Annotated in this window: 62 protein-coding genes, 1 other RNA gene, 3 pseudogenes and 1 riboswitch (2 of these 67 only partly in view); of the genes and pseudogenes, 15 read left to right on the top strand and 51 right to left on the bottom strand. The window is 45.6% G+C overall.

Annotated features, from left to right (window positions below):
- From OVA33_RS14205 to OVA33_RS14170, 8 genes are all read right to left on the bottom strand, one after another.
- A protein-coding gene (locus tag OVA33_RS14205; protein WP_003153622.1) for a thymidylate synthase crosses the window boundary here: on the bottom strand, positions 1-476 show its 5' portion. Its footprint begins 319 nt before the window's first position; the window shows 476 of its 795 coding nt (coding positions 1-476); it begins with the start codon at positions 474-476; its stop codon lies off the left edge, out of view.
- Between the two features lie 99 nt (positions 477-575).
- Entirely contained in the window at positions 576-1,184 is a 609-nt protein-coding gene (locus tag OVA33_RS14200; RefSeq protein WP_007409526.1) for a YpjP family protein, read from the bottom strand.
- Positions 1,185-1,446: 262 nt separating this feature from the next.
- A complete protein-coding gene (locus OVA33_RS14195; RefSeq protein ID WP_025649780.1) occupies positions 1,447-2,217 on the bottom strand; it encodes a class I SAM-dependent methyltransferase in 771 nt (256 codons plus the stop codon).
- A gap of 39 nt (positions 2,218-2,256) precedes the next feature.
- Entirely contained in the window at positions 2,257-2,691 is a 435-nt protein-coding gene (locus tag OVA33_RS14190; protein WP_003153619.1) for a BrxA/BrxB family bacilliredoxin, read from the bottom strand.
- 81 nt (positions 2,692-2,772) lie between these two features.
- Positions 2,773-4,449 (bottom strand): dihydroxy-acid dehydratase, encoded by a 1,677-nt coding sequence (gene ilvD, locus OVA33_RS14185; protein WP_007409524.1) that lies wholly within the window; start codon positions 4,447-4,449, stop codon positions 2,773-2,775.
- A 252-nt stretch (positions 4,450-4,701) separates the two neighbouring features.
- Positions 4,702-5,835, bottom strand: coding sequence for a conserved virulence factor C family protein (locus OVA33_RS14180; protein ID WP_032873313.1), 1,134 nt, complete (start codon positions 5,833-5,835; stop codon positions 4,702-4,704).
- 68 nt (positions 5,836-5,903) lie between these two features.
- Positions 5,904-6,512 (bottom strand): HD domain-containing protein, encoded by a 609-nt coding sequence (locus OVA33_RS14175; RefSeq protein ID WP_014418162.1) that lies wholly within the window; start codon positions 6,510-6,512, stop codon positions 5,904-5,906.
- Between the two features lie 11 nt (positions 6,513-6,523).
- Positions 6,524-7,006 carry a glutathione peroxidase gene (locus OVA33_RS14170; protein ID WP_014418163.1) on the bottom strand — a complete coding sequence of 161 codons (483 nt, stop codon included), beginning with the start codon at positions 7,004-7,006 and terminating at the stop codon, positions 6,524-6,526.
- A 283-nt stretch (positions 7,007-7,289) separates the two neighbouring features.
- Here OVA33_RS14170 and metA point away from each other — a divergent pair, with 283 nt between their 5' ends.
- The 4 genes and pseudogenes from metA (at position 7,290) to cspD (ending at position 9,984) form a co-directional block, all read left to right on the top strand.
- Entirely contained in the window at positions 7,290-8,195 is a 906-nt protein-coding gene (gene metA, locus OVA33_RS14165) for a homoserine O-acetyltransferase MetA (protein ID WP_003153608.1), read from the top strand.
- 224 nt (positions 8,196-8,419) lie between these two features.
- Positions 8,420-9,562, top strand: coding sequence for a diglucosyl diacylglycerol synthase (locus OVA33_RS14160; protein ID WP_007409520.1), 1,143 nt, complete (start codon positions 8,420-8,422; stop codon positions 9,560-9,562).
- 94 nt (positions 9,563-9,656) lie between these two features.
- Positions 9,657-9,768 (top strand): annotated as a pseudogene (locus OVA33_RS14155) (hypothetical protein); the annotation flags it as partial.
- Positions 9,769-9,783: 15 nt separating this feature from the next.
- Positions 9,784-9,984, top strand: a complete 201-nt coding sequence (cspD, locus tag OVA33_RS14150; protein WP_003153604.1) for a cold-shock protein CspD — start codon at positions 9,784-9,786, stop codon at positions 9,982-9,984.
- Between the two features lie 51 nt (positions 9,985-10,035).
- On the opposite strand, the gene OVA33_RS14145 is transcribed toward cspD, so the two are convergent.
- Entirely contained in the window at positions 10,036-10,218 is a 183-nt protein-coding gene (locus OVA33_RS14145) for a hypothetical protein (RefSeq protein ID WP_012117812.1), read from the bottom strand.
- 161 nt (positions 10,219-10,379) lie between these two features.
- Between OVA33_RS14145 and OVA33_RS14140 the strand changes: the two genes are divergently transcribed.
- The gene (locus tag OVA33_RS14140; RefSeq protein ID WP_014418165.1) at positions 10,380-10,637 is read left to right on the top strand and encodes a DUF2564 family protein; all 258 of its coding nucleotides are present in this window, start codon (positions 10,380-10,382) and stop codon (positions 10,635-10,637) included.
- Between the two features lie 26 nt (positions 10,638-10,663).
- On the opposite strand, the gene OVA33_RS14135 is transcribed toward OVA33_RS14140, so the two are convergent.
- Positions 10,664-10,846, bottom strand: coding sequence for a zinc-finger domain-containing protein (locus tag OVA33_RS14135; RefSeq protein WP_003153581.1), 183 nt, complete (start codon positions 10,844-10,846; stop codon positions 10,664-10,666).
- A 2-nt stretch (positions 10,847-10,848) separates the two neighbouring features.
- Positions 10,849-11,520, bottom strand: coding sequence for a ribonuclease H family protein (locus OVA33_RS14130; RefSeq protein ID WP_014418166.1), 672 nt, complete (start codon positions 11,518-11,520; stop codon positions 10,849-10,851).
- Between the two features lie 81 nt (positions 11,521-11,601).
- On the opposite strand from OVA33_RS14130, the gene OVA33_RS14125 reads away from it, so the two are divergent.
- Genes OVA33_RS14125 through sspL form a run of 3 tightly spaced genes read left to right on the top strand, consistent with a single transcriptional unit; the run spans position 11,602 to position 12,861 of the window.
- A complete protein-coding gene (locus tag OVA33_RS14125) occupies positions 11,602-12,282 on the top strand; it encodes a queuosine precursor transporter (protein WP_012117815.1) in 681 nt (226 codons plus the stop codon).
- A 6-nt stretch (positions 12,283-12,288) separates the two neighbouring features.
- Positions 12,289-12,681, top strand: coding sequence for a reverse transcriptase-like protein (locus tag OVA33_RS14120; RefSeq protein ID WP_025649782.1), 393 nt, complete (start codon positions 12,289-12,291; stop codon positions 12,679-12,681).
- 51 nt (positions 12,682-12,732) lie between these two features.
- Positions 12,733-12,861: a small, acid-soluble spore protein L gene (sspL, locus tag OVA33_RS14115; RefSeq protein WP_003153575.1), complete on the top strand. Its 129-nt coding sequence runs from the start codon at positions 12,733-12,735 to the stop codon at positions 12,859-12,861.
- A gap of 5 nt (positions 12,862-12,866) precedes the next feature.
- Here the strand turns inward: sspL and OVA33_RS14110 are convergent, their stop codons facing one another.
- From OVA33_RS14110 to OVA33_RS14085, 6 genes and pseudogenes are all read right to left on the bottom strand, one after another.
- Positions 12,867-13,754: a 5'-3' exonuclease gene (locus OVA33_RS14110; RefSeq protein WP_025649783.1), complete on the bottom strand. Its 888-nt coding sequence runs from the start codon at positions 13,752-13,754 to the stop codon at positions 12,867-12,869.
- A 93-nt stretch (positions 13,755-13,847) separates the two neighbouring features.
- Positions 13,848-13,991: a hypothetical protein gene (locus tag OVA33_RS14105; RefSeq protein ID WP_003153570.1), complete on the bottom strand. Its 144-nt coding sequence runs from the start codon at positions 13,989-13,991 to the stop codon at positions 13,848-13,850.
- Positions 13,992-14,067: 76 nt separating this feature from the next.
- Positions 14,068-14,325, bottom strand: coding sequence for a YpbS family protein (locus OVA33_RS14100; RefSeq protein WP_015240067.1), 258 nt, complete (start codon positions 14,323-14,325; stop codon positions 14,068-14,070).
- Between the two features lie 68 nt (positions 14,326-14,393).
- Complete coding sequence (locus OVA33_RS14095; RefSeq protein ID WP_128974093.1) at positions 14,394-17,975, bottom strand: dynamin GTPase; 3,582 nt, start codon at positions 17,973-17,975, stop codon at positions 14,394-14,396.
- Positions 17,976-18,157: 182 nt separating this feature from the next.
- Complete coding sequence (gene fbpC, locus OVA33_RS14090) at positions 18,158-18,253, bottom strand: Fur-regulated basic protein FbpC (RefSeq protein ID WP_025284905.1); 96 nt, start codon at positions 18,251-18,253, stop codon at positions 18,158-18,160.
- Positions 18,254-18,325: 72 nt separating this feature from the next.
- Positions 18,326-18,619: pseudogene (locus OVA33_RS14085) on the bottom strand (isoprenylcysteine carboxylmethyltransferase family protein); the annotation flags it as partial.
- Positions 18,620-18,654: 35 nt separating this feature from the next.
- Here OVA33_RS14085 and OVA33_RS14080 point away from each other — a divergent pair.
- Complete coding sequence (locus OVA33_RS14080; RefSeq protein WP_017418009.1) at positions 18,655-18,918, top strand: hypothetical protein; 264 nt, start codon at positions 18,655-18,657, stop codon at positions 18,916-18,918.
- 726 nt (positions 18,919-19,644) lie between these two features.
- On the opposite strand, the gene OVA33_RS14075 is transcribed toward OVA33_RS14080, so the two are convergent.
- The 6 genes from OVA33_RS14075 to OVA33_RS14050 form a co-directional block, all read right to left on the bottom strand.
- On the bottom strand, positions 19,645-20,208 hold the full coding sequence (locus OVA33_RS14075) for a cysteine hydrolase family protein (RefSeq protein ID WP_025649785.1): 564 nt from the start codon (positions 20,206-20,208) through the stop codon (positions 19,645-19,647).
- A gap of 536 nt (positions 20,209-20,744) precedes the next feature.
- Positions 20,745-22,049, bottom strand: coding sequence for a xanthine permease PbuX (pbuX, locus tag OVA33_RS14070; protein ID WP_025649786.1), 1,305 nt, complete (start codon positions 22,047-22,049; stop codon positions 20,745-20,747).
- On the bottom strand, positions 22,046-22,630 hold the full coding sequence (gene xpt, locus OVA33_RS14065) for a xanthine phosphoribosyltransferase (RefSeq protein ID WP_003153553.1): 585 nt from the start codon (positions 22,628-22,630) through the stop codon (positions 22,046-22,048). The genes pbuX and xpt overlap by 4 nt, the downstream gene beginning before the upstream one ends.
- A 99-nt stretch (positions 22,631-22,729) precedes the next feature.
- Positions 22,730-22,829: riboswitch (purine riboswitch) on the bottom strand.
- Positions 22,830-22,962: 133 nt separating this feature from the next.
- Positions 22,963-24,465, bottom strand: a complete 1,503-nt coding sequence (locus tag OVA33_RS14060; RefSeq protein WP_017418012.1) for a carboxypeptidase M32 — start codon at positions 24,463-24,465, stop codon at positions 22,963-22,965.
- A gap of 111 nt (positions 24,466-24,576) precedes the next feature.
- Positions 24,577-26,496, bottom strand: a complete 1,920-nt coding sequence (locus OVA33_RS14055) for an ATP-dependent DNA helicase (RefSeq protein WP_017418013.1) — start codon at positions 26,494-26,496, stop codon at positions 24,577-24,579.
- Between the two features lie 103 nt (positions 26,497-26,599).
- Complete coding sequence (locus tag OVA33_RS14050; protein WP_003153550.1) at positions 26,600-26,791, bottom strand: hypothetical protein; 192 nt, start codon at positions 26,789-26,791, stop codon at positions 26,600-26,602.
- 166 nt (positions 26,792-26,957) lie between these two features.
- Between OVA33_RS14050 and OVA33_RS14045 the strand changes: the two genes are divergently transcribed.
- Positions 26,958-27,110 carry a YpzG family protein gene (locus OVA33_RS14045; protein ID WP_003153548.1) on the top strand — a complete coding sequence of 51 codons (153 nt, stop codon included), beginning with the start codon at positions 26,958-26,960 and terminating at the stop codon, positions 27,108-27,110.
- 40 nt (positions 27,111-27,150) lie between these two features.
- Here OVA33_RS14045 and OVA33_RS14040 read toward each other — a convergent pair whose 3' ends face one another.
- The 9 genes and pseudogenes from OVA33_RS14040 to OVA33_RS14000 form a co-directional block, all read right to left on the bottom strand.
- On the bottom strand, positions 27,151-28,317 hold the full coding sequence (locus OVA33_RS14040) for a THUMP domain-containing class I SAM-dependent RNA methyltransferase (protein ID WP_022553050.1): 1,167 nt from the start codon (positions 28,315-28,317) through the stop codon (positions 27,151-27,153).
- Between the two features lie 96 nt (positions 28,318-28,413).
- Positions 28,414-28,795: RNase P RNA component class B (gene rnpB / locus OVA33_RS14035), an RNA gene on the bottom strand.
- A 55-nt stretch (positions 28,796-28,850) separates the two neighbouring features.
- The gene (gpsB, locus tag OVA33_RS14030) at positions 28,851-29,150 is read right to left on the bottom strand and encodes a cell division regulator GpsB (protein WP_003153541.1); all 300 of its coding nucleotides are present in this window, start codon (positions 29,148-29,150) and stop codon (positions 28,851-28,853) included.
- A gap of 79 nt (positions 29,151-29,229) precedes the next feature.
- On the bottom strand, positions 29,230-29,778 hold the full coding sequence (locus OVA33_RS14025; RefSeq protein ID WP_007409499.1) for an SLOG family protein: 549 nt from the start codon (positions 29,776-29,778) through the stop codon (positions 29,230-29,232).
- Positions 29,779-29,866: 88 nt separating this feature from the next.
- Positions 29,867-30,103 carry a spore coat protein CotD gene (gene cotD / locus OVA33_RS14020; protein WP_003153539.1) on the bottom strand — a complete coding sequence of 79 codons (237 nt, stop codon included), beginning with the start codon at positions 30,101-30,103 and terminating at the stop codon, positions 29,867-29,869.
- 83 nt (positions 30,104-30,186) lie between these two features.
- A pseudogene (locus OVA33_RS14015) lies at positions 30,187-30,294 on the bottom strand (hypothetical protein); the annotation flags it as partial.
- 121 nt (positions 30,295-30,415) lie between these two features.
- On the bottom strand, positions 30,416-31,654 hold the full coding sequence (locus OVA33_RS14010) for a ribonuclease H-like domain-containing protein (protein WP_025649787.1): 1,239 nt from the start codon (positions 31,652-31,654) through the stop codon (positions 30,416-30,418).
- 19 nt (positions 31,655-31,673) lie between these two features.
- A complete protein-coding gene (locus tag OVA33_RS14005; protein WP_025649788.1) occupies positions 31,674-33,920 on the bottom strand; it encodes a DEAD/DEAH box helicase in 2,247 nt (748 codons plus the stop codon).
- A gap of 98 nt (positions 33,921-34,018) precedes the next feature.
- Positions 34,019-34,525, bottom strand: a complete 507-nt coding sequence (locus OVA33_RS14000) for a PTS sugar transporter subunit IIA (protein WP_012117833.1) — start codon at positions 34,523-34,525, stop codon at positions 34,019-34,021.
- 138 nt (positions 34,526-34,663) lie between these two features.
- Here OVA33_RS14000 and OVA33_RS13995 point away from each other — a divergent pair, with 138 nt between their 5' ends.
- Complete coding sequence (locus OVA33_RS13995; protein WP_017418017.1) at positions 34,664-35,077, top strand: Hsp20/alpha crystallin family protein; 414 nt, start codon at positions 34,664-34,666, stop codon at positions 35,075-35,077.
- Between the two features lie 29 nt (positions 35,078-35,106).
- Here the strand turns inward: OVA33_RS13995 and OVA33_RS13990 are convergent, their stop codons facing one another.
- On the bottom strand, positions 35,107-35,574 hold the full coding sequence (locus OVA33_RS13990; RefSeq protein ID WP_017418018.1) for a YppG family protein: 468 nt from the start codon (positions 35,572-35,574) through the stop codon (positions 35,107-35,109).
- Positions 35,575-35,760: 186 nt separating this feature from the next.
- Between OVA33_RS13990 and OVA33_RS13985 the strand changes: the two genes are divergently transcribed.
- Complete coding sequence (locus OVA33_RS13985) at positions 35,761-35,943, top strand: YppF family protein (protein ID WP_003153532.1); 183 nt, start codon at positions 35,761-35,763, stop codon at positions 35,941-35,943.
- 38 nt (positions 35,944-35,981) lie between these two features.
- On the opposite strand, the gene OVA33_RS13980 is transcribed toward OVA33_RS13985, so the two are convergent.
- Positions 35,982-36,350 (bottom strand): YppE family protein, encoded by a 369-nt coding sequence (locus tag OVA33_RS13980; protein WP_017418019.1) that lies wholly within the window; start codon positions 36,348-36,350, stop codon positions 35,982-35,984.
- Positions 36,351-36,395: 45 nt separating this feature from the next.
- Complete coding sequence (locus OVA33_RS13975; RefSeq protein ID WP_014418233.1) at positions 36,396-36,641, bottom strand: DUF5446 family protein; 246 nt, start codon at positions 36,639-36,641, stop codon at positions 36,396-36,398.
- A 205-nt stretch (positions 36,642-36,846) separates the two neighbouring features.
- Between OVA33_RS13975 and sspM the strand changes: the two genes are divergently transcribed.
- On the top strand, positions 36,847-36,951 hold the full coding sequence (gene sspM, locus OVA33_RS13970; protein ID WP_003153525.1) for an acid-soluble spore protein SspM: 105 nt from the start codon (positions 36,847-36,849) through the stop codon (positions 36,949-36,951).
- Between the two features lie 43 nt (positions 36,952-36,994).
- Here the strand turns inward: sspM and OVA33_RS13965 are convergent, their stop codons facing one another.
- A complete protein-coding gene (locus OVA33_RS13965; RefSeq protein WP_014418234.1) occupies positions 36,995-37,957 on the bottom strand; it encodes a DUF2515 domain-containing protein in 963 nt (320 codons plus the stop codon).
- A 41-nt stretch (positions 37,958-37,998) separates the two neighbouring features.
- On the opposite strand from OVA33_RS13965, the gene recU reads away from it, so the two are divergent.
- Entirely contained in the window at positions 37,999-38,607 is a 609-nt protein-coding gene (gene recU / locus OVA33_RS13960; protein ID WP_115940742.1) for a Holliday junction resolvase RecU, read from the top strand.
- Positions 38,608-38,660: 53 nt separating this feature from the next.
- A complete protein-coding gene (locus OVA33_RS13955) occupies positions 38,661-41,438 on the top strand; it encodes a PBP1A family penicillin-binding protein (RefSeq protein WP_128974094.1) in 2,778 nt (925 codons plus the stop codon).
- A 78-nt stretch (positions 41,439-41,516) separates the two neighbouring features.
- On the opposite strand, the gene OVA33_RS13950 is transcribed toward OVA33_RS13955, so the two are convergent.
- The 15 genes from OVA33_RS13950 to bshB1 all read right to left on the bottom strand — a co-directional run.
- Positions 41,517-42,008 carry a YpoC family protein gene (locus tag OVA33_RS13950; protein WP_012117839.1) on the bottom strand — a complete coding sequence of 164 codons (492 nt, stop codon included), beginning with the start codon at positions 42,006-42,008 and terminating at the stop codon, positions 41,517-41,519.
- On the bottom strand, positions 42,005-42,664 hold the full coding sequence (gene nth, locus OVA33_RS13945; RefSeq protein WP_007612187.1) for an endonuclease III: 660 nt from the start codon (positions 42,662-42,664) through the stop codon (positions 42,005-42,007). Before nth ends, OVA33_RS13950 begins: the two co-directional genes overlap by 4 nt.
- Before the next feature lie 18 nt (positions 42,665-42,682).
- On the bottom strand, positions 42,683-43,381 hold the full coding sequence (gene dnaD, locus OVA33_RS13940) for a DNA replication protein DnaD (protein ID WP_017418023.1): 699 nt from the start codon (positions 43,379-43,381) through the stop codon (positions 42,683-42,685).
- A gap of 94 nt (positions 43,382-43,475) precedes the next feature.
- Positions 43,476-44,768 carry an asparagine--tRNA ligase gene (asnS, locus tag OVA33_RS13935; protein ID WP_003153515.1) on the bottom strand — a complete coding sequence of 431 codons (1,293 nt, stop codon included), beginning with the start codon at positions 44,766-44,768 and terminating at the stop codon, positions 43,476-43,478.
- Between the two features lie 134 nt (positions 44,769-44,902).
- Positions 44,903-46,084, bottom strand: a complete 1,182-nt coding sequence (locus tag OVA33_RS13930; RefSeq protein WP_007612190.1) for a pyridoxal phosphate-dependent aminotransferase — start codon at positions 46,082-46,084, stop codon at positions 44,903-44,905.
- Between the two features lie 22 nt (positions 46,085-46,106).
- Positions 46,107-46,592 (bottom strand): cell wall elongation/penicillin-binding protein regulator TseB, encoded by a 486-nt coding sequence (gene tseB, locus OVA33_RS13925; protein ID WP_022553042.1) that lies wholly within the window; start codon positions 46,590-46,592, stop codon positions 46,107-46,109.
- A 9-nt stretch (positions 46,593-46,601) separates the two neighbouring features.
- Positions 46,602-46,772 carry a YpmA family protein gene (locus OVA33_RS13920; protein WP_003153512.1) on the bottom strand — a complete coding sequence of 57 codons (171 nt, stop codon included), beginning with the start codon at positions 46,770-46,772 and terminating at the stop codon, positions 46,602-46,604.
- A 147-nt stretch (positions 46,773-46,919) separates the two neighbouring features.
- Positions 46,920-49,706, bottom strand: a complete 2,787-nt coding sequence (gene dinG, locus OVA33_RS13915; protein WP_017418024.1) for an ATP-dependent DNA helicase DinG — start codon at positions 49,704-49,706, stop codon at positions 46,920-46,922.
- A gap of 121 nt (positions 49,707-49,827) precedes the next feature.
- Positions 49,828-50,211: an aspartate 1-decarboxylase gene (panD, locus tag OVA33_RS13910; protein WP_003153510.1), complete on the bottom strand. Its 384-nt coding sequence runs from the start codon at positions 50,209-50,211 to the stop codon at positions 49,828-49,830.
- A 1-nt stretch (position 50,212) separates the two neighbouring features.
- Positions 50,213-51,073 carry a pantoate--beta-alanine ligase gene (gene panC / locus OVA33_RS13905; protein ID WP_017418025.1) on the bottom strand — a complete coding sequence of 287 codons (861 nt, stop codon included), beginning with the start codon at positions 51,071-51,073 and terminating at the stop codon, positions 50,213-50,215.
- Between the two features lie 3 nt (positions 51,074-51,076).
- Positions 51,077-51,910, bottom strand: coding sequence for a 3-methyl-2-oxobutanoate hydroxymethyltransferase (panB, locus tag OVA33_RS13900; RefSeq protein ID WP_007409480.1), 834 nt, complete (start codon positions 51,908-51,910; stop codon positions 51,077-51,079).
- Positions 51,911-52,154: 244 nt separating this feature from the next.
- Positions 52,155-53,132, bottom strand: coding sequence for a bifunctional biotin--[acetyl-CoA-carboxylase] synthetase/biotin operon repressor (locus OVA33_RS13895; protein ID WP_017418026.1), 978 nt, complete (start codon positions 53,130-53,132; stop codon positions 52,155-52,157).
- On the bottom strand, positions 53,117-54,307 hold the full coding sequence (locus OVA33_RS13890; RefSeq protein ID WP_017418027.1) for a CCA tRNA nucleotidyltransferase: 1,191 nt from the start codon (positions 54,305-54,307) through the stop codon (positions 53,117-53,119). Before OVA33_RS13890 ends, OVA33_RS13895 begins: the two co-directional genes overlap by 16 nt.
- A gap of 4 nt (positions 54,308-54,311) precedes the next feature.
- Positions 54,312-55,445 (bottom strand): N-acetyl-alpha-D-glucosaminyl L-malate synthase BshA, encoded by a 1,134-nt coding sequence (gene bshA / locus OVA33_RS13885; protein ID WP_017418028.1) that lies wholly within the window; start codon positions 55,443-55,445, stop codon positions 54,312-54,314.
- A protein-coding gene (bshB1, locus tag OVA33_RS13880) for a bacillithiol biosynthesis deacetylase BshB1 (RefSeq protein WP_003153501.1) crosses the window boundary here: on the bottom strand, positions 55,442-56,048 show its 3' portion. Its footprint extends 107 nt past the window's final position; 607 of the gene's 714 nt are visible here — the last part of the coding sequence; its start codon lies beyond the right edge, outside the window — the gene reads right to left on this strand; its stop codon occupies positions 55,442-55,444. Before bshB1 ends, bshA begins: the two co-directional genes overlap by 4 nt.

The following is a 56,048-nucleotide window of genomic DNA, read 5'->3' as shown; positions in this document are numbered from 1 at the left end:
AGTTTTCCGTCCGCGACATAAAACTGAAACAGGCAGTGGCAAGGCGGAAGCGCCATATGATCAATTTCGCCGACATTCCAAGCGCTGACGATTAAACGTCTGGAATTCGGGTTTGTCTTGATGTCGTGAATCAGCCGGGAGATTTGATCAATGGTCTCGCCGTCCGCTCCGCGCCATGAACGCCATTGAGAGCCGTAAACCGGTCCGAGTTCTCCGTTTTCATCCGCCCATTCGTTCCAGATGCGGACTCCGTTTTCCTGAAGGTAGCGGACATTCGTATCTCCTTTTAAAAACCAAAGCAGCTCATGCGCGATGGATTTAAAATGGAGCTTTTTCGTCGTAAGCATCGGGAAACCTTCCTGAAGGTTAAACCGCATTTGGTAGCCGAACGTGCTGATCGTACCCGTTCCCGTACGGTCTCCTTTTTTTTCTCCGTTTTCTAACACATGACGGCACAAATCTTTATATTGTTTCATTTTTTTCATCCTTTTAAAGTAGTCTTTTAGTAGTGTAACACAATAAAAAATCATTTCTGCAAAATTTCTCAGAAATGATTTTTTTATTTCTTCTCGCTATTACACGCTCATCCAGTCAGGCGGCGTATTGCGGTCCCAGTAAATGCTACCGAGCTCATGATGTGATTGAAATCCGTCTTCAGCGGTATGGTAATGAAAATTAAACCAGTAGCCGTCTTGCGGAGGATGGTCCCGGCGGACGTGAAACCTTAAAAGGTCTTCACCCGTCAGCCTGTTATACACATGAAAAATTTTTTCGGTTTTTCCGGCCGACGGTTTACTGGAAATAACCACATCCTGATACGCTTCATCATCTTGAAACTTGGCTAAATGTCCTGTGATCACATCTTCGATTTTCGGCAGAATTTCACTTCTGTAATCATCTTCAATGACCGGAGAGATTTTGCTGCCGAATTTTAAAAATGATTGATTTTCAGCATCACCGAGAAGCTGCTGCTGATACGATTGAAACAGTAATTCAGGCTCCCGCCCTGCCTTCTCTTCTCCCGGCAGGGCATGTTCATCATAAAAAGCGGTGTAATCATTCTGCTCAAGACTGCTCGACTGTCCTGAAGGCTTGTCTGTCATCAAAGCAGCCGGAGGAGACACGAGACCGAACGTTACAATGGTAAACAGAACCACAAGGGTCTTTTTCATCCACAATTTCATGACAGATTGTTCCCCTCTGTTTTATTGTCCTCTTTTCCTTTATTTTAGCATAGATGAAAGCGCGGCGTCATGTCCGGCAGCGTATTATCATGCAATATGGGAAATTGGTAACTGTGACCGAGCGGATAAACCGCTTACAATAAGAAGGAGAAAAAGGAGGGGATGAGATGATTAACGCTTTATTTGCGACTGTATCACTTCTCACGCTGCTTTATTTTGTCGTTATGGAAATCACTGATTAACGAAAAAGAAGCCCATGATATCATGAGCTTACATGGATGACACCGAAGTGGAAAAGCGCCGTCTTTCTTTTCAGCACCTTGAAGCCGTATCGTTCAAACCGCGGGCTTTTCCAATGGTCTTTAAGCACTACGCATTTTTTCGCCGCCCGGACGGCTTGCGTGATGCACTCTTCGTTAAAACCCTCTTCTGCCAGCGCGCGGAGCGGTGCAATGCCGTCTGACGTTTCAACAGGTTCGTGAAACATCGGGTCAAAATAAATGACATCTACCGATGAATCAGGAAGCTCCCGCAAATAATCGGCGCAGTCGGCATGTTTGACCTGAATGCGTTTCATGGCGGTTTGGAGCTGCTCCATTCCGGTTTCCCACGTTTGAAGTCCTGTTTCAACAAGCAATGAGACAAGCTTGTTTTTCTCCAGGCCGATAACTTGTCCGCTTTTTCCGACTGCCAGGCTTGCCAAAATCGCATCAGATGCCAGGCCGAGCGTACAATCTAAAAAGGAATCCCCCTCGCGTAATCCGGCTGCTTTTAACAACGGCTCGGCTTCCCCTCTCAAAAACCGCTTTGCACGGAACATCGCTGTATTCGGGTGAAAAAAGAACTTCTTCCCTTGCTTCGTGTAAAGTTCGAACCGTTCCTTTCCGATGACTAAAAGATCACCAGCCGCTCGTTCCAGCATTTTTTCAATGGGCTGTTTATTGCGGCTGCAGTAAGTGTCACCCAGCCTGACACTGAGTGACTGCGCTGTGTGTATCGTATATTCGCTTGGTCTGTAACTCGTTGTGATCATTTTTTTCTCCAAAAAGAAAATGCCCGGAAATCGGGCATTTCAGCAGTGCGCATCGAAGGCATCCGTCAGATTTTTCATAATTTCCTCCATGTCATGCCCTTCAATTTCGTGGCGGGGAATAAAATGAACGACCTCTTTCCCTTTTAACAGCGCCATTGATGGCGATGAAGGTTCCTGCCCCGTAAAATATTCACGCATTTTTGCAGTTGCGTCTTTATCTTGACCGGCAAATACGGTAACCGTATGATCAGGCGCTTTTTCATGCTGTAAAACAGCCTGAGTCGCAGCCGGACGGGCAAGACCGGCTGCACAGCCGCACACGGAGTTGACAACGACCAATGTCGTGCCCTCTGCCTGTTCCATAAAACTTTCTACTTCTTCAGCAGTCGTTAATTCCTGAAAACCCGCACCCGTCAGCTCACGGCGCATCGGCACGACCAGCTGGCGCATATATTCTTCATAAGCCATTGACATAAAAAAGCCCCCTCTAAAATCCTTATATGAAGTCAAGGATACTATAGAGGGGGCCGGAATTCAATTGTTCAGGCCTCTGTTTTATATTTTCATGATTCCGCCTGTATTGGCGCTTGTTACGAGTTTGGAATACCGGGCCAGATATCCTGTTTTTACTTTCGGCTCGAAGCCTTTCCATTCGGCCTTGCGTTTTTCCCATTCTTCTTCAGGCACTTGTACGTCCAAAATCCGTTTTTCTATGTCAACGATGACATGGTCGCCGTTTTCTACGAATGCGAGCGGGCCGCCTTCAGCCGCTTCAGGCGATACGTGCCCGATTGAAAGGCCCCGGGACGCTCCTGAAAAACGGCCGTCTGTAATAAGCGCCACTTTCGGGCCAAGCCCCATTCCGACAATCTGAGACGTCGGAGCAAGCATCTCCGGCATGCCCGGGCCGCCCTTTGGCCCTTCATAACGGATAATGACAACATCTCCTTCTTTTACTTTGCGGTTTATAATGCCTTCAAGCGCGGCATCCTGGGAATCAAAGACGACAGCGGGACCTTCATGTCTTGTAATCCCGTCCTGTACGCCGCCTGTTTTGATAATGGCGCCGTCCGGAGCCAGATTCCCAAACAGGACGGCCAAACCGCCTTTTTCGGTAAACGGATTGTCAAGCGGATGAATCACGTCATAATCCTTTACTTCATGACCCGCAATTGTTTCTCCGAGTGTGCGGCCTGTTACAGTCAGCGCGTCAAGATGAAGCGCCCCTTCTTTTTTCGCCAATTCATTAAGGGCCGCCGAGACTCCGCCCGCTTCGTGCAGATCTTCAATGAAGACGTCCGAGGCCGGCGCCAATTTCGATAAGTGAGGCACTCGTTCAGCCACTTCGTTAATGCGTTCTAAAGAGTACTCAACCCCAGCTTCATTGGCAAGCGCAAGCGTATGAAGCACCGTGTTGGTTGAGCCGCCGAGAGCCATGTCTAACGCAAACGCGTTGTCAATCGCTTTTTCGGTGACGATATCGCGCGGCTTAATGTCTTTTTTGATGGTCTCCATCAATTGGGCCGCTGATTTTCTCACAAACTCTCTTCTCTCCGGTGAAGTTGCTAGAATTGTTCCGTTGCCCGGAAGCGCCAGACCGAGCGCTTCAGACAGACAGTTCATGGAGTTTGCCGTAAACATGCCCGAACAAGATCCGCATGTCGGGCAGCCGAACTGTTCCAGCTCCTGCAGGTCGCTTTCACCGATTTTCCCGGCTTGATATGCGCCGACGCCTTCAAATACTGAAGAAAGCGAAATTTTGCGGCCGTCGCTTGTACGGCCGGCTGCCATCGGCCCCCCGCTGACAAAAATGGTCGGAATATTAATCCGCATAGCCGCCATCAGCATTCCCGGAGTAATTTTGTCGCAGTTCGGAATGCAGACCATTCCGTCAAACCAGTGCGCCGAGACGACTGTTTCAACTGAATCGGCAATGATTTCGCGGCTCGGCAGCGAATATCTCATGCCGATATGCCCCATCGCGATTCCGTCATCTACTCCGATCGTGTTAAATTCAAAAGGCACACCGCCCGCTTCCCTGATTGCTTCTTTTACGATTTTTCCAAATTCCTGCAGGTGAACATGCCCGGGAACGATATCGATGTATGAATTACAGACCGCGATAAACGGCTTGCCGAAGTCTTCTTCTTTTACGCCGGCAGCGCGAAGAAGGCTTCGGTGCGGCGCTCTGTCAATTCCCTGTGTGATCATGTTGCTGCGTAATTCTGCCATGGTGATCCCCCTACTGTTTTTAGACTGTGCATTATTTTTAAAATTTTCAGTTTATTCTAGGGCGCGTTCTGCAAATTTTACAGTATCTTTGCCCTGTCTCGCTTTTCTATTCTTTCTGTATTTCGATAAAAACCCTCCAACAATTAATATTGTACTTACTATATAGAGTTTTGAATCATTTTTCAACAATATTCTAAATAATTTTTATAAAAAGTGAATTCAAATAAAAAAGGTGCATGGCGCACCTTTTTGTTATAACTGTTCTTTTTTTCTGCTTTCAGTCATCTGTTTCCAGACTGAACCTTTCGCCTCTTCTCCGTGCTCAATCCGTTCAATCGCCATTTTGACTTGCAGGCTGACTTCGAATTCCGGATCGTCTTCCGCCGCTTTTAATGCTTCCAGCGCGCTTTCATCGCCGACTTCATATAAAAACATGGCCGCGCGCCAGCGCACGAGCTTGCTTGAGTCACTGAGCGATTTCATCATAGCCGGGATGGCGCTCGCATCGCCGAGATCCGACAGACAGTCACCCGCCGTCCTTCTGACCGTCACCGTTTTGTCTTCAAGCGCTTTGTATAACAGCGGAAGCACAGACGGCTTTTCGATCATTCCCAAATAAACGACGGCTTGTCTTCTGATCGAAGTCTTCGGATCATGCAGCGCCTTTTCCAATACTGGTAAATCGTCTTCATCCGGATCCATTTGCTCAAGATGGGCATAGCGCTGTTTCCAGTCTTCATCATCGAGCATTTCCAAAGTCACTTTATAAGCTTTCCGCTGCACTGCCGGTTTGGCCTCACCCTTTTGCTGTGCGGCTGCTTCTGTCAGACGTTTGAGCCGTTCATCACTGTAGGCGGCCTGAAGCTCTTCTGTGACATCGTGTCCGATTTCGGTAAAATCTCCGAAGCGCACGCCTTGTTCTTTCCAAGCCCGCTCAAATACGACATTTGAAGCTTCGGAACGCAGCTTTAAAATGGCTTCTTGGAAACGTTCCGGAAGGCCGAAGCGCTCTTCACGTTCGCCGTCCGTCAATTTGACCTGCATCGGGATTCCGCTGAACATTTGTACGAAAACCTTCACTTCACCGAACGATTCCTGTTCAGAACGGCTCTCAGACTGCTCCGTATGTTCCATTCCGAAAGCGGAACGGACCTGAGGCAGAATTTCCTTCCAGTCAAAACGGGCGTTTCTCTCCACAGCCAGGAAATCGGCAACGTGATAAACGCCCTTTACTCCTTCAATGTTTAAAATATCACGTACGACAGCCGGAGCATCATCTGCCTGATCGGGTTTGTAATTGTTGCTTTTCCCTGCCGGAAGCTCTTCAGTCAAAATCACTTTCATCGTGTTCGGACTCGGCGTCGGTTCTATTGATTTAATCTTCATATTGGTCCTCCTATGCGCAATCTGACACTTATTCTAACATAGTCGGCACAAGCGTTCTATTGCGCCGCTTAGCTTTTGCAAATGCCGGCCTCTTTTTGGATACGGGCGGCGAACTGCAAAAGAAATTGATGCCGCTCCTCTGCTAAACCGGCCCCCGTTTTTGTATTCATTAAGCCTTTAAGCTTGATTAATTTATCCTCTATATGGGCCAGCACACTTGTTTGAGTTCCGTACATCGGATGACCCTTCGCCCCGGCAAACATAAAAGCCCTGCCGATGCCCGCTGCGCCGATCGCATCAAGCATGTCTGCATCCTGAACAACTTTCCCCTCCAATGAAAGCGGCCGCTTTTTCAGCAGTTCCCTGTGTCTGAATGACATTCTCGTGATAATATCCGTAATCTCCTGAATGGGGCCATCCGCGATGTTGAAAGCAGCCAGCCGTTCTGTCACTTCGCCTGCCGTCAGCCTTTCGCTTTTTTCGAGCTTGGCGTCAATCAGATCATGAACCAGCGCGGCCGTCTCAGTGATAAATAAGTCGGCGCCTTCTTCTTTTGCCATATAAACAGAAAGTGTTGCGACCCGGGAAATATGAAGCCAGTCATGGCCCGTTCGTTCATTGATAAGCTTTTCTCTGACCCAATTCCTGACGCTTTCCAGCTGCTCTTTTTCGTTCACCGTATCACCTCTTATCGGGCCAAAAGCTTCTGCACCGTATCTTCAAGCTCTTTTGGGTTGACGTTCGGTGAAAAACGCCCGGTGACTTCACCGTTTCGGTCCACGATAAACTTAGTGAAATTCCATTTGACCGCTTTTGTGCCGAGCATCCCCTTCGCCTGTTCCGTCAGATATGTGAAGAGAGGATGAGCGTCTGCTCCATTGACATCAACTTTCGCAAACATCGGGAATGTGACCCCGTAGTTTTTCACACAGAACTCTTGAATTTCCGCTTCGTTTCCAGGTTCTTGGTTCATGAATTGGTTGCAGGGAAATCCTAATATTTCAAGACCTTCCTCCCGATATGTATCATAGAGCTCCTGAAGCTGCTTGAGCTGGGATGTGAACCCGCATTTGCTTGCTGTATTCACAATGATCATCACCTTGCCTCTGTAAGCCGATAGTGTCATGTCTTCGCCTGTTATGGTCCGTACGTTTATATCGTAAATTGTCATCTGCGGCCCTCCTTTTTACATTCTTCATTTATTTTACCTGTTTTACACTGCAAAACAAACGGTAACCGCTTTTTCCTTCCACTTAACGGAAAACGTTTTTTTCGAGGAACCAAACGGCTCTTTACCCGTCATAATAAAGAGCCGCTCCGAATTTATGCCCATTTGCCGCTTTTATCCCTGTCATTATGCGTTAAATACGGTTTATTACGCCGGGATGGATTGAAAAATGGCTTAAAAATTTCTATAATGAAGAAAATTAACGGGGAATAACGGAGGTGGCATGTTGCCTATTAATATACCAAATCACCTGCCCGCTAAGCAGGTGCTTGAAAGTGAACACATCTTTGTAATGGATGAAAGCCGGGCTTTTCATCAGGATATCCGGCCGCAGAAGATCGTGATTTTAAATCTGATGCCGAAAAAAATCCAAACGGAAACCCAGCTCCTCAGGATGCTTGGGAATTCACCTTTACAAGTTCACTTTACGTTCTTAATTCCGAGCACACATACTCCAAAAAATACGGCAAGGCAGCATCTGGATGAATTTTATACGGATTTTTCCAGCATCCGCCACAAACGGTTTGACGGAATGATTATTACCGGGGCTCCGATTGAGCACCTGCCGTTTGAAGATGTTTCTTACTGGGAAGAATTGAAGGAAATCATGGAATGGAGCAAAACGAACGTCACTTCAACACTCCATATCTGCTGGGGCGCTCAAGCCGGTTTATACTATCATTACGGCATTGAGAAAGTGGAGCTGCCGAAAAAAATCTTCGGTGTGTTTGAGCATACCGTTCTTAAAAAACATGAGAGATTGGTAAGAGGATTTGACGAGCTATACTATGTGCCCCACTCACGGCATACAGATATTAATACGGAGCAGCTGCAATCGGCTTCGGATCTGGATGTGCTCAGCGTTTCAGAGGAAGCGGGGGTCTGTTTAATCGTTTCAAAAGACGAAAAACAGATTTTCTTAACGGGTCATCCGGAATATGATACCGATACGCTACTTCAGGAGTATGAGAGAGACATAGAGAGAAATCTTTCAAACGTAGAAGCTCCTAAGCACTATTTTGCGCCCGGCGGGAAAGAACCTGTTAACCGCTGGAAAGCTCATGCAACGTTATTGTTTATGAATTGGCTGAATTATTACGTATATCAGGAAACTCCGTATGAATGGGATTAATTTTTGTTTTGAGTGATACGGTGACAAAAATATGATAAAATACTCTTGATTCAGTATGCGTATAACAAAACTTTAAAATAATGGAACATATCAATTAAATTTAGTTTAAATATGTTGCCGCGCTTATTATAAAATGATGCACTTGTGTTATGTTTATCTATAGACAATAACTCCTTACGATGCATGAAGCTTGCTTGTTGTTGATTACATTGAGGTGAATTTACTTGAATACCAATAAAAAAGTATTAATTTTGACTGCAAATTACGGAAACGGGCATGTTCAAGTGGCCAAAACGCTCTACGAACAATGTCTGCGTCTCGGCTTAGATGTGACGGTTTCCAATTTGTATCAAGAGTCAAATCCGATTGTTTCAGAGGTTACTCAATACCTTTATTTAAAAAGCTTCTCAATCGGAAAACAGTTTTATCGTTTGTTTTATTACGGAGTTGACAAAATCTATAATAAACGCAAATTCAATATTTATTTTAAAATGGGAAATAAACGTTTAGGCCAGCTCGTCGAAGAGCATAAGCCGGACATTATTATCAATACATTTCCGATGATTGTCGTACCGGAATACAGACGGAGAACCGGAAAAGTGATCCCGACGTTCAACGTTATGACCGATTTCTGCCTTCACAAAATCTGGGTTCATGAAAATGTTGATAAATATTATGTCGCCACAGATTACGTGAAGGAAAAACTGATTGAAATCGGCACTCACCCGAACAACGTAAAGATTACGGGCATTCCCATCAGGCCTCAATTCGAGGAATCGATGCCGAAAGAGCCGATTTATAAAAAATACAATCTCTCTCCCGACAAAAAAGTTCTTCTTATTATGGCGGGAGCGCATGGTGTGCTGAAAAACGTAAAAGAACTGTGCGAAAATCTCGTTCATGACGATCAGGTGCAGGTTGTGGTGGTATGCGGCAAAAACAGCTCGCTGAAAGAATCCCTCAGCAGCTTGGAAGGTGACAATGCCGACCGGCTGAAAGTGCTGGGCTATGTAGAAAGAATTGACGAGCTGTTCCGTATTACGGACTGCATGATCACGAAACCGGGCGGCATCACACTGACGGAAGCGACGGCGATCGGAGTACCCGTTATTTTGTACAAACCGGTTCCCGGACAGGAAAAAGAAAACGCCATTTTCTTTGAAGATCGCGGTGCGGCTGTCGTGGTCAACCGCCACGAAGAAATTTTAGAGTCTGTCACCTCCCTTCTTGCGGATGAGGAGAAGCTGAACCGGATGAAGGACAATATTAAAAGCCTTCACCTCCCCAACTCTTCTGAAGTCATTTTGCAGGACATTATAAAAGAATCTGAAATGATGGCCGGGAAGGCGGATATGGCATTATCGTAAAAGAAAAGCACACGAACGATTCGTGTGCTTTTTGTTTTTTTCCGGTTAAGCTTTGTTACTGGAAAAATAAAGATAAAAAATAGGGAGCTGCCGCTTGACGCCCGCTCCCATATGGTGTATAGTTGAACCATCATTTAACAACGTTTACATACGTACGGTTGGATGATGACAAAATTTTTTTTAGCACGAAGGTGCTACAGTACTAGGAGGAATTAAGCAATATGCAAAACGGTAAAGTAAAATGGTTCAACAACGAAAAAGGATTCGGCTTCATCGAAGTTGAAGGCGGAGACGACGTATTTGTTCACTTCACTGCTATCGAAGGAGAAGGATACAAATCATTAGAAGAAGGACAAGAAGTTTCTTTTGAAATTGTCGAAGGTAATCGTGGACCTCAAGCTTCTAATGTTGTAAAACTCTAAACTCAATACATGTTGATCAGATGACAAATAGAGGAGAGGCGTATGCCTCTCCTATTTGATTGCCGTCTGAATCTCAATGGCGACAAGATTCTGCTTGCAGCGCTGCTCGATTTCTTCAATTTGTTTCTCCATTGACGGCATTCCTTTTTTTGCCATTTCCGCTAAACTTCCCAAATCACCGTATATTTCTTTAAATGTCTGCTGAAGGATTGTTTTTAAATCTTTATCATTCACGGCTGGTTTTTCCCTTCTCTCCCAAGATACCCTGAATAATAGTAAATTAGCCCTAATTAATCAGGTTCAATAGTTATATCGGCTTATTTTCTATATTTTTTTCTATTTTCCGTACATATTTCAAAAAAAAATCTCCAAACTATTTGCGGAGGTGTTTTTTAATGGACTCTGAATTTTTTCCAAACGGACTGACGGATAAACGCCAGCTTGAATTAGCGGTGGAAACGGCCCAGAAAACAACGGGAGCGGCTACCCGGGGCCAAAATTCAACTTTGGTGGAATCTGCGCACCAGGCGATTCAGGATGCCAGAACGATGTCACAATCCAGTGAACTGCAGGCTCTCGACCAGGATTTTCTGCAAAAGCAGCGAATGCTTCTCGACGATTGCCAGCATCAGCTCGATGAATTCGAAAAATAAAACCGCAGAAGCTGCGGTTTTATTTTTTATTGATTTGTCAGCACCTTGCCGTAGGCTTTCAGCTTCTCCCCCACCGTGCATTGGTTGATGCAGAAAGAATGAGCGTGCGTTTTTCCAAACTCTTTGCGGAAATGCTTTTTTACGAAACAGTCTTTGCAATATTCATCCTGAAGCTCTGTCAATTCTTTATAAATGCTTTTTTTATCCAATATCAGTCATCTCCGTTACCTTCTAATGTTATGCGGCTTTCAATCTGCCGGTCCGAGAGAATTTTTCTGGCAAGGTCATCCGCTTCTTGATTTTCCTTTCTGTTTACGGCTTCATATGTCGGTGTCAGCTTTAAGGATTCGAGCAGCGCTTCAATTTTATCCAGCCATTCGTTTTGCGTTTCATCATAACACGGCCAGCTGCCGTCAAGCTGATGTAAAACGACGAGGGAATCCCCTCTTATCGTGATTGAATTTCTGCTTGCGCCAAGTTCCTGCACTTCCTTAAGCGCTTCGTACAAAGCGGCATATTCAGCCTCATTGTTCGTCTGAAGCGTTAAGCTTTTGTTTTTCCGTATGCGGTGCCGCTTGCCGCCGAGAGAATAATACACGACAATTCCGAGTCCGGCGCGTCCGCTTGTTTTGTCAAAGCCGCCGTCGAAATACACTGTAATGTCGTCGGGTTCGTGCGCAAGTTCTTCAGTAAGCTTTTCTAATTCTTTAAGCGTCCAGCTCGCGCCTTTTTCATCCTCAAAATAAATGTCTTTTATATAAGGAAAGCGGCTGACTTCTCTTGCAAGCATGCGCGCTTTCGGAACGGTCAGCCAATCTTCGGAAAAAAACGCGACGGGGCCTGTTCCTTTTGCTTCTATTTCGATATACGGCTTAAGATTCATTGAAATCACCTTACCATTCATTAGTTGACGGGCGTGTGCTATAATCAAACCATTCTCAAATTGAAAGGAAGTCAGCAGGTTTTGTTTAACGATGTGTTATGGATCTTATTTGCGGTCATTCATTTTATCATTGTTCTTCTGTTTTATAAAGGATTTGGCAAAACGGGCCTATTCGTATGGATCGGTTTCGCCACGGTGTGCGCCAACTTGCAGGTTGTCAAAACAGTCGAGCTGTTCGGGCTTACGGCGACACTGGGAAATATCATGTACGGCACCGTTTTCTTCGCAACGGATGTGCTGAATGAAAAATACGGTCCCAGGGAAGCGCGCAAAGCCGTCTGGCTCGGGTTTTCCACTCTGCTCGCTTTGACATGCGCCATGCAGGGGGCTCTTTTATATAAACCGGCTGCGTCAGATATCGCACAGCCGGCCCTTGAGACGATTTTCGGTTTTCTGCCGCGTGTTGCGCTCGGAAGCCTCTTGGCTTTTATTTTCAGCCAAACGATAGATGTTTATGTATATTCAGCCATTCGGAGAATCTTTCCTTCAGACAGGCTTCTCTGGCTCAGAAACAGCGGAAGCACGGCGCTCAGCCAGCTCCTGGATACATTTATCTTCACTGCCGTGGCCTTTATCGGCGTTTATTCCGCGGGAGTATGGTTCAGCATCTTCATTTCAACTTACCTGATTAAATTTGCGGTATCACTCATTTCTGTCCCTTATGCGTATGCGGCAAAACGAATGACACCGAATGGAGAGTGACGGATGATGCCCGCTGAAATTTATGTAGACGGTGCAAGCGCCGGAAACCCGGGCCCGTCCGGTATCGGTATTTTTATTAAACATGACGGGAAAACAGAATCTTTCTCAATTCCGATCGGCGACCATTCAAATCAGGAAGCTGAATTTCTCGCTTTAATTGAAGGAATGAAGCTGTGTGCCGCCCGCGGATTTGAGTCCGTGTCATTTCGGACGGATTCGGATATCGTGGAGCGGGCCGCAGATCTTGAAGCGGTTAAAAACAAGGCTTTCCAGCCGTTTGTGGACGAAATCATCCGCTTAAAGGCCGGATTTCCATTGTTTTTCATTAAGTGGATTCCCGGCAGACAAAACCAAACAGCCGATCAGCTCGCAAAAAAAGCGATTCGGCTGAATAAATAACCGGAATGAAATTGCGTCTCACTGTTCATCCTATAAATGAGGTGAACAGCTATGAGAAAAGAAAATAAAGGCCGGCTGACCGGGGGCGTGAATCCTCAGGGAAATATGGAAGGAAACGCGCATAAAGACCCGAAATCAGCCCTTGAAAACAACGCAAAAAAAAGCAATACAAAACGCTAGAGGGATCAGCTGATCTCTCTGGCGTTCAGCTTTTCGAGCATTCTTTCAATTCCTTTTATCTGATGGCGTCTGAGCATTAAGGATGCTTCTTCCATCTTCAATGAAAAAAGTGCTTCTTCAAGCGTACAGACTAACGGCACCTCGCAATGTATTTCAGCAAGCTGCCTTGACAGCTCCAATTCTTTCAAGCTTTGCTGAATTTTCGTTTGCTGGCCCTTCGGCAAGAGAGCGAGGCTTTCTAATAACCGGTCTATGTTTTGATATTCACGGATCAGCTTGTACGCCGTTTTTTCCCCGATCCCTTTAACGCCGGGATAGTTATCGCTCGTGTCTCCCATCAGCGCCTTAATGTCAATCAGCGCTTTTGCCGGAACTCCCGTTTCTTCTCTGAATATCTCATCTGTATATACCTTATAATTGCCGATACCCTTTTGCAGCAGCGCTACTTGAACTTGATGATTCAGCAGTTGAAGCAGATCTTTATCACCCGTTACAATCGTAATTTCCGCTTCCCCGGAAAATAGGGCAGAAAGCGTACCGATACAGTCATCCGCTTCATAGCCTTTTATGCCGATGTTTAAAAAACCGAGCTCTCGCGCTGCTTCTTTCGCCAGATCAAATTGCGGAATCAGCTCTAGCGGCGGTTCGCTTCTGTTGGCCTTATAATCTTGAAACAAATCATTGCGGTACGTTTTGCTTCCCATATCCCAGCAGCAGACGACATGTGTGGGCTGAAACGTATCAACCGCCGTAATAAGATGCTTTAAAAAACCGTTGACGCCGTTTGTGGGAATTCCGTTTTCATTTATCATAAAATTGCGATGAACGGCCGTCGCGAAAAACGAGCGGAATAAAAGCGCCATGCCGTCAACGAGCAGTAATTTGTTATTCATATATCGAAACTCCTTTTTATTCAATGTTCCTATTTTACCAAAGAAGGCGGTAAAAAAACAGCATCCCCCCATTTGGAAGATGCTGCCGTCACGTTACTCACCGTGTCTTTTATTGCTTGCCATCAGCTTTTCAGCTTCACGGCCGGCATAAGAATCAAATTTCTGTCCGAAGCCGTTTTTCTTTTTGGCATTGTTGTTCTGCTGAGCATTTCTGTTTCCCAGTTTTGTTCTGCCCATGGTCATATCCCCCTTTAGAGAAGATACGGATAGTATGTACAGCAAGCGCTGATGACACACGCGGCAGGTTCATCCATTACTGTCTGCTGACGAATTCTTTCACCATCTCTTCACTTACGAATCGTCTTTGCGGCACGATGCCCTTTTTCGCCAGCTGGTTCATTTTTGCGGTGATGCCATTGATGGCATCTGTCGTGAACGGTTTATTCTGTCTGCATTTTACAACGGCTTCTTCAATGGCCTGTTCACGCTCATAATCAAGCTGTACAAATGTTTTGACGTGCTGATGCTGTTTTGCGGAATGTGCTGAAATTGCTTTATGGACTTCTGACATAAAAGGTTTCATCTCGCTTTTTTTCATTTTAGTCTACCACGACTGATATCTGCCCGCCAACCGGATTTTTAAATTTTCAGCATTTCATCTTTCTTTTTCCATGCTTTTTCGGCTTCGTAAAGGTGTTCAATCTCCCTCGCACTCGTATTTTCCGCAAGACCTTGTAAATAAGTGTCCCGCTGCTCGCGGATCTGGGACAGGCTTTTATCCGCCATGTCTTCTTGCAGACGGCGCACCTGCTCAGTATATCGCTCTGAAAGGCTTTCTTTCTCCTGCTCAAGCCACTTTTCTGTGACTTTTTGCAGGCTGAGCCTGAGCCCTTCCACAAACGCTGCTTTTCCGTTCTGTTCAAAAAACTGCTTCGGCGATTTAACTTCTTTTATGTGATGTGTGAATACCGAGACGTCAATGACCGGAGCGACCTCTTTCAGCTGAACGGCAAATTCGTTTTCACCGCTGACATAAATGGAGAAATCTCCGTCTTCCATAAGCTTCTTCTGACAGTTTTCCATCCATTCCTCAGTCATATGGCGCTCAATAAAACCGGTCATCCGGATATCGAGCGTTTTCAGCTCTTGAATATATTCAAAACGGAATTCCTTGAGCGCTTCATTCAGCGCCGCTGATATATTTTGTTTCCAATCACCGTTTTGAAGACCCGGATGGAAGGCAGTTTTCAGCATATCATTCGCATAAAACGTCAGGCGATGTTTAATGTGATAGAGCTGTTCTTCCGTATCTTTCATCACTTTTCGAATGATGACCTCAGACGTACGGCGCTTTGAAATGTCACCGAGAGCTTTTTCATAGGAAGACTCCAGACGCTGTTTCTTTTTCTCTTTTTCTTCTGCCGACTGGTGAAGAGATTCGTGAAGCTGTTCCACCATACCGCACAATTTGTCCGCCTCTGTTTTCAGCTGGGCGCAGCTGGCCCTCATTACATCTTCCTCAATAAAGTGCTCAAGCCCGGTTCTTACATCAGAGAACCTGTTATAAAAAGCTTCTTTTTTACCCGCAAGCTCTTCTTTACTTGAGACATGATATAATTTCGGCCGGTTAATTCCCTCTTTTGAGAGTTCTGAGCGGACATAGTCTTTGACGGTTTCCAGCTCGCTTTCGGTTTTGGCCAGATCGGCGGCGTTAATGACAAAAAACATTTTATCCATGCCGAATGCTTCTTTGACGAGGCCGAGTTTCTTCAGAAAAGACCTGTCTCCTTTTGAAAAAGAATGCTGATAGTACGTCATATAAAAGAACGCGTCAGCATCTTTTATATATTGAAAGGCAAGTTCCGTATGGCGCTTATTGATACTGCTTGCTCCCGGCGTATCAACAATGGTGATGCCTTTTTGCGTGAGAGGCGAATCATAATAGACGGTGACTTCTTTTACGCAGCAGGCCGTTTTTTCTTCGGCTGCGTACGGTTTTACATCTTCAACCGGCACCGTCAGTGTCAGCCTTTGACGGATCTGTTCTTCATACGTATCAAACGCCTGCAGCATCGTCTGAATCACAGGAATAAGTTCACCCGGAACTTTTCCCTTTTTAATGGCATAATTCCATCTCTCTTTCAGTGAACGCCCCTTTACGTCAGCGTCTTTCAGCTCAGTCAGCTGAAGCATTTCAGCGTCCAGCTCCTCCTCCGTTTTAAAAACGATCTCCGCAGATTTATGCGGTTTGCCGTCTTGCGGTTTCGTTATTTTGTTGATCGTAGCCGTTGTGGGCGTCGGAGATGACGGAAGCACGTATTCACCGACAAGCGCATTTGCAAATGATGATTTACCGGAACTGAATCCGCCGAATAACGCCAAGGTAAACTGGCGGTTTTCAAGCCGCTCAATCCTGCTTCGAAAGGCTTCTGCCTGTTTTCCTAATATGCTTGAGGATTCAAGAATCCCGGCAAGCTCATAGAACCGATCAGTCTGCTCTTTTATAGGAAGTTCCTTCATCGCATTTTTTTCGGGCTTGCTTACTTCATGCCGTACAGCCTCTTTTGGTTTCTCTTTTTGGACGGGCGCTTTTGCAAGGCGTTTTTTTCGCGTATACCAGTCGCCGTTTCCCGTATCACAGGTCAATTCTTCTTCCCACAAAGCGCGGACTCGGGCTGCTTTTTCCAAGGCATTGCGTTCTTCTTTTGCCGATTGCGCGAGCTCATCCCTTATTTTCTTTTCTTTTTCGAGCCGGTTTTTCAAGTTCTCAATGAGCGGTCCGTTTTTTGTCTGAACATAAGCGGTCAGCTCCTCAATGAGTTCCGCTGTCTGTCTTTTGGCTTCCCTTCTGATCATTTCAGCGAGGTCTTTCGTATAAGTTAATACGTATTCAGATGAAAAGGCCGCTCCCTGCTTAAGGGCCTGAGCGGTGATATCATCAGAAAGCGGTGTGCGGTACGCCTGGATTTTCCTGATCAGTTCGTCCGAATCCGCTTCATACCGCTTGGCCGCTTTCGTAAATGTGTCGATAATATGCCAATCCGCTTCCCCTTCCGTTCTTTTTTTAATATCGGCAAAAAATTCAGCATGCCTTCTTTCTTTTTCCAAAGCCGTTTTCGCTTTTGAAAAGAATAACCCGGTTTTAAATGAGGGCTGCTGTGATTCAATATAAGCAGATGCAAGCTCCCTCATCTCAAAGGGTGTCAGATTAGCGTTTTGCAATATGTTCTGCACGTCTTTTCTGATGTCTTTCTCTGCTGTTTCAGCCTGTTGAACGGCTTTTTTAAGCTCATCTTCAACAGAACGGACAAGTGCTTCTTGTTTGTCAAACTGCTCTCCGCTGCCGTTTTTATCATCTTTTATGAGCATCTCTGTATGCTCTTTGACTAAGTGTGCGACTTTTCTCTCCGTTAAGGACCATAAATTTGTTTTTGCCTGCTGTTTCAGCTTCTGCAGATGTTTTTTCAGCTGTTCCATGCCGTTTAAAGGATGGTCAGGCTCAGTGACAGACGTAAAGAAAAGCGATTCTTTCGGTATTCCCGCGCCTTCAAGCATATCTTCCACCTGCCTGCGGTACTCTTCAAACTTCGTTTCAGTTTCATCATGTCTGTCAATTTGGTTGACGATCAGAAACAAATTCGGAATACGGTCCTTGATGGAGCTGAGAAACAGCATATTTTCTTCTGAATGAACGTGATTATAATGAACGACGTAAAATAAAGCGTCAGCCTGATGCAGAACCGAAGCGGCAGATAAAAAATGCGCTTCGTCCGTCGAATCAATTCCCGGTGTGTCAATGTAGGCCGCGTAAGGCTCTGACTCCTTAAAGCCGGCATAGACTTCCACCGTCTCAATTTGCTCACCATCTTTACAGAATTGCTGCACTTGTTCTTTATCGTAACTTCCTTTGATCTCTGCATAAGCCCCGTCCGTCGTATGAAGCACGACTTTATCTTCACCGTGCCGGATGACAACGAGGTTGGCGCTTGTAGGAATCGGGCTTGTCGGCAGTATGTCTTCACCGAGCAATGTGTTTAATAAAGAGGACTTTCCGGCCGAATAATGCCCGGTAAACGCGATATAAACCTCTTCATCAGCCGCTTTTTTCATAATGGCCGCGAGCTGATCGGCCCGTTTTTTATCCTGATGATCCAAAAATTGTGCGTATAAGGCACCCGTTCTGCTGAAAATCTCCCTGTTATGGCGTTCTTCTTCTGTCATGTGTCTTTACCCCTTTGTGTCTGTCGCATCAAATGACGTTTTCATTTTTAGAAAGCTCTGAAAAAAACCTCTCCCCCATTTTACACAAGAATGGCACACTTTTCTTCAGGAAACGCAAAAAAGCCGCCGATATCGGCAGCTGATAAAGAAAAAACACCCGCGGCAGGAAAAACCGCAGATGTTTAAGAAGACATCGATTTATTCGAAACTTTTTTCAATACGAAACCAATTAAAACACTGTATGTACAAACGGCTGCAAATAAAAATAACATTGTCATTTTCGGCACCACCTTGAATGAGAATCATTTTCATATTTACATCTTATCATGAGTGAGAATGATTTTCAATCTCTATTTTGCGGTGTTTTCTTCTAGCGCTTTCTCTTCGGCGCGAATCCTCACAGTGAGCATGCAGGCATTGAGAATCGAAAAGAGAAACAGTGTCCAATACGCTCCGTATAACAGCGGCAGAAAAATAAATTCTAAGATGACGACCGCGTAGTTCGGGTGTTTCATCCACCTGTACGGCCCCTTTCTGACAAGCTCCGCATCCGGCACGACAAGGATTTTCGTATTCCAATACCGTCCTAATGATAATAGCGCCCAATACCTGATCCCCTGTACAAATAAAATGATACATATAATTACAATTGTATTAAAAAAGAAAAGGAGTGTTTACAATGAAAATGAAAAAAACTTTAGCCGGCTCAGCCCTATCACTCGCTTTACTCTGTTCTGCCGCCCCTGCTTTTGCCGCAGGTCCTGCTGATACACCTTCTGCAGAAAGTAAAACGAAGGAAGTATCTGCTTTGGCGACGTTCATACTTAATGGTTCTGGCCCTGATTATCCTACTTCAATTTATCGGAATGGAATCACCTATTATTTAGACAACATCACCTTCCATGGTGCTGATGGCACTTGGACAGCCGTCTACAAAAGCTGATTTTTCATGACGCGGAATGTTTGTTCTAAGTAACAACTAAAAATAATCCGTATGTTACCGTGCAGATGAGAGAATAAATGATTGCTAACATGTATCTAAGAAGTGTCAAAATTGAAAATTATGACAGATTCTGTATTATCTCTTGCTCTACTTGTATCAGCATCTCCTGCTTTTGCAACTGCTGGACGGTATCAACAATTGGTATCTAAAAGGAGTTTCTTTCTGGAACGGAATCTGGTATGGGAATGATGAGCGCTGTTACGAATATGAAGGGGGCTCTGTCCCCTTTTTCTAGTTTCACTGACCTTAATAATTGATCCGATATATATGCCACTTTAGAAACTAATGGACAATTAGGCTACGAATTAAAAGATGACTGTAAACCATCAAAGATCTTAAAAATGTGATCGATCCAAAATGTCTTAACAAAGAGCCTCGGCCTCAAAAAGATGATCAAGCCAATATATTCGAGGAAATCAAAAAACACCAGACTCAGCACAAGCCAAAAAATCTTGAATAATTCGCTGATTAGTAAGCCTTTTGTTATTCAAAACCGAAGCCGAATCAGACCGTTAACCGCCGATCATTTTTTACCAAACCGGTTTACAAGAAACAAAAAAAGCATCTGAAGCAGATGCCTTTTTTCAATCGATATTGCGATGATGAAAAGAGTCGGTAATCCCCGTATTTTCCGACGAGGTCCTTGTATGCGCCTGAATATGCTTTTCAGCCGGCTATAAAATCATTGATTAATTGATCAGTCGTTAATATTGTGGCGAATTCATCATGCAATGTTGCCAGAGATATATTGTGAATAGTCTCTGCATCATAATATGTATCATTTTGGTCTCTCATTCCAAAGGCTGCTGTTGCATCTGAAATCAGGTATGTATCAAATCCTAAATTACCGCTCATCCTTGTGGTTGTTGAAACACAGTGCGGCGTAGTCAAGCCAGTGATTACGACAGTTGTTATATCATTTGCTTCTAAAAGCTCTTCCAGATTAGTACCAATAAAGCTGCTGTTTACTTTCTTGGTTATAATGACTTCTTTATCCATAGGTTTAACGATTTCCTTTATAGCAACCCCCTCATTTTTTGGATAAAATAAAGAACCAGGTTTATCAGAAATATGTTGTATGTATATGACTATCCATCCTTTTTCTCTCCATAATTTCAGTATTTTGCTGATATTTTCTTCCGCCTTTACGTTATTTCGTTCTCCCCACTTTTTATCATCAAAGGCTTTTTGTACATCCACAATGATTAAAGCTTTTTTCTTTTCTGCCATCAGATAACCTCCTATATTGAAAATTCTTATTTATAACATTTTAAATAAAGATTTTACTTTTGTACAATTGTTTCAGTGTTAAATTTCATATCGCACCTTCCCCGTTGGAAAAGCATTGAAATATCTAAAGCAAGCACTCACTCAAAAGCTGCAGATCACCAGAGGCCAGTAATATTCAACAGGGATATCCCAAATACAACTGTTAAGAATGGTGTTACTTATTACCTTAAGAAAGTAGAGATAATCGAAGGGTTCTATCGCGCAACTTTTGAAGGATGGATTAATTAAAAGAAGGGGCTTTCCCTTCTTTTCACTCTCATTTGTAAGGATCCGTGCACAAAATACTCGTTCACGTACATATAGTCCGGGACGGTTTTTCGGTGAAATAAGGCGGATGCCGCATCACTCAATTTAGTTTCTTTTCAAACAATGAAAATAATAAATGAAAGAGGATGCCTCACAAAAAGTTCAGCAAACTTTCGGAAGCATCCTCGATCTGGATAAAATAAGATGTTATTTTAAAGAAAAACGGATAACTAACCCTCTTGAACCCTTGTCACATCAAGGGTTTTTTTCGTTTTAGGAATCATATTATAAACAATATTCAAAATCACGGCGGTAAAGCTTCCGGCGACGATTCCGTTTGTGGTCAGCAGATTTAAGTAAGACGGCAGGTGCTTAAACATATCGGGAACGACGGTTACACCGAGTCCCAATCCGACCGAACACGCGACGATCAGAAGATTTTCCTGCTTTTTAAAGTCAATTTGACTGAGCATTTTAATGCCGTAGGAAATGACCATGCCGAACATGGCCACCATCGCGCCTCCCAGCACCGAAGACGGGATGATGGTCGTGAAGGCTGCGATTTTCGGAAAAAGGCCGAAGAGCATTAAAAGTGCGCCCGTGACACCGATGACCGCGTTTTTCTTAATTCCCGTCAGTTGCACGAGGCCGACGTTTTGGGAATAAGCCGTGTACGGAAAAGCATTAAAAATGCCGCTGATGAATACCGCCAGGCCTTCCGCGCGGTAGCCTTTTGCTAAATCACGTTCAGACAGGCGCCGGTTTGTCAGGTCACCGAGAGCGAAATAGACGCCGGTTGACTCAACAAGGCTGACAATGGCAACGATGGACATCGTAATAATCGGTGCCGCATGAAATGTCGGCGTCCCGAAGTAAAACGGTTTAATCATCTGAATTGCGTCAGCATTCGCCACATTGTCAAATTGCACTTTTCCCATAAAATAAGCGATGGCCGTCCCGATGACAATGCCGATTAAAATCGAAATGGATTTCAAAAATCCTTTTGTAAACCGATAAAGCAGCACGATGATGACGAGCACCGTAAATCCGAGGGCAAGGTTAGCCGGATCACCGAAATCCTTGCTGCCTTCCCCGCCGGCAATATGATTCATCGCGACCGGCATTAAGGTCATCCCGATAATCGTCACGACAGATCCGGTTACGACAGGAGGAAAAAAGGATACGAGCTTGCCGAAGAAAAATGACAGCAGAATGACAAGCAGACCCGATGCCAAAATACTTCCGTAAATGGCTGAAATCCCGTACTCCTTACCGATAGAAATAATCGGCGCTACCGCGGTGAACGTACAGCCGAGCACAACGGGCAAGCCGATGCCGAAACATTTATTCCTCCATACTTGAAGCAGCGTAGCCGCCCCGCACATAAAAATGTCAATTGATACGAGATATGTCAGCTGTTCTGCGTTCAGTCCCAATGCCGCTCCTACAATTAAAGGAACAACGACGGCGCCGGCATACATGGCAAGCACATGCTGGATACCGAGGGAAAGTGTTTTGGCATATCCGTTTTTCATGAACGGACCTCCTGTACAAATGTCACTTTTCCGTCTTCAAGCGATTGAATTCTCGCCAGTGATTCGACCCGGCATCCTTTTTTCACCAGCTCGTCTCTTCCCGGCTGAAATGACTTTTCAATGACGATTCCGATCCCGCAAACTGCTGCGCCTGCTTGTTTTACGATGGACAAAAGCCCTTCTGCCGCCTGTCCGTTCGCTAAAAAGTCGTCAATGATTAACACGCGGTCTTCTTTCGACAGATGATTTCCGGAGATTGCAATCTGACTTTCTGTTTTTTTCGTGAAAGAATAGACGGATGCCGTCAGCAGATCATCCGTTAATGTGAGAGACTTCCTTTTTCTCGCAAAGATGACGGGAACGCCGAGTTCAAGTCCGGCCATTACCGCAGGGGCGATGCCCGAAGATTCAATTGTGACGATTTTGGTTATCTCGTCTTTTTCAAAACGGCGCGCAAATTCCCGGCCGATCTGCTGCATGAGAACCGGATCAATTTGATGGTTTAAAAAAGAATCCACTTTCAGCACTTGATCAGAAAGAACAATTCCGTCTTCTGCTATTTTTCGTTTTAATGCTTCCACAATGATTACCCCCGCTTATAAAAAATAAAAAAAGCATTGCCCGCTCTCCAAAAAAAGAGCAAGCAATGCCGAATGATCTACACGCAACGGCCGAATAAAGCCGTCCCATTGCTCACTCATAGTCGGACATTTACGGTGACCGGTAGAAACTTGCGTGCCATATTCACGCGATTATATGAGTGTTCGTATGATATTAATCAAATTATAACAAGATACACCTCTTTTGCATAGTGAAATTTGAATATTTCCGAACTTTTACAAAGAATTGGTTTTCGATTATTCGTGTTTTTAGAATTTTTAGAAAAACACCCGGTGTATGCCGGGCGTTTCGTTTATAAATATAAATTTGAATATTTGCCGACGAGATACTCAATGAGATATTGAACGTTCAGCTCTTCTCCCGTTGCATCTTTTATGATGTCAAGCGGCATTTTGCGTCTTCCGTGCTGATGAACCTTTTCTGTCAGCCATTGTTTGATCGGCTCAAAATCGCCCCGTTCTATTAATTGGTCAAATTCAGGCAGATCGTCAAGCATGGTATGCTTCAGCTGTGCCGCATACATATATCCGAGCGCATAGGAAGGGAAATAGCCGAAATCGCCGCCCGCCCAATGTACGTCCTGCAAAATGCCTTTTGCGTCAGATGGCGGTGTAATGCCTAAATAATCATGATATTTTTGATTCCACAATGCAGGCAGTTCTTCCACTGTCACTTCATTACTGAAGATCGCTTTTTCAATTTCATAACGGATAATAATATGAAGCGGATATGTCAGCTCATCGGCTTCAATTCGGATAAAGGTCGGTTTCGCCTCGTTGACAGCGCGTACAAAATCTTCTCTTTTCACATCTTGAAATTGATCAGGCGAAGCCTCAACCATTTTTTCATAATAGGCGGTCCAGAAATGTTGATTTCTGGCGATAAAGTTTTCATAAAATAACGATTGGGATTCATGAATTCCCATGGATGCACCGTCAGATAAGTTCGTTCCGCTCAGCGCTTCGTCAATATTCTGCTCGTAGATCGCATGCCCGCATTCATGAATCGTTCCGAAAATTGCCGTGCGGAAATCGTTTTCGTCATATCTGGTCGTCACCCGCACATCGCCCCGGTTGATTGTCGTCGCAAACGGATGCACCGTCTCGTCCAGGCGGCCGCCGTCAAAATCATACCCGAACTCTTTTAAGAAATACAAGGAGAGGTCTCTTTGTTGTTCTTTCGGAAACGTTTTCGTTATAAAGGAAGTGTCCGGTTTATTGCCGGATTCCGTCACTTTTTTGATAAGCGGAATGATCGCTTCCTTCAATTCAGAAAACAGCTGATCCAGCACCTTTACCGTAACACCCGGTTCGAAAATATCGAGCAATGCGTTGTACGGATGATCTTCATAGCCCCAATACGAAATAAACCGCTTATTAAAATCAATCAGCTTCTCAAGGTACGGAGCAAACATAGAGAAATCAGAGGCAGCCTTTGCATCCTCCCAAGCCGTTTCAGCTTTTGATGTTAAAATGACATATTCTTTATACTCATCTTCAGGAATTTTTTTATTATGATCATAATCTTTTTTCGCAAGTTCCGCCGCTTTCACTGTATCTTCAGAGAGCTCTTCTGCATGCGCGAGAAGGATGTCGATCAGCTCTTTCATCCGGTCGGATGTCTGGATTTGAAAAACGTCAGCCGAAAGCTGTCCGATGCTTTCCGCCCGATCATCAGAGCCTTTTTTCGGGGCTCCCGTTCTTAAGTCCCAATGCATAAGCGCAATGGCTTCGACATAGTGGGATACTCTTTTTAACAGATCAAAAAACTCTTTTTCATATGTATGTAAATCCATATCCGTTCCCCTCCCTTTTCACTATCAATTACAGGCTAATGGAATGCCGTGATAAAGTCAACTTCCCGGATTTAAAAAAGCCGCAGGATAAGAATCCTGCAGCTTTTGTTTTTATACGATTTTCGGTGTAACAGGCAAAACCTTTTTGACTTCGGCCAGGACCCGTTCACTTTCTCCGCCCGCATAAATGGATATGGTTCCGCTGTCCTGATTAGAACGGATAAGGCGGCCGATTCCCTGCCTGACTCTCAAGAGCATGTATGGCAGATCAACTTCCTCAAACGGATCTTTTTTCGCTCCGTTCCGCTTTGCGGTAAACACCGGATCATGAGGCGGATACGGCAATGCCCAAATGGTCACATTCCGGAGCGAGTCACCGGGAATGTCAAGACCTTCCCATAAGTGGACGGAACAAAGCACGGATTCTTCATCCCGCTGGAACTTTTCGACCAGACTGCTGATCTCTTCGTCACCTTCGTAGTATATCGGATACGGCAGCTCCCACGCGGCAGCCTGTTCTTTAAATTCTTTCATGTCTTCAAAGGAAGGGAAAAGAACGAGGGTGCGTCCTTCATTCTCCTTAATGGTTTCAATCGTTTCGGCTGTTTTCTGCTCAGACGTCATGTCACCGTGAAGCGCAACAGACATTTGCTCCTCGTAATCGTACGGAGATTCAACGGTGAATGATAAAGGATCACGGATTCCGAGGCTGTCAGCGATATAATCAAATGAACCGCCCTCAGAAAGAGTGGCCGATGAGAAGATATAAGGAATCTTTTTAGAAAAGACCTTTTCTCCCAGCACTTCGGCTACAGTTCTCGGCATAACGACAAACGTTGAGTCTGTATCCCGCGTTTCAAGCCAGCTGATGGCATCCTTCTGATACAGCGACAGCGAATATGCCATTTGTTCGACGTATTCTTCTACAACTGACAGCTCGTACTTATCGATCGTATACATTTCCGATTCAAATACGAGCGCCTCGCCGATTTTATCGAGCAGACGGCACAGTTCGTCAGCCGCACGCTTAACGCGCTGGTCGTTTTGGATGTCCAATCGGTGAGAGCCGGCGATTTCCTTCGATTCCTCTGACAGCACATAGAAAAACTCATCGTTTGCGGCAAGGGCATCTTCAATCAGTTCGGCGAATTCCTCTCTGATGTCATTTTGAAGCAGACGCTCTAAAAACAGCTCGAGCGTCGACTGCTTCACGCGATAGGTTAACGCTTTTTGCGCGGCGAATTCCAGCAGATGTCCTTCATCAAACACGACGGCGCTGTGATCCGGCAAAAGCGGCAGCTGCCCTTCCCTTTTACGTGATTCTTCCGTCCATACATGCTCCATGTAGAAATCATGGGAGCAAACAATCAGATCCGTTGATTTTCTGTAATGATCTCTTGAAAGTGTTAAACCGCATCTATGTCTCATATCACAAGTTAAACAATCTTGGAAGGAATCATAGCTGACGCCTGCCCACTCTTCATTCGTCAAATCAGCGTACTGTTTGCGGTCGCCGTACGGATAAAAGCGCTGCATCGCTTGTGATTCGTGTACGAATGAAGGCAGCGACTCATAAAGATCCAGCCACTTTTCATCATCAGAACGCTGCATTGTTTTCTCAAGCTTTTTCAGACACAGATACTGCTCATGGGATTTGGACAGCCGTGTATCAATCTGCAGATCCAAATGTTCTGTCAGCTTGGAAATGTCGCCTTCTTTTTTGACAAGCTGTTCAATTAACGTTTCATCGGCGCATGCGATAATGGCCGGTTTACCCGTATATCTGGCATAGCTGATGGCAAACAGCAGATACACCAGCGTTTTCCCCGTACCGACTCCTGCCTCAGCGAACATGACCTTTTTCTCTTTAAATGCCCGTTCAAGCTGAAACGCCATAAATACCTGCTCATCCCGAAGGTCAAAGCCTTTCTCGGGAAGGATATCGTAAAACACGTCACCAATCCAATTGTTCAATTCTTCGTAAAAATTCTTTTCTTTTGTTAAAGCAAAAGGCAAACGTGATGTTGTCACCCAACTCCAACCCCTAACTATTCGGCATTCAGACCATCTATAATATCATTTAACCCTTTTCAATACAACAAAAAAACTTGGCCTCGCCAAGTTTTTGTCATGATCATTTCCGGTTAATGATATGTGTACATAGGAACGGATGGTCTGTTGAATGTGTATGTTTTACCGCATTTTCAAGTTCTTCCTGTGCGTGTGTCATGGCGGAAGGACCGAACTCCGCTCCGGCTTCCTCCAGCCGGAAAGCAGTTGCGTCTAACGCCTTTTGTATTTTACTGAAGTGCTCGCTGTTCAGCATAAAATAAGATCACCTCTCAAATAGAAATAATCATCATTCTATGCCGATGTTTCACTTTCTATACATGCCATCCTGAATGATCCGCACCTGACCTGCACAAACTACAACAGATATTCGATCGAATATCCATCTTCACAAATTTATTCTACCCGGGAGTGATGGTTACATGAGTTATAAAGATCGATTAGATCAGCATTCTGAATTGTTTCATCACAATTGGACGCGGCCGAAACGCTCTAAATCGCAAGTGAACGGCCACACCGAAATGTCCCAGACCAACATTATTTTACGGAGCAACGCAAAAGCGCACCGCTGGTAATGGCAGAATAAAACGTAAAGATGCCGGAGAAGACGCTGTTTCAGGCGTCTTCTCTTTGTTGCGGCTTTTTCCGCTGCGGCCGCACTTTAGCCCAGTACTGATAATAATCCGTTTTGATAAAACCGTTAAAGAGCTTCCGTTTTTTGGTTGCTTTTCTCCCGTAGGCCTCTTCAAATTGTTCATTTGACGTTAACATGTAGACAGACCATGTATCAAGAGATTCAAATGCCCGGCCCATTTCTTTATACATCTGCTCGACTTCTCTTTTTTCGCCGAGACGTTCGCCGTACGGAGGGTTTCCGACGATTACTCCGAATTCGAGTTTTGTCGTAAAATCCTGCACCCGCATTTGCTTGCATTCGATCAGGTCACCAAGTCCCGCTTCTTCTGCGTTTTCTTTGGCGATGTTTACCATCCGGTGATCCACGTCACTGGCAAAAATCTGCAGCGGCTGATCATAGTTCGCCTTTTCCTCCACTTCAAGACGCGCCTTGTCCCACAGTTCTTTTCCGATCCATTCCCAGTCTTCTGAAACAAAATCACGGTTAAAACCGGGAGCAATGTTTTGCCCGATTAAAGCGGCTTCGATGGCAATCGTGCCGGAACCGCAGAACGGATCAACGAACGGACGGTCAGGCGTCCAGTTGGTTAACTGAATTAACGCGGCAGCGAGCGTCTCTTTAATCGGAGCTCCTCCCTGATCAACCCTGTATCCTCTTTTGTGAAGGCCTGTTCCTGATGAATCCAGTGTAAGTACGGCTTTATCTTTTAAAAGGGAAATCTCCACCTTATACTCAGGGCCCGTTTCTTCAATCCATTCATTTTGTTTTCCTGATTGAAGTTTCAGCTTTTCCGCTATCGCCTTTTTGACGATCCGCTGGCAGTCAGGCACACTGGCAAGCACTGATTTCACGGACTTTCCGATAACGGGGAACTTTGCGTTTTCCGGAATGTACGCGCGCCAGTCAATCGCTTTTGTTTTTTCAAACAGCTCATCAAACGTTTTCGCCTGAAACTCGGCGACCTGTACCTTGATGCGGTCAGCCGTCCGCAGCCATAAGTTAGCGCGGCAGATCGCAAGCGCATCTCCTTCAAAGATGACTTTTCCGTTGTCTACTTTGCATTCATAACCTAAATCACGCACTTCTTTGGCGACGATCGCTTCGATTCCCATCGGCGCCGTCGCTATTAGTGTGTACTTCTTCATCGTATCACCCTGTCTCTTTTAAGCTTTCGTTTCATTCAAGATAAAAGCTCCCCTTTAAAGGAGAGCTCTAATTTGTCATATCAATAATGTTTAACGTTCTGTAAGCCATGTTTTGTTCCGTCGTACTGCAATCGGCTCATCACCTCGTACTCAGGCGGCAATCATCTATCTACAGAAAGTATTCTGTCCTTCTATCTGTTCAGTTCCTTCAAGAAGGTTCCCCTACCAAAATTTGGGTTTCTCGCTCGAGGGGTTTACCGCGTTCCACTCTCACCATTTCTGATGAGACTTCGTCACTGTGGCACTTTCAAGGATACTCAGCCATATCCGGAGACGTAGGCTTTTTTCCTGCCGTCAGCCTATCAAGGCTGCCCTAGCTTATTTCTTCGCTAGGCACGAACACTACGGGCATCTCAGCACCGTGCGAGCATGGACTTTCCTCTACAGATTCAAAGATCTGCAGCGATTACCCGAACGTTAAGAACACTTGTTCATTATAAAGCAACTTGTCTCATTTGACAAGTGCATCTGCCTTATTCGTCATAAAGTTTGCTGCCGAATACATGTTTCTCAAGGTTGGACAGCCTTTTCAGAATGTCAAAGTTGGTCGTATTGGACTGCACCGGCTGTTTTTTACTTGCTTCTTCAAGCTGTTTTTTCAGCTGCAGATTTTCCTGCTGCAGTTCTTCAATTTCTTGATGAAAGGTTTCATAATCCTTAATAATCATATCTAAAAATTTGTCAACGTCTTCTTGTCTGTAACCTCTAACGCCTGTTTTAAATTCTTTTTCCAAAATGTCTTTCGCAGAAAGCTTTACTTTATCAGCAAGCATCTTTTTCACCTCATATCGTGAATCATCATGTTATATTTTATTCAGAAACACGTCCCGTTGTCAAATATTCTCTGACGTGTTATGTAAAGAAATCTTCTTCTTCAACGGCGGCACGGAGATCATCCATTGTAATCGAATAAATCGGATATCCGTCTGTTTCACGGCGTTTTTCTGCCTGCTGCAGCATATATTTCGGCGATCCTTCCATTTCAGGATCATATAAAAGCAAAAGCGCATCTGACTTTTCAATAAAGAACGCGTTTTTCTGCCGGAATTGGAGCGGACTTTCGTACGGCCGATGCGTCAGGCTCTCCTCATAATCTGCCTGAGCAAGCACCGCTTCATACATTTCTTTATTCGGCTCCTTCCACTTTTCCTCCTGGCCGTAGAAAGGCGTGATAACGGCAACCTTTAATTCCGGATACTCTTCTCTGAGATCGTACGCCGTTTCTGCCGCCCAAAGCTCAGTCCCCAGCTGTCCGGATATGAGAATCCATTCCAAGCCTTCGTCAATAAAGCTTCTGAGTCTGGTTTCTATCGCCTTTTTTATATAAACAAGCGCCCGGTCATCCTGTTTAAAAATCCCGAGTTCAAACGGCTTGTATCCTGTTACGGCTAATACTTTCAATTGATCACCTGCTTAAAAAATGGGGCTCCCCATCGGGCCCCATTTTGATTTGCTGATATCCTAACCGATCTTGCTTAAGCGTTCAATACTAATGATCGCAGCAAGGGCTTCCGCACTGAAAATGCTGGTGAGTTGTCGGGTCAACATTTGAAAAAGTGTGCGGATAGTAATGAACGTGCTCAAAGTTGTGGTGATTTACGTTAGTTGTATGTTGCGGATGAATATGCGGCACAACTGTGTTAGAAAAACAATGGTGTTCACAGCAATGAGTCGGATGGACAATCGGCGGCATCACGTTTGGTCTGCAACAATGATGATGAAACATGCTAAATCCCCTCTCCATTAACTTTTATTACACTGTTAGGTTATGAAGAAAAGAGGGTGCATGTTCTAATTCAATCACCCAATTTAAAAGTGCGTCAGCAAGCTGTCTTTAAAATTCGAAAATACAAACGCAATCAAAAAAACCACGACAAAGAACAAGTAAAAAACACCTTTATACATACCAACTCTCCCCTATAAATAACTAACGCTATTTTACAAGATGCGGCACCATTCTACAACAAAATCGATGCGGATTCAGAAAAAAATATTTTTGGCGAAACAGCTCGGCTTTTGCGCTTTCCCGGGCAATATTTCAAGAGGAATATTTCCTCTTGAGCCGGGCAATTCTCACATGGAGCTTCTCGGCTTCTTTTTCCGATATTTCCCCGTCTTCTTCCGCCTGCTGCGCGGCCTGCAGAGCTTTTTTGTAATCTTTTGCGTGATGCTCAAAATAGATCGCCAGCTCTACCGCTGATTGGTGTCTGCATATGTGAAGTTCAGAGCCCGTCAGTTTCTCCCAAAGGGGCACGGCGTCTTGCCTGCGGTTTTGTTTTTTATAAAGCATTGCTAAGTCAAAAAGGGCCCGATCTGAATCTTCAAAGGCTTTGCCTTGCAGCGCTTCCAGCTGTGAAACAGCCCGATCGGTTTCTTTATGAGCGATAAACCATTTCGCCATGGCGTATGCTTCCTGACGTTCTGACGTCTGATCAGAAGATGCAAAAATCTTTTTTGACATATGGATGTAAAGAGCGATGAGGGAAAGCACATCTTGTTCATTATGCGAGAGCACTCCCTTTAAAAGAGCCGGGTCCTCCGCCTTTAAAAATTGAAAATACAGCATCGGCGCCAAATAACCAGGGGTGTCTTCGTCCCTTTTAAAAGCAAGCTCTTCATTTTCAACCGCCGAAAGCGATACACGCTCTAATTTATGTTTCCAAAGCCGTCTCGCTCCGTGCAGAAGATCAAAGTGTCCGAAGTCAGGAAGTTTCGGAAGCCTGTCCCGCAGCAATGTATGCCTAGTTTTTACCTGCGGCCAGTCAAAGGCTTTTCCGTTATACGTAACAAGAGACGTAATGTCAACCTCACTTAAAAAGCTTTTGTAAAGAGCCGTCTCGTTTCCCGGTTTAGGAAGCAGATGCTGTTTAACCGCGACACGGTCTTCATACACTCTTGCATGACCGAGCAAAAAGATCATATTGCCGGCCCCGCCGCCGAGGCCGGTCGTTTCAGTATCAAAGAAGAACAGCTGGCTTTTTTCGTATCCTTCTGCTGATAAAGTATGTGTCAAACCGCCTTTATTCCATAATGCCATGACGTCATCAAGTTCACTGAAGCTGTACCGTCCGTGACGGTGCGAAAGCGGATAGACGGTTTCGCGGATAAGACAGTATTCATCCTCAAAAAAGAAAGGCTTCACTCCGAATGCCTCCCATTCTTCTCTAAATGGGACTTGAATATCCGGGACCGAAAGTTGTGAAGCTGCCGGCTTTTTTTCAGCTTCCGGCACATTCAGGTGGTTTTTCATCCGCTTTAATTTATTTTTCAAGGACATCTTTCGTCCCCCTTTTCTTTTACACGTAATTCAAGAGCCGGAGTATCGCTTTCTTTGCATCTATTCCTTCTATTTCGGAGCCGATGCAGGAAGGACATCCGTCTTGACATGGACATTGTCTGATCAGGCGCTCAGCCCCTTCATTGATTTCATCAAATCGCTTATATACTTCATCAGCAAGTCCGATTCCGCCCGGATAATGATCATACAGAAAGATTGTCGGAAGTCCGGTATGTGCGGCTTTGATTTGCGGCACGACATGCACGTCATTTCGGTCGCACATGACGTATACAGGCACGATATGCTGCAGGACGTGGGCAATGCCTAAAAGCAGCTGTTCAAGCGTTTTTTCGCCGATCTCCGAATCCGTCTCTTTCAATTCAAGCCAGGCAGCACTGGTATGCAGTTCTTCTTCTGGAAGATGAATCGGCCCTGATCCTATATTTTCAAATGTCGTCATTTTAATTTTTTTAAATATTGTCGGAAGTGCGTTCACGGTTACATCGCCGAAATGTAAGGCCGTTTTCTTTCTGCTGTCCGTTCTGTCAATGTCCAGCACTTTCAGCTGCACCGCTAAATTGGCATCTGTATAATATTCGACATCGACCTTTCGCACGTACGCTTTTTTATGGTCCCAATCAAGCTTTTCAACCTGGTACTGCACCCCTTCATGAAGATAAATCGCTTCATCATGAAGAAGCGTCATCGCGCTGAAACGGTCCATTTCTCCGATGATTTTTACATCAGCCGTCTCTGACCGGTCAACGATGACCACGTTTTCCTGTGACGCCGAACGGAGACTGATGTTGGAGGCGGGAAAAGATTCGCTCGCCCAGTGATAGCGTTCGCGGTTTTCGTGAAGCACCCCTTCTTCCTCTAAATACTCGAGAATGTCTCTTGCATCATTTTCTCCGAATGTTTCATCGGCTCTGAAAGGCAGCTCATACGCGGCGCATTTCAGGTGATCGACCAGTATAATGAGATTATCGGGATTAATCCTTGCAGATTCAGGCGAGCGTTTAAAGAAATAATCAGGATGGCGCACAATATATTGGTCAATCGGATCAGAGTTCGCCACCATCACGATAAGCGCCTCTCCCTGCCGCCGTCCGGCCCGGCCCGCCTGCTGCCATGCGCTCGCGACACTGCCCGGGTACCCCGTCATCACGCAGACCTGAAGCTGGCCGATATCAACGCCAAGCTCCAGCGCGTTTGTGCTGACAACCCCGAGAATGCTGCCGTCTCTTAACCCCCGCTCTATTTCTCTTCTTTCTTTCGGAAGATATCCGCCGCGATAACCTCTGACAGACTTCGCGCCGATTTCCTTTTTTACGATCTCCTGAATGTGGCTTAAAATAATTTCAACCCGGACACGGCTTCTTGCAAAAACAATCGTCTGGATCTTATTTTTAAAAAAAGTTTTGGCAAGTTCGTTCACTTCCACGGTGGCGCTTTTTCGAATATGCAGCGGTTTATTTATAATCGGAGGGTTGTAAAAAGCAAAGTGCTTTCTTCCGGCCGGGGCACCGTTGTCGTCAATCAGGCGCACTGATTTTCCCGTCAGCTGCTCCGCCAACTCCCTCGGATTGGCGATTGTGGCGGATGTACAGATAAATGACGGCTTGCTTCCGTAAAAAGCGCAGATTCTCATTAAACGGCGGATGACGTTCGCCACATGGCTGCCGAATACGCCGCGGTACGTATGTAATTCATCAATGACGATATATTTCAGGTTTTCAAACAGACTCACCCATTTTGTATGATGGGGAAGAATGGCTGAATGAAGCATATCGGGATTTGTGATCACAATATGCCCGGCTTTTCTGACTTTCTGCCTGATGGCCGGAGACGTATCTCCGTCATAGGTGAAGCTTTTAATGTCCATGCCCATCTCGTCTATGATTTCGTTCAGCTCGCTTTTTTGATCCTGCGCGAGCGCCTTTGTCGGAAATAAATAAAGCGCGCGGCTTGAAGCATCTTCCGCGATAGACTGAAGAACCGGAAGATTATAGCACAGTGTTTTTCCGGAGGCCGTCGGTGTGACAGCCACAATGCTTTCTCCGTTTTGAACCGTCTGAAAAGCGGAGTATTGATGTGTAAAGAGCCGCTCGATCCCCCTCTTTTCGAGAGCCGCCCGAATGTTCGGATCTACTTGCTCCGGCATCGGCATGGTTTTCGCCTCCCGCGGTTCCTCTTCATGCCAATGCACAATATTTTCATGATTTTTTAATTCCTGTATCAGTTCGCTCAGTGATTTTTTCTTCATCGTTCACACCTCTTTATGAGGTACAGTTTACCGAATATTTGTTTGCCTGGCTAGATGAAAATCCTGCACAAGAAAAAAAGCAGGGAATCAGCCCCTGCCTACTTCATTTTTATCGTAAAAAGCTCTGTTTGTCCTTTTTTCGCTTCATTTGCGCCTGCAAATTGCAAAGGTTCTGCGGCATCGCCATTCATAATCACCATAGGGATGACGGTGCTGCTTGCTTTTTCTTTTATTAAATCCAGCCGGCACGTTAAAAGCAGATCGCCTGTTTTCACTTTGTCGCCTTCTTTTACATGCGCTTCAAAGCCTTCACCGTTCATATTGACGGTGTCCAAACCGACATGTATCAAAAGTTCCGCTCCGGAAAGGGTGCGGATGCCGACAGCATGTTTTGTATGGAACAGCTGAATCACTTCTCCCTCAACCGGTGAAACAATGTCTCCGTTTGCAGGCTCGACGGCGATCCCATCCCCCATCATTTTTTGTGAAAATACGGGATCCGGCACTGAAGCCAAATCCATCACCGCTCCGTCAGCCGGAGAAAAAATCACTTCTTCGGCCGGCTTTTTCCGGCTGTCTCCCAATCCAAATAATTTTTTCAGCAATGTGTTGTGCTCCCCTTCCTAAATGTGAATCCGTTACCAGTTTATTCTCCACTATTTAACCATACTTTCTTTTTTCCTTCAATTCTTAACCATACGGCATAACATCGCATAGTCTGTTTGTAAAAAGGCGGTGGTCATATGGATCAATCACAAAACGATAAACTTGATCCGCAAAGAAATGAGGACATCATCAGCCATGCGATGGACCAATTTTTTCACTCAGGTCCCTTCGCAGAATTGATGCAGGGTTTTCAGCACCTTGTCAATTCGGCTTTTACTGAAGCGCAAGTGACGATTGACGTCAGAGAAGAGCCGACGGGCCTCGCGGTTGATATCAGCGTTCCCGAGACATTCCGTGACGGGGATATGCTGGTGGAAACGAAAGGGTGCTACCTTCACGTTACAATCCGCTACGATCATAAACAGGCTCATTCATCCCACGTGTCTTCAAGCATGACAAGAACCGTTGTCCTCCCGTATAAGGTGAGTGAAGAAGATATGGAAACATCCTGGAATGAACAGACGCTTACCCTCTTTTTCCCTAAAAAATAAGCATGAATGATGGATATCATTCATGCTTTTTATTTGAAGATATTGGTGAGGCCTTTCACCAGCGATCCGACCTGATTTACGGCGCTTACCATCTGCCCCGTTGTATCTATCATTTTATTAAAGTCAAACTGTCCGTTCGTTTTTTTAAACTGGGAGAGTATGCCTGAGAATTGGGAAGACTGCTGCTGATTCGGTCTGGGAACGGGGTAAGGATTCACAAACCCCGGCTGCCCCCCGGGCATGGCTGCCTGAGGAGGAGGGGGAGCAAACGGCTGCTGCACATGACCGTATTCCTGATTCGGATAAAATTGCTGCGGGTACTGCCCTTGCTGATGATATGGCGGCGGCTGCAATGGCTGTATCTGCTGCGGACTCGGCTGTTGTAATGGCTGTATCTGCTGGGGACTCGGCTGCTGCAGCGGCTGTATCTGCTGCGGGTAGAAATATCCCGCCGGCTGCTGGTACATATTTTGATAGGGCTGCGCTCTCCATTGCATATGACATTCCCCCTTGTCTCTCACTAAGTTTCTGCTATATATGTATGAATTCCGCCTTGGTTATGTGCTTTCGGAGATTCTGATCTTTGTCAAATGCTGTCGAAAGTCTTAATTTTTTAAAAACAGAAAAAAGTCGAATCGTTATGTTACCATAATCTCAACATACATGAGAGGGGATGCACCATTATGAACGTATCATACTTAAGAAAGCGTTTTGCTGAAGTGAAAAAATATGAAACAGATTGTGCAGATAAACTGATGGACTTTGCAAAATTCCTCTATATTCAAGGCCATCTCACCGCAACCGAATTTCGAAACAGTATGAAGGTTCTCGAAGCAAGTGGAGCAGAAAACCCGGCGTATGAATAACATACCCGACCCCTTTATATAAAAGAAGGCAGCCGTTTTCAGCTGCCTTCTTTTTCAATTTCATCCCTTAATATACGAAGCGTATATAAAACAGATTCAGTTAAATCTCTGTATCTTTTTTTATGAATATGATGAACATATGATTGGAGCATCAGCTCTCCGAAATTTTCTGTAACGGCCTGAATCTGTGCGTGATGAACGTATTTCGGACGGTTTTCCTGAATAAACGCAAGCGCTGCTTTAGTCCAAAGCGCGCAAAGCCGGTCTCTTTTTTCAACATCGGGTTTAATAGTCTCAAAAAAATCATATGAACGGCCTGACTCTTTTCCATCCTGATACCTTTTTTCGGCTTCAAGAACCGCCTTTATCATTTGTTCTGTCAGCTCCAATAACGACTGTGTCTGCAAACGGACTCACCTCAGTACATATGGTACCAAAGTTTTTGCATAAAATCAGCTGATCCGGCAGGCTCTCGGCAAATCCTTTTTACGCCGGTCAGCCAAAAACAGGTCATCAATACAAACATGAAGCTCCCGCGCCTCTTCCTCAAGGCGGGAAAGTTTCTCCTGTCTGATTTCTTCAGCTTCCGCCTGACAGGATCTGACTGCCTGGGTAAGCGTTTTTTCAGCAGCAGAAATCCGGATTTCAATATCAGAAAGCAGACGGAGAATATCAGCCTTGCTCGTGTAAACAGACATTCATGTTCCTCCCTTTTATCACTTGCGTCTCTTTAGAATATAATTCTCGTTTTCATACCGCTCTCCTCTGCACATGACAAAACTAGAAGCAGTTCGGCAAACAAACAGAGATTATCCTAAAAGGCATGCCTTTCGACAAAAAAGTGCCGCAAACTTTGTATGAACCGGCACGTTAATGCAAACGATACAGTTGAGGAGGTGCCGTATGAAAACGAGACCGAAAAATGCAGGTAAACAGCAAAAAACCGAAGCAAAAACGACTGATACGCTTGATAAAAAATTAGGCGGCCCAAACCGCCCTTCCACGTAACACATCAGCAGCCCGAAACCCCAGCGAACGGTTTCGGGCTTTTTCATTTCTTCAGCCACTCTTTAACCGCGAAGAGCGCATGGAGCTCCCGTCTTTTTTGGAAGTACCAGTCCGTCAGTTCAAGCTGTTTCGGCATTTTCTCCTGTAAGAAAGCCCCTTTTCTTAACCTTTTTTGAAACCAATCCGCCCTTTCGCCGTCTAATGGGTGGGCAACAATGGGATAGGTTGTCCTCAGCATCGGTGATGTTCTTTTTTTGATGCCGATCATTTTCTCCATATCAAAGCGCGAACCGGTATGAGGAACGGTATCAAGAAAACGGTAAAAAGAAGCGTGCAGATCAGGGCTGAACAGAAGGCGGGCCAGCTGTTTTCCGAGCGTAATTCTTTCTTCGGTTTTCGAAAACCGTTTGACGGAAATTCCGTATAAATGTCCGTCAAATGAAGGGAATATCACCGTATTAAAGTGAAACCAATCACTTAAATAAAAAGGAATCGTGCCAAAAACATTCTTTTTAAACGAAGGATTTTGTATAATAGGTGCTTGGATAGTGTTTTGTTCATTTATAATAAGAGCATACATGAGCCGTTCCGTATCTCCGTCACGCCAAAAGCGGAACCATTCTTCCTGCATAAAAGCCGAGACGCGGAAATGAGGAAGATGACGGAAAAGAGGTTCGCCGATTTGTTTTGACCACTGGTAGACCAGAAGCTGAGGATAGGCATCAGAAAAAATCAGCCAATTCGCCCTTTCATACGAAAGGAAAAACCAGTTTTTCTGACTGCTGTCAAGACCCTCCTGATAAAGGACGCCTCTTAAATCAGTCATCGACCAGCCCGCATTGCGGGACACAAAGGATGCCAAAAGCGGCCACTTGATCTCAGGATGGCGGTCATAATATGCTTTATAGGCATTCGTCCGGGAAATATTATCGGCATTTTTTATTTTCGTCTCTTTTTCGATCAGGCGAAGAATGGCGGTTACGGTCTGTCGTTTATGCACGTTCATTCACTTCCGTCACTATTAGTTTGATAAGGAGGATGGAAAAAGTGATTCGGTACCCGAATGGAAAAACTTTTCAGCCGAACAAAACGGTTTCATCCCAAAACAGCCAGAAACGGACCCATTCATACAGTAATCGCGGCATGACCCTCGAAGACGACCTGAATGAAACGAATAAGTATTATCTGGCTAACCAAATTGCTGTCATTCACAAAAAGCCGACACCCGTCCAGATTGTAAACGTCCACTATCCGAAAAGAAGCGCCGCAGTCATTAAGGAAGCTTATTTTAAACAGTCTTCAACAACTGACTACAACGGCATTTATAAAGGACGCTACATTGATTTTGAGGCAAAAGAAACAAAAAACAAAACGGCATTTCCCCTGCAGAATTTTCATGATCATCAGATTGAGCATATGAAGCAGGTGGTCAGGCAAGACGGCATTTGTTTTGTTATTATATCCGCTTTCGGAAAGGTTTATTTCCTCGAGGCCGACAAGCTGTTTGTCTTTTGGGAGAGAAAGGAGAACAACGGCAGAAAATCGATTCGCAAAGACGAATTAGAAGATGCTTCCTTTCCGATTTCCCTTGGATACTCACCGAGAATTGATTATATTAGTATTATTGAACAGCTTTATTTTTCGCAGGAACAGTAGACTGAGCGAAAGGTTGATAAACGAAAGGTTGATAAACGAAAGGTTGAGATGTTATGTCAGATCAATTTATGAGCCGTGAAGAACGCCGTAAGGCAAGGCAGACGAAAAGCACTAAGCCCTCTTCACCGAAAAAAGGCAAGAAACAGCGTAAAGGCGGTTTATTCAAAAAGATTGTGCTGTCCTTGGTTATTCTGTTTGTCCTTGGCATAGTCGGCGGAGCGGCGGCATTTGCCGTTTTGGTTTCCGGCGCGCCGTCTTTGGACGAAGCCAAGCTGAAAACGCCTTACTCTTCAACGATTTACGATAAAAACGGCAAAGAAATCGCGGAAGTGGGCGGCGAAAAACGAACCTACGTCCCGATTAAGGATATACCCGATGTTGTGAAAGAAGCATTTATCGCAACTGAAGACGCCCGTTTTTATAAGCACCACGGTATAGACCCGATCCGGATCGGAGGCGCCTTGGTCGCCAACTTTACGGATGGATTCGGTTCAGAGGGAGGAAGCACAATCACCCAGCAGGTTGTGAAAAACTCGCTTTTGACCCATCAGAAAACGATTAAACGGAAAGCACAGGAAGTGTGGCTTTCACTGCAGCTGGAGCGCCATTATTCTAAAGATGAAATCTTAGAAATGTATTTAAACAGAATTTATTTCTCACCGCGCGCCTATGGCGTCGGTAAAGCGGCTGAAGAATTCTTCGGCGTAAAAGATTTGAGCAAGCTTACGGTTGAACAGGCGGCGACGCTTGCCGGAATGCCGCAAAGCCCGACCGGATATAACCCGGTTAAAAATCCGAAGGCTTCCGAAAAACGCCGAAACATTGTTCTCAGCTTAATGGAAAAGCAAGGATTCATTTCAAATTCTGAATACCAAAAAGCGAAGAAAGTGTCCATGAAAGATGAAGGCGTCGTCAGCCAAAAGGAATACGATAAAAAGGACACAAATAAATACAGCGCTTTTGTTGAAGAAGTTATGAAAGAAATTGAGACAAAAGAAAAGAAAGACGTCGATATTTCAACTGACGGACTGAAAATTTATACGACTCTTGATACGAAAGCACAAGATTATCTTGATCAATTGATGAACGGCGACACAGCCGGATTTACCGAAGGCATGCAGGGCGGCGTCACGCTCCTTGATACGACAAACGGAGAAATCCGCGCCATCGGAGCAGGACGGAACAGAACTACCGGGGGATTCAATTATGCAACACAAGGTAAAACCCAGCCCGGTTCAACGATAAAACCGATTCTGGATTACGGCCCGGTCATTGAAAATAAAAAATGGTCGACGTATGAGCAGATTGATGATTCGGCTTATACGTACTCTGACGGCACACCGATTCACGACTATGACAATAAATACAGAAATATGATATCAATGCGGGAGGCCCTCTCAGACTCGCGTAATATTCCGGCTCTGAAAGCATATCAAGCAGCCGGTAAAGATAATGCCGTCGACTTCGCAAATGACTTAGGACTGGGATTAAACAAAGAGAGTGTAACCGAATCTTATTCGATCGGAGGATTTGGTCAGGATAACCGCGGTGTATCTACTATGACAATGGCGGGCGCCTACAGCGCTTTCGGAAATAACGGAACGTACAATGAACCGCATGCGGTCACATCGATTGAATTTAATGACGGCACTAAGCTTGATTTAACACCGAAACCGAAAAGTGCTATGAGCGATTACACGGCATTCATGATTACCGATATGCTCAAAACAGTCGTGCAGTCAGGAACAGGCAGACTGGCTCAAGTACCGAACGTGGAAGTCGCCGGTAAAACGGGTACGACAAACTTTACTAAAGGTGATATTCAAAAATATAACATTGCTCCGGGCGGAGTCCCAGACTCATGGTTTGTCGGATACACCCCTCAATATACAGCGGCGGTTTGGACCGGAGTTGAGTCTGGCAACAAAGCAGGTAAGAAATCACTGTCTGCTGCTGACCAGCAAGTCGCAAAACGGATTTTCCAAAAGCTGATCTCATACGTCGATGACGGTAAAGGAAGCTTCAAGCAGCCTGACAGCGTCGTCAAAGAAACGGTTGAGAAAGGCTCGAATCCTGCCGCTTTAGCCGGACCAAATACACCGGATGATAAAAAAGTGACGGAGTACTTCGTGAAAGGAACGCAGCCAACTGCCGTTTCTAAAACGTACACGAAAGAAAAAGCTGATAAACCGACAGGATTGCAAGTGAAATACGACAAAGATAAAAAATCATTAACCTTAAGCTGGAATTATGACGGTGATGCAACATTCAATGTCAAACAATCCGTTGACGGCGGAAGCTACAGTGACATTCAAAACAGTTCGGCAAAAGAAGCCGTCGTCTCAGATGTCACACCAGGCTCCACATACAGCTTCCAGGTGACAGCGGAAAACGATGACGGAAAAAGCGATACGGCATCAGCATCTTTCAAAGTCCCGAAAGATGAAGAAGACGATGCAGATAAAGATAAAGCGACTGACGATGAACAGAAGTCTGATGAAGATAAAGATAAAGACAAGACGCAAACCGATGATTCAAACAAAGATGACGATCAGACAGATACGTCTGACGGATCGGATCAAACACCAACTGATGACTCAGATAAAAATCAGGATCAATCCGATAAGGATCAAACGGATGACAACAATCAGAATCAGCCCGGTAACGGGACGGATAACAACGGACAGCAAGATAACGGCTCTGATAATGATTCCGGTTCAGACGGCACAAATAAACCTGACAGCGGTCAAACGGACAAAAACCAAGACTCATCTTCAACTATCAACGGGCAGTCCAATTCGTCAACCATCCAGTCAAATTCCGCTCATTAGCGGACGAAATCCTTCACCTCAAACAGGTGAAGGATTTTTTTCATACAAAAAAAACCTCCTTATGAGAAAAGGAGGTTTTTAACATTTGTTCATAGCTTCATATTTATGATATTGTTTCTTCATCTCCGTCATCAATTCATCCAGCTGAATAAACGAGTGAAATTGAGTCGGTTTCGTTAAAATAAACGCCATTCGCTCCGCCCAATTGATCGGTTCGGCGGGAAAATGTTTTGTTTCAAGCACAGTCCAGTCGAGTGATGTAACCCGCTCCCCTGCCGTCCAGTGAAAAGCGGCAATCAGACAGGCAATTCCCTTCAGCATGTCATTTTGATCACATCTCGATTTTCTTGTTTGAAAAACGGGAAGCAGCGTTTCTTTCGTTTCATTCCAAATCTGAAACAGAAACGGGACATATTCGCCCCTTTCCCTCCATGGCTGCACTGTTGGCTGACCGCTGAAATCCATATACAGCGGATGGCGGCGCAGCGCCGTTTTGATCTCGAGGCTTTCCAAGTCCGTAAGGCTGCGCAGGTATGTTTCATAGCCTGCCAGAATGTCAATCGCCGTCACCGTTTCACCAGCCCTTTTTTGTCACGCTTCTGCCCTTCTCTGCATAGCGGAAGCAAAGGACATTCCGCACAGCGGGGAGATTGAGCTTTACAATGATACCTGCCGAAAAATATTAATCTGTGATGCGTAACAGACCAATCCTCTTTCGGCACTTTTTTCATTAATGTTTTCTCTACTTCCAAAACAGAGTCCTTCCAGCGGCAGATACCGAGCCGTTTAGAGACCCGCTCCACATGAGTGTCTACTGCGATCGCAGGTACGCCGAAAGCAACAGACACGACCACATTTGCCGTTTTCCGTCCGACACCCGGCAGATTCACAAGCTCATCCCGGTCTTTCGGCACTTCTCCGCCGTACTCTTCGATGATCATTTTGCTCAGCTTTTGAATATTTTTGGCTTTATTACGGTACAGGCCGATTGATTTAATATCCTGCTGGAGTTCTTCCAGCGATACGGCAAGATAATCTTCGGGCCGTTTATATTTTTGAAATAGCGTTTTTGTCACTCTGTTGACGAGAGCATCCGTACATTGCGCGGATAATGCGACTGCCACAACCAATTCGAAAGGATTTGAATGGACAAGTTCACATTCTGCGTGCGGAAACATATCGCCGATTTTTTCAAGACAATATTCAATCTGCTTTAAATTTAACACGTTTCTCCCCTTCTCATGTTATTGTTCCAGCCAATTGTAAAAAGGCACCTGCCTCGTATACTCTTTTTGCGGATCATTTTGTTTCGTTTGAACACGCCGGAATTTTTGGCTGTGCGCCTTCGCCTGCTCAACCGTTTTGAAGCCGTTCTTTTTCCATTCAAATAAAATCCGGTCAATATAGCGAAAACTGAGTTTCCCCGATAAAACGGCTTCTTTTAAGGCGTGTTTAATCAAAATCGCATCATGCTGATCCTGATCCTGCCATATGGCCAGCGTCTCGCATTCAAGCGGCGACAGCGGTCTTCCGAACTCTTCTTCAAAGATGGTATACAGGCTTTTTTGTTCTCTTTCTGACGTTCTTTCCTGCGTTTCGTTTTGTGAATGCTGCATGTAATCATACAGCTTCGCCCATAACGGCTGCAGAGAATATTTTTCAAACTTTATGCCGTTATGGTCTTCACATTCTTCAATAAACAGAAAACCTTTTTGAATAAACATTCTCAGGCAGCTTGTACATTCTTCAGCAGAGATGGACATGCCTGATTGAAGTTCAAACGGCGTCGGAAAATAAGAGCCCTTTTCCAAATGCATTTTAATCTTCAAAAGCAGGATTAATTCGGTTTCATTCAGCCCAAGCTGCCGGTAATGTGTCAGCAGCAGGTTGGGAATGCTTGAAGTGCCGAGTTCCTGCATATCTATAAATTGCTGTTTTTTCATCCTTACACCTCTTACTGTAAAAGGTTATCTCCGGGAGCTTTCCCCTTTACTTAGAAAAAGTCTCCCTTGCAGGAGACTTCGTTTTTCATAACTATTACGGATACAGACGGTTCAGAAGTCTCGGGAACGGAATCGTTTCACGCACGTGAGGCGCTCCGCTGATCCAAGCCACTGTCCGCTCAAGTCCAAGGCCGAAGCCGGAGTGCGGAACAGAACCGTATTGTCTGAGTTCAGCATACCATTTGTAAGCATCTGAATCCAGACCGTGTTCTTTTAATCTTTCTTCCAATAAATCCATATCATGAACGCGTTCTGAACCGCCGATGATTTCCCCGTAGCCTTCCGGAGCGATTAAGTCGGCACATAACACGACATCGTCACGATCTTTGGCAGGCTGCATATAAAACGGTTTTAATGATGTCGGGTAATGAGTGATAAACACCGGTTTGTCATAGCTTTCTGCGATCGCTGTTTCATGCGGCGCACCGAAGTCATCTCCCCACTCAATATCGTCAAAGCCTTTTTCTTTCAGGAATTCGATCGCTTTATCGTACGTAATGCGCGGGAATGGCGCTTTGATTTGTTCAAGCTTCGATGTGTCTCTTCCTAATGTGTTCAGCTCGATCTTACAATGTTCCAGCACGCTTTGCACGATGTATGCAACATAATTCTCCTGAACTTCAAGGTTTTCTTCAAATTCAACAAATGCCATTTCAGGCTCAATCATCCAGAATTCGATGAGATGGCGTTTCGTTTTCGATTTTTCCGCTCTGAACGTCGGTCCGAAAGAGAATACTTTTCCGAGCGCCATTGCAGCTGCTTCCATATACAGCTGGCCGCTTTGAGACAAGAAGGCGTCTTCATCAAAATATTTCGTCGCGAACAGCTCAGTCGTGCCTTCCGGAGCGCTTCCCGTCAAAATCGGCGGATCAACTTTCACGAAGCCTTCTTTGTTGAAAAATTCATAAGTCGCACGGATGATTTCGTTGCGGATTTTCATAATTGCGTGCTGGCGTTTCGAACGGAGCCATAAATGTCTGTGATCCATTAAGAATTCCGTACCGTGCTCTTTAGGCGTAATCGGATAATCAGTCGCTTCGTGAATGACTTCAATGGATGTAACAGCAAGCTCATAGCCAAGCGGTGAACGCTCGTCCTCTTTCACAATTCCTTTTACATAAAGTGACGTTTCCTGCGTCACTGATTTCGCGATTTGGAAGATGTCTTCTTCTACTTCAGCTTTGACGACAACTCCCTGAATGAAGCCGGTACCGTCTCTCAGCTGTAAAAATGCGATTTTACCGCTTGAGCGTTTATTAGCGACCCAAGCTCCAATCGTTACTTCCTCGCCTGTGTGTTTATACACTTGGTTGATTGTTGTTTTCAAACTCTTTCCCTCCAGAACAAGAAAGACATTCAGGAATCTGCCTGAATCTCTTTTTTCATCACTTTATTATACCCGTTCTACTCTAACGGGGTCAATGCAAGTGAAAAGCGGCTTTAAAAGCCGCTTTTTCAGAATCAGCTGTGTTTTTCCGTGAAGCGGCGGATTCTTTCGACCGCCTCTTCTAAAAGATCAAGTGACGTTGCGTAAGATAAGCGGACGTTGTCCGGTGAACCGAAACCCGAGCCCGGCACGATGGCGACTTTTTCTTCTTCCAGAAGCGCCTTGACGTATTCATCGACATCTTTGAATCCGCAGTTTTCTGCGGCCGCTTTGGCGTTAGGGAACAAGTAAAACGCCCCTTCAGGCTTGACACAGGTGAATCCGGGAATTTCACTGAGCTGAGCGTAAATGGTGTTCAGTCTGTGCTCAAATGCCTGTCTCATCTCTTCCAGCGGCTCAGCCGGACCGTTATAGGCCGCAATAGCGCCGTATTGAGCGATGGACGTCGGATTTGATGTGCTGTGGCTCGCAAGGCTCGTCATCGCTTTAATAATCGTCTCCGAACCCGCCGCATAGCCGATCCTCCAGCCCGTCATGCTGTGAGATTTCGAAACGCCGTTAATGATGATCGTCTGCTCTTTCAATTCATCTGAAAGCTGTGCGATTGAGACGTGTTTTTTTCCTCCGTATGTAAGCTTCTCATAAATCTCGTCGGAAACGATCAGAATGCCATGCTCCAGACACACTTTTCCGAGTTCCGCAAGCTCTTCTTTCGTATACATAACACCTGTCGGGTTGCTCGGTGAATTGATAATGAGCGCTTTTGTTTTCTCGGTGATGGCCTGCTTCAGCTGCTCCGGTGAAATTTTAAACTGATTGGATTCCAGCCCTTCTGCATAGACGGGACGCCCCCCTGCCAGTTTCACCTGCTCAGGGTAGCTGACCCAGTAAGGAGTCGGTATAATCACTTCGTCCCCTTCATCAAGAATGACCTGAAATAATGTATACAGAGCGTGTTTCGCTCCGGTGCAGACAATGATTTCTGACGGCTTATATTCAATCCCCTGATCGTTTTTGAATTTTTTTGCGATACTGTCTTTCAGCGCCGGCAGACCGCCTGAAGGCGTATATTTTGTGTGGCCTTCATTCATGGAACGCACCGCGGCATCTATAATGTGCTGAGGCGTATTAAAATCCGGTTCTCCTGCTCCGAGGCCGATGACATCATGGCCTTCTGCTTTCAGCTCTTTCGCTTTTGCAGTAATTGCAAGTGTTGCAGACGGTGTTAATGCGGATACTCTTTTTGCCAATTTCAACTTGAACTCCCCCTAATACGTCTCACGGTGTGATGTTTTTGAGAATCTTGCCGCTTGTAAAGTCCACATAGCTAAAGCTATACTGCCCGCTTTTGTTGATATAGGTCACTTCCCATAACGGAACATTGTTTTCTCTCGCCGGGTGAACGCCATTCAGCTTGGAAACAAGCCCTTCGTCCCGAACGATCTTGGCAGCCTTGCCGCTTGAAATGCCGTCACTGGCTTTTTTTGAGAGGATTTTTGCTTTTTTGTCGGCCGGAACCCATACATACATATCTTTTCCATGTTTATCCGTTCCGGTAACAACATAATATTTCTGTTTGCCGACAAAGGTCTCCACTTTCTCAGCATCTGTCAGATCCGTTTTTTCTTTAGCCGCTGCGGCAGCTGTTTCGTGGCCTTCTTCTTTTTGAGCCATTGCAGATTTAAAAATGCCGGCCGAAAATAAAAGAACTGCTAAAAAAATAATACCAAATACGGCTGTAAATATTAATGCTTTTTTTCTCATCTTTTTCACCTATGTACGATAAATGGTGAAGACCGCTTCATTTTGATTTTCTTCGTCGAGCGCAAGGCCGAACATCAGATTGTCCCGTTTCAAAGTCCGGTTTAATGTATCGACGATTTTATATAAATCATCTGAATGCTCCACATTAATCGTTGACAGAATTTCAATTTTGCTTTCCATTTTTATACCCTCCATCGGTCGAACAAATTTTGTTAGTCATAACGGGATGCGCCCGCGGCATAATAAAATCACAAGGCGGCATGAACCCGCTTTTACTATAAAAACAATTCCTCATCCCACACCACGAAAGCCGCGTTTATGCGGCTTTTATTCCGTTTGGCTGACATAAGCCCCGAGTTCGGCATCCGTCAGCTCCAAAAGGGATGAAGTCGGGAGCGCTTCAAGAAACAGCCGTCCGTATCCCGCCGTCTTTACACGCTGATCTAAAAGAACGATTGTTCCCTTGTCTCCCGCCGTACGGAGCAGGCGCCCGATCCCCTGTCTGAACGTTAACACGGCCTCCGGCAGGGAAATCGTCTGAAACGGATTTTTCCCCTGCTTCTTGGCAAATTCGCATTTTGCGGCATGAAGCGGATTGTCAGGCGCCCTGAAAGGAAGCCTTGCGATCATGACGGTTGACAATTCATCCCCCGGAAAATCAACGCCTTCCCAGAAATGATTCGTCCCGAGCAAAATCGCCCGGCTTGCCGTTTTAAAAGTTTTCATTAATTTACCGGGACTCCCGCCCGAAATACCTTGGGCGAGAAGCTGAATGCCTGAGATCTCCATACTGAGTTTCAGTTCCTGATACACTTTTTTCAGCATATCATGAGATGTAAACAGGACAAGGATCTTCGGCTGTTTTCCCTTTGACATGATTTCTGCATACTTGGCAATATGCTCAATGACTTCCCGCTCTCCGTCATATTTAACGGATTTCATCTCTTTCGGAATGATGACGTTCATCTGATCATCGTAAGAAAAAGGAGACGGGATGCTTTTGGTGCGCGGATAAAAATCCGCAAGTCCGAGCCTTTCAATCATAAATTGAAAAGACTGCTCCACCATTAAGGTCGCTGATGTGAGCACAACGCTTTTTTTGCGGGCGAAAAACTGGTCTGCCAGCATTTCACCGGGCTCCAAAGGCTGCGCATAGATGCTGACGGCGTTTTTTGCGCCCTTCGCATCAATTTCAACCCAAACGGCTTCTTTCTCATCATTTTCAAACAGCAGCCTGCTGAACGTATCGCGATATTCTTTCAGCCCCCTGATACACTTTACATATTCAGCCGCTAAAAAAGCCGCTCCGCTTTTCATCTGTTCAAGCTTTTGATGTAACAGTTTCTCCTGTACTGAAAACATGTCAAGCAGCTGATCCAGCATCGCACAAAGCCGCTCCGCTCCGTCCGTTATCATGTGAAACCCTTTATCCTGGCTTTTATGATTGAGACTATAGACGAGACGGTTCAGATCGTCTTTAGGTTTTCTTCGTTTGACAAAAGAATGCACTGAACTGAAAAATGCGTCGCTTTCCGATTGAATATGCTTCATCCACTCATCGGCGTCAAAAAAACTTTCCGCCGGCAGTTCATACGTATAAAACAGTTTTCTCATCCGCTTTAACAGTCCGTGTTCCTTTAAGGTTCCGATTCGGCTGAGCTTTGTGTGCAGTCCGATGTATGAAGCTCTCTTCCCGAGGTGCTCGCTGGCGGCGCGTTCGAAATGATGCGCTTCATCAATGATGACCGTTCCGCTTGCAGGCAGTTTTTTCGTTTCACTGCTTTGATCTGAAAACAGCAAAGCATGGTTTGTGATAATCAGATCTGCGGCCTGCGCTTTTTCTTTAGCCCGTTCATAAAACCCGGCAGCCGAGTCCTTCCCTTTTTTCAAAAAAGAATTCTCATCGTAAGCCATGCGCTCCCACAGCAATCTGCCGCCTGATGGAAGATTCAGCTCAGCGGCATCGCCCGTTTCAGTCTCCGTCAGCCAGACGAGAAGCTGCGCTTTCGTCAAAACCGCATCATAGTTGTCATCTTCCTCATGCAGAATATGTTCAAACTTAGGCAGGCACAGATAATGTGATTTCCCTTTTAAAATAGCGGCTTTGACCGGCCAAGGAAACATACGCTCCAAAAGCGGAAGATCTTTAGACATGATCTGCTGCTGCAAAAGAGTAGAGTACGTGCTGATAATCACGGGAGTTTGTTCCGCTTTGGCAAATAAAACAGCCGGAACGAGATAACCGATCGTTTTTCCGATGCCGGGCGCCGCTTCAATCAGCGCATGCTCCCGATTGCGGAAGGCGCCAAGCACTTCATCCATCATCGAAAGCTGCCCTTTCCGCTTTTCATAGCGGGGGATGATGCCGGATAAGATCTGTTCTTTTTCTTCGTTCCACTTTTCAAGGTCAATGGCCGCATTCACCGGACGGGAAACCGGAATGTGATCGGGCTCTTTGATTGAAAAAGAGGCGTATGGAATGCAGCTCTTTTCTTCCGCCGGCCTGCTTTCATGTATAAAAGAATCCAAAAGCAGCGTCAAATCGCTGATAAAATGCTGTGAAAGCCTTCTAAGCTGCTTTAATGTCGGTAAAGGCAAATGTTTCAGTTTATGTAAAATGTCTAAAAAGACCAGTCCCGTAACCTCCGCATCGCTGTCTGCGCGGTGAGGGCGGTCATGAACAATATTCAGCTCCGCGCACAACTCACCGAGCTTATATCCTTCAAACCCCGGGAAAACAATACGCGAAAGCTCAACCGTATCAAGCACTTCACAATCCGGCAGCTCATAGCCCGCTTCGCTCAGTTCATGCCGGACAAATCCGAGGTCGAAATGAATATTGTGGGCAACAAAATACGCGCCGTCAAGCAGATGAAAAATCTCCTCTGCGACCGCTTCAAACGGCAGTTCATTTTCAACCATTCCGGACGAAATTCCGGTCAGCTGTTCAATAAACGGCGGGATGGCCTGATTCGGATTGATATATTTTGAAAACCGCTCAGTTATTTGTCCATTTTCAATGACAACCGCTGCGATTTGAATGATTTTATCGCCCTTTTTCGGCGAATTTCCTGTTGTTTCGACATCTATGACAACGAACCGTTGTTTGTTCATTAAAATGGACACCTCAATTCTTGCATACGAGAAAAGTGTAACACGTTTTGTTGAGAAATGGAGCCGAAAAACAGCTTTTGCCCCTAAATCTTAAAAGAAAACCCCCATGAAGGGGGCTCTTTTACAAAATCGTGTGTGCCGGCTCCTGGCCCAGCATCTGCTCGATTTTATTCTGATCATCCAGAACGGCCACCTTCGGCTGATGGCTTTTTGCTTCCTGATCAGACATCATTTGATAAGAAATAATAATGACTTTATCTCCTTCTTGGACGAGACGGGCGGCTGCTCCGTTTAAACAGATGACGCCGCTCCCCCGCTTACCGGGAATAATATACGTTTCAAGTCTCGCTCCGTTATTATTATTCACAATCTGAACTTTTTCATTAGCGAGCATTCCGACGGCATCTAAAAGATCTTCATCAATCGTTATGCTGCCGACATAGTTTAAATTGGCTTCCGTCACGGTAGCGCGGTGCAGTTTTCCGGCCATCATAGTGCGGTACATATTATGATCTCTCCCATTCATCAATATCAATAATGATATTATCAATCAATCTGGCTTTAGAAAATTGGACGGCGCAGGCCAGAATGACCTTGCCGTTTAATGTTTTAAGCGGAGTCAGCTCCGGATAAGCGTACAGTTCGGCATAATCAATGACGCCGCTTGTGTTTTCGATGATATCGGTGACGGTTTTTATAACGGTTTCCGGATTTCTTTCACCGTCTCTGATCAGTTCGGCACCTTGCTGCAATGCTTTATAGATCATTGGCGCTTCTTTGCGTTCCTGCTCAGTCAGATAGACGTTGCGAGAGCTTTTGGCAAGTCCGTCTTCTTCTCTGACCGTGTCCACTGCAACCAATTCGATATCCATAAAGAAATCCTCAATCAATCCGTCCACAACTGCTGCCTGCTGGGCATCTTTCAGGCCGAAGTAGGCGCGGGTCGGTTTAACGAGATTGAAAAACTTCGTCAGCACAGTGGCCACTCCGTCAAAATGGCCGACGCGGGAGGCGCCGCACAACACGTCAGTTCTCCTTTTCACTTGCACGGCAACATTTTGCTCGCCTTTATACATATCACTTGGAGACGGCGTAAACAAAACATCTGCCCCCGCCTGTTCTGCAAGCCGGGCATCGCGCTTTAAATCTCGCGGATATGCTTCGTAATCCTCGCCCGGTCCGAATTGAGTCGGATTGACAAAGATGCTCATCACGACAATATCGTTTTCTTTGCTTGCTTTTTCAACCAGCGTCAGATGTCCTTCATGAAGAAAACCCATTGTCGGGATGAATCCGATCGTCCGGCCTTCTGAGCGGTATTGTGCAATCAATTCTTTCAGCTGTTGAGTTTCTGTCAGTTGTTTCATCGCTTACTTTCCTCCGTACAAGCCTTGCAGCACAGTTTGGTTTATCTGAAAGGAATGCTTTTCTTCCGGGAAAACCCGTTCTTTCACATCACGGACGTAATCGCTGAGGGCCGACTCAATCGTGCCGTCGATTTTGGCGTATTGCTTCACGAACTTCGGTGTTCTGTCCACGCCGTGGCCGACGACGTCATGATAGACAAGGACTTGGCCGTCTGCTTTTGAACCGGCTCCGATTCCGATGACGGGAATGGATACTTCTTCTTTTATTTTAGCAGTCAGTTCAGCAGGCACACATTCAAGCACGAGCATCATCGCTCCCGCCTGCTCGCATTTGATGCTGTCTTCAATGAGCTTTTTCGCGCTTTGCTCATCTTTTCCCTGCACTTTATATCCGCCTAATACGCCGACAGACTGCGGTGTGAGGCCTAAATGGCTGACGACGGGAATTCCGCCGAGAGTCAGCGCGCGGATGGATTCGAAAACGCCGTCTCCGCCTTCAAGCTTTAACGCGTCCGCGCCGCTTTCCTGAATAATGGCCGCGGCGTTTTTCAATGTATCCTCTTTTGAAAGGTGGTAAGACATAAACGGCATGTCAGTTACGATAAACGTATTTTTCGCACCGCGTTTTACCGCTTTTGTATGGTGAATCATGTCACTGACCGTTACGCCGACTGTTGAATCGAGTCCGAGCACGACCATTCCGAGCGAATCCCCGACTAAAATCATGTCGACTCCCGCCTGTTCCGCAAGCTTTGCCTGCGGATAATCGTAAGCGGTCAGCATCACGATCGGCTCTCCGTTTTCCTTCATTTTCATGAAATCCAGTTTTGTTTTCATTCTGTTTCTCCTCCTCTAAACGGTGAGGAGATGAGCCGCCAATTCTTCGCAAGCAAAAAAGCCTTCTGTAAAATAAGAAGGATTCCCACTTGTTTAACGTTCGGCGAATGTCATCCCTCTGTCCCAGTCCTTTTTTGGATCAAGGCAGACTTTTCGTAATCTCTGTTCTGCTGATCAGGTGCAGTTCATTATGATACTGCCCATAGGAAGTATACCAAATTCACGAGGCTTGTACCAACTAAGATTAATTGAGCTCAATATCGGCAGAATAGATCTTCTTTATACCGTCTCTCGTTTCCAGGAGAAGAACTCCCTCATCATCAATGCCGAGCGATTTCCCGTAAAACGTTCCTTGCAGCGTTCTCGCTCTGAGCTCGTTCCCCAGTCCGACCGCATAGCTTTCCCATAGCAGCTTGATCGGTGTAAAGCCGTGGTTCAAGTAATCCTGATAGCGTTTTTCAAAAGTCAGCAAAATCTCTTGTATCAGACCCGCTCTGTCAATTTTTTCGCCAGCTTCCATGCTCAGGCTCGTCGCAATGTCCTGAAGCTCGCCGGGAAAATCGGCTTCCTGCTGGTTCACGTTGATGCCGATCCCGAGAATAACCGAACGGACATGGTTTTCTTCTGCCTGCAGCTCAGTTAAAATCCCGACGGCTTTTTTGCCGTGAATCATTAAATCATTCGGCCATTTAATGGCGGGCTGTACTCCTGTAAAGGCCTCGATGGCCTGAACGACCGCAACGGCGGATAACAGGGTGAGCTGCGGCGTTTTTTGCAAAGGAACGTCGGGTCTCAGAATGAGGCTCATCCAAATCCCGTTTCCCTCCTGTGAATGCCACACTCTGGCCATTCTTCCTCTGCCTGCCGTTTGTTTATCGGCGACTACGAGCGTCCCTTCCGGCGCACCGTCATTGGCAAGTTCATGAGCGGTTTTTTGGGTGGACGGCAGGACGTCCCGGTAATGAAGCTGTTTGCCCAAAACCTCTGTTTTCAGCCCGAAACGGATTTCGGATTCACTGAGTTTCCCCGGTTTTTTAATGAGCCTGTACCCTTTTCGTCTGACCGCCTCAACCTCATAGCCCTCTTTGCGGAGCTCCTCTATATGTTTCCAAACTGCGGTTCTCGAGCAGCCGAGCGCGTCACTTATTTTCTGCCCGGAGATAAAGCCGTCACCCGCCTCAGAAAATAAATCAATTAATCGGGTTCTTAATGTTGATCCCATGATGCGAGCCACTCCTTTATGTCATGTTTTCGGTTAGGGAGCTTCCCTGCCAATACCGCTTCTTCGATCCGGCGAAGTTCCTCGGCCACCCATTTACCCGCGCGGCGGTTTCTGAGCTCCATCAGATCAGCGCCTGAAATGTCGAGGTCTCGAAGGCTTTTGATCGGCAGCTGCTCATACAGGCTCTGAACCTCTTTCAGCTTTTGTTCATCAATCGTCTTATGCTTTTTCAGCATCCCGATTTTAACGGCTGAAAACAGCGCCTCTCCCGCCCGGTACATCGCTTCCGCTTCCAGCTGCGCCGGATAAATGCTTATGATCTGCACCGCTTTTTTTATGACTTTTCCCGGCAGTTTCCATTGTTTTAAAAACGCCTCGGCGCTTTTCGGACAAAGACCGAGAAACAATAACAGCGCTGCCCAGCGTTCTTCGCGTGCATCTAAAGAAGAAAACGGAAAGCCGCTCGCTTCAAGTATTTGCTGCTCATAACCGGAAAGGCCGGGCAGCTCTTGTATCAGACCTGTTTGCACCATCGTTTGAATCGCTTCTTGTGAGGAATCGCCCTGCAGCAGCTTTTCAAATTCGACGGTCTTTCGTTCTACTGATACATGTGCCAAAAGCTCCCTGTCTTTTATGACGGCCTCTCTTGTTTCTTTTTCTAACAGAAAGCCGAGCTGACTCATAAAGCGGACGGCTCTCATCATCCGCAGAGCGTCTTCCCGAAAACGGTCTTCAGGATTACCCACCGTACGGATCAGCTTTTGACCGATATCATGCGCGCCTCCGAAATAATCAAGCAGCTCTCCCTCGGCAGACATCGCCATCGCATTTATCGTTAAGTCTCTCCGCTTTAAGTCTTCTGATAAAGAAGTAATGAACCGCACAGCTTCAGGGCGCCGGTAGTCCTTATATTCTGATTCGGCGCGAAAAGTGGTGACTTCATAGGTTTCCTCTTCCCACAAGACGATTACGGTGCCGTGCTCTTTTCCTACATCGACAGTCCGCTTAAAGAGGCGCTCCACCTCATTCGGCGAAGCGCTGGTTGCGATGTCCACATCACCTATTTTCCGTTTCATATAGCTGTCTCTGACGGCTCCCCCGACAAAGTACGCCTGATGGCCCGCCTTCATCAGATGATGAAGGATGGGGAGGGCTTTGACAAATTCCTGTTCCATAAGATCACTCCGGTCCTGCCAATTCGGCATAAATCCGTTCATACTGACTGACGATTCTTTGCGAAGAAAAGGCGGTCTCCACCATTTTCAGCGCATGATCAGTCAATCGTTTGCTGAGCTGTTTATCTTCTAAAACGGCAAGCGCTTTTTCAGATGCCGCCTGAATATCTCCGACTTCCACCAGAAAACCGCTTACTTGATCTTTAATCACTTCCGGGATTCCGCCGATATTTGTTCCGATGCACGGCACGCCGCAGGCCATCGCTTCAAGGAGGACGAGTCCGAAACTTTCTTTTTCAGACAGAAGAAGCTTAAGATCGCTGATGGAATACAGCTCTTCCACTCTGTCCTGATTTCCGAGGAGCAGCACTTGATCCTGCAGTCCGTATTTTTCGACAAGCTGCCAAGCAACGCACTTTTCCGGCCCGTCGCCTACAAGCAGGAGCTTCGCCTTTGTTTTGGCTGCGATATTACGGAAAACGCGGATGACGTCTTTAACACGTTTTACTTTTCTGAAGTTCGAAACATGGATGACGACCTTTTCATCCGGCAAAATGCCATGTTTCTCTTTTATACTCTCTGTATTTTTCTTAAGATAAACACGTTCATCAATAAAGTTGTAGATGGTCTCAATTTTTTTATCCGGCTTGATTAAGTCATATGTTTCTCCGGCAAGCGCGGTTGATACCGCCGTCACTCTGTCGGACGCTTCGATGGCAAAACGGATTAAATCTTTTAATGACGGATCATATCCTAAAACGGTGATGTCCGTACCGTGAAGTGTCGTCACGATGCCGATGTCACGCTTGAGCATCTGCTTGGCGAGATAAGCGCATACCGCATGCGGCAGCGCATAATGCGCGTGAATGATATCAAGATTTTCCCTCGCGGCAACCTCGGCGATTTTGCTCGCCAGCGTAAGGTCATAAGGCGGATATTTAAATACCGCGTATTGGTTGACTTCCACCTCATGAAAATGAATATTCGGATGATATGTATTTAATCTGAACGGGATGCTTGATGTGATGAAATGAACCTGGTGCTCTTTTTCCGCAAGCAGCTTGCCGAGTTCCGTCGCAATAATACCCGAGCCTCCGACACTCGGGTAGCATGTAATCCCTATTTTTAATGGTCTCATTGTCCGCCCCCAAAAACATCATCATTCAAAACGGGAAGCTGTTTTGAAAAGAAACCTTCGGCATACCCCGTCCCGGCTTCTTTGCCATACAGTCTTTCCCTCGCTTCCACCATTTCGATATAACCGTTGGTCAGCGGTGTGTTCACTGACTGCGCCGTAGGAATAAACTGGCTTTGATAGGCGTGCAGGCTTTCTTTTTTCAGATCGATGGTTTCCGTTATGTCGATTACAAAGTCCGGACGGTGAAACCCGTTGATCATATAATAGTATACGCGCTGAGCCTTATGAGCCGGCAGTTCCTGGTGATCTCTGTATTTATGAATTCCCGCCGAGAACACCGCTTCTTCGACCAAAGCCGCCGCATTGCCGTGGTCAGGATGGCGGTCTTTCGGATAAGGCATGAAAACGGTTTTCGGCCGGCAGGCTCTGATGACACTGACAATCCGGCGGATGCCGTCCTCACTTTTCAAAAGCCCGCGGTCGGGAAGCGTAAGCTGGATTCTCTCTTTTACGCCGAGAATTCGGGCCGCCTCTGCCGCTTCTTCTTTTCTTATCCCTACCGTTCCGTTAGATGATAGTTCGGCCTCGGTCAAATCGCATATC

The sequence above is a fragment of the Bacillus sp. KICET-1 genome, assembly GCF_027721405.1.
Classification (GTDB): Bacteria; Bacillota; Bacilli; order Bacillales; family Bacillaceae; genus Bacillus; species Bacillus velezensis.
The sequence above is the reverse complement of the archived record's forward strand: the minus strand, read 5'-3'. Positions and strand labels throughout refer to the sequence as shown.

Excerpts from the sequence above, each read along its gene's own strand:
- OVA33_RS14010 (WP_025649787.1), bottom strand. The coding sequence starts at position 31,654 with ATGTCCTTGAAAAATAAATTAAAGCGGATGAAAAACCACCTGAATGTG.
- OVA33_RS14060 (WP_017418012.1), bottom strand. The coding sequence starts at position 24,465 with ATGGATTTACATACATATGAAAAAGAGTTTTTTGATCTGTTAAAAAGA.
- cotD (WP_003153539.1), bottom strand. The coding sequence starts at position 30,103 with ATGTTTCATCATCATTGTTGCAGACCAAACGTGATGCCGCCGATTGTC.
- OVA33_RS14195 (WP_025649780.1), bottom strand. The coding sequence starts at position 2,217 with ATGATCACAACGAGTTACAGACCAAGCGAATATACGATACACACAGCG.
- cspD (WP_003153604.1), top strand. The coding sequence starts at position 9,784 with ATGCAAAACGGTAAAGTAAAATGGTTCAACAACGAAAAAGGATTCGGC.
- OVA33_RS14095 (WP_128974093.1), bottom strand. The coding sequence starts at position 17,975 with ATGACAGAAGAAGAACGCCATAACAGGGAGATTTTCAGCAGAACGGGT.
- OVA33_RS14200 (WP_007409526.1), bottom strand. The coding sequence starts at position 1,184 with ATGAAATTGTGGATGAAAAAGACCCTTGTGGTTCTGTTTACCATTGTA.
- OVA33_RS14130 (WP_014418166.1), bottom strand. The coding sequence starts at position 11,520 with ATGAATCTTAAGCCGTATATCGAAATAGAAGCAAAAGGAACAGGCCCC.
- OVA33_RS13975 (WP_014418233.1), bottom strand. The coding sequence starts at position 36,641 with ATGTCTGTTTACACGAGCAAGGCTGATATTCTCCGTCTGCTTTCTGAT.
- pbuX (WP_025649786.1), bottom strand. The coding sequence starts at position 22,049 with ATGAAAAACGGATATGCCAAAACACTTTCCCTCGGTATCCAGCATGTG.
- OVA33_RS13920 (WP_003153512.1), bottom strand. The coding sequence starts at position 46,772 with ATGGAAAGCAAAATTGAAATTCTGTCAACGATTAATGTGGAGCATTCA.
- OVA33_RS14050 (WP_003153550.1), bottom strand. The coding sequence starts at position 26,791 with ATGCTGAACAGCGAGCACTTCAGTAAAATACAAAAGGCGTTAGACGCA.
- OVA33_RS14180 (WP_032873313.1), bottom strand. The coding sequence starts at position 5,835 with ATGAAGATTAAATCAATAGAACCGACGCCGAGTCCGAACACGATGAAA.
- OVA33_RS14100 (WP_015240067.1), bottom strand. The coding sequence starts at position 14,325 with ATGTCAGAAGTCCATAAAGCAATTTCAGCACATTCCGCAAAACAGCAT.
- OVA33_RS14005 (WP_025649788.1), bottom strand. The coding sequence starts at position 33,920 with ATGAAGAAAAAATCACTGAGCGAACTGATACAGGAATTAAAAAATCAT.
- panB (WP_007409480.1), bottom strand. The coding sequence starts at position 51,910 with ATGAAAACAAAACTGGATTTCATGAAAATGAAGGAAAACGGAGAGCCG.
- OVA33_RS14105 (WP_003153570.1), bottom strand. The coding sequence starts at position 13,991 with ATGGGCAGAACAAAACTGGGAAACAGAAATGCTCAGCAGAACAACAAT.
- OVA33_RS14110 (WP_025649783.1), bottom strand. The coding sequence starts at position 13,754 with ATGAATAACAAATTACTGCTCGTTGACGGCATGGCGCTTTTATTCCGC.
- panD (WP_003153510.1), bottom strand. The coding sequence starts at position 50,211 with ATGTACCGCACTATGATGGCCGGAAAACTGCACCGCGCTACCGTGACG.
- OVA33_RS13965 (WP_014418234.1), bottom strand. The coding sequence starts at position 37,957 with ATGAACGTGCATAAACGACAGACCGTAACCGCCATTCTTCGCCTGATC.
- OVA33_RS14190 (WP_003153619.1), bottom strand. The coding sequence starts at position 2,691 with ATGTCAATGGCTTATGAAGAATATATGCGCCAGCTGGTCGTGCCGATG.
- OVA33_RS14075 (WP_025649785.1), bottom strand. The coding sequence starts at position 20,208 with ATGGCAGAAAAGAAAAAAGCTTTAATCATTGTGGATGTACAAAAAGCC.
- dinG (WP_017418024.1), bottom strand. The coding sequence starts at position 49,706 with ATGAACAAACAACGGTTCGTTGTCATAGATGTCGAAACAACAGGAAAT.
- fbpC (WP_025284905.1), bottom strand. The coding sequence starts at position 18,253 with ATGACAATGTTATTTTTATTTGCAGCCGTTTGTACATACAGTGTTTTA.
- OVA33_RS13955 (WP_128974094.1), top strand. The coding sequence starts at position 38,661 with ATGTCAGATCAATTTATGAGCCGTGAAGAACGCCGTAAGGCAAGGCAG.
- gpsB (WP_003153541.1), bottom strand. The coding sequence starts at position 29,150 with ATGCTTGCTGATAAAGTAAAGCTTTCTGCGAAAGACATTTTGGAAAAA.
- OVA33_RS14045 (WP_003153548.1), top strand. The coding sequence starts at position 26,958 with ATGAGTTATAAAGATCGATTAGATCAGCATTCTGAATTGTTTCATCAC.
- OVA33_RS14040 (WP_022553050.1), bottom strand. The coding sequence starts at position 28,317 with ATGAAGAAGTACACACTAATAGCGACGGCGCCGATGGGAATCGAAGCG.
- OVA33_RS14140 (WP_014418165.1), top strand. The coding sequence starts at position 10,380 with ATGGACTCTGAATTTTTTCCAAACGGACTGACGGATAAACGCCAGCTT.
- OVA33_RS14080 (WP_017418009.1), top strand. The coding sequence starts at position 18,655 with ATGAAAATGAAAAAAACTTTAGCCGGCTCAGCCCTATCACTCGCTTTA.
- OVA33_RS14170 (WP_014418163.1), bottom strand. The coding sequence starts at position 7,006 with ATGACAATTTACGATATAAACGTACGGACCATAACAGGCGAAGACATG.
- sspL (WP_003153575.1), top strand. The coding sequence starts at position 12,733 with ATGAGAAAAGAAAATAAAGGCCGGCTGACCGGGGGCGTGAATCCTCAG.
- OVA33_RS14120 (WP_025649782.1), top strand. The coding sequence starts at position 12,289 with ATGCCCGCTGAAATTTATGTAGACGGTGCAAGCGCCGGAAACCCGGGC.
- ilvD (WP_007409524.1), bottom strand. The coding sequence starts at position 4,449 with ATGGCAGAATTACGCAGCAACATGATCACACAGGGAATTGACAGAGCG.
- OVA33_RS13995 (WP_017418017.1), top strand. The coding sequence starts at position 34,664 with ATGGATCAATCACAAAACGATAAACTTGATCCGCAAAGAAATGAGGAC.
- OVA33_RS13895 (WP_017418026.1), bottom strand. The coding sequence starts at position 53,132 with ATGGGATCAACATTAAGAACCCGATTAATTGATTTATTTTCTGAGGCG.
- OVA33_RS13985 (WP_003153532.1), top strand. The coding sequence starts at position 35,761 with ATGAACGTATCATACTTAAGAAAGCGTTTTGCTGAAGTGAAAAAATAT.
- dnaD (WP_017418023.1), bottom strand. The coding sequence starts at position 43,381 with ATGAAAAAACAGCAATTTATAGATATGCAGGAACTCGGCACTTCAAGC.
- panC (WP_017418025.1), bottom strand. The coding sequence starts at position 51,073 with ATGAAACAACTGACAGAAACTCAACAGCTGAAAGAATTGATTGCACAA.
- tseB (WP_022553042.1), bottom strand. The coding sequence starts at position 46,592 with ATGAGAAAAAAAGCATTAATATTTACAGCCGTATTTGGTATTATTTTT.
- OVA33_RS13990 (WP_017418018.1), bottom strand. The coding sequence starts at position 35,574 with ATGCAATGGAGAGCGCAGCCCTATCAAAATATGTACCAGCAGCCGGCG.
- sspM (WP_003153525.1), top strand. The coding sequence starts at position 36,847 with ATGAAAACGAGACCGAAAAATGCAGGTAAACAGCAAAAAACCGAAGCA.
- bshA (WP_017418028.1), bottom strand. The coding sequence starts at position 55,445 with ATGAGACCATTAAAAATAGGGATTACATGCTACCCGAGTGTCGGAGGC.
- OVA33_RS13890 (WP_017418027.1), bottom strand. The coding sequence starts at position 54,307 with ATGGAACAGGAATTTGTCAAAGCCCTCCCCATCCTTCATCATCTGATG.